The sequence below is a fragment of the Pelagibius litoralis genome (assembly GCF_011683915.1).
GTDB lineage: Bacteria > Pseudomonadota > Alphaproteobacteria > Kiloniellales > Kiloniellaceae > Pelagibius > Pelagibius litoralis.
Genome location: NZ_JAAQPH010000006.1, coordinates 1 through 57,671, shown reverse-complemented (window position 1 = coordinate 57,671; position 57,671 = coordinate 1). Strand labels below are relative to the sequence as shown.

The 57,671-nt window shown below is 62.8% G+C and carries 48 protein-coding genes (1 of these 48 running past the window's edge); 26 read left to right on the top strand and 22 right to left on the bottom strand.

Annotated features, from left to right (window positions below):
- Positions 1-2,576, bottom strand: the 5' portion of a protein-coding gene (locus tag HBA54_RS09320) for a DUF3971 domain-containing protein (protein WP_167223756.1). It extends 775 nt beyond the left edge of the window; 2,576 of the gene's 3,351 nt are visible here — the first part of the coding sequence; the start codon lies at positions 2,574-2,576; its stop codon lies off the left edge, out of view.
- A 217-nt stretch (positions 2,577-2,793) separates the two neighbouring features.
- Between HBA54_RS09320 and HBA54_RS09315 the strand changes: the two genes are divergently transcribed.
- The 6 genes from HBA54_RS09315 (at position 2,794) to HBA54_RS09290 (ending at position 9,155) form a co-directional block, all read left to right on the top strand.
- Complete coding sequence (locus tag HBA54_RS09315; RefSeq protein WP_167223754.1) at positions 2,794-5,763, top strand: bifunctional [glutamine synthetase] adenylyltransferase/[glutamine synthetase]-adenylyl-L-tyrosine phosphorylase; 2,970 nt, start codon at positions 2,794-2,796, stop codon at positions 5,761-5,763.
- 165 nt (positions 5,764-5,928) lie between these two features.
- Complete coding sequence (bcp, locus tag HBA54_RS09310; protein WP_167223752.1) at positions 5,929-6,390, top strand: thioredoxin-dependent thiol peroxidase; 462 nt, start codon at positions 5,929-5,931, stop codon at positions 6,388-6,390.
- A gap of 28 nt (positions 6,391-6,418) precedes the next feature.
- Entirely contained in the window at positions 6,419-7,216 is a 798-nt protein-coding gene (locus tag HBA54_RS09305; protein WP_205944526.1) for a ferritin-like domain-containing protein, read from the top strand.
- An 84-nt stretch (positions 7,217-7,300) separates the two neighbouring features.
- Positions 7,301-8,239: a DMT family transporter gene (locus HBA54_RS09300; RefSeq protein ID WP_205944525.1), complete on the top strand. Its 939-nt coding sequence runs from the start codon at positions 7,301-7,303 to the stop codon at positions 8,237-8,239.
- Positions 8,240-8,317: 78 nt separating this feature from the next.
- On the top strand, positions 8,318-8,482 hold the full coding sequence (locus tag HBA54_RS29865) for a sulfotransferase (protein ID WP_167223748.1): 165 nt from the start codon (positions 8,318-8,320) through the stop codon (positions 8,480-8,482).
- Positions 8,442-9,155: a sulfotransferase family protein gene (locus tag HBA54_RS09290; RefSeq protein WP_167223746.1), complete on the top strand. Its 714-nt coding sequence runs from the start codon at positions 8,442-8,444 to the stop codon at positions 9,153-9,155. Before HBA54_RS29865 ends, HBA54_RS09290 begins: the two co-directional genes overlap by 41 nt.
- A gap of 28 nt (positions 9,156-9,183) precedes the next feature.
- Here HBA54_RS09290 and HBA54_RS09285 read toward each other — a convergent pair whose 3' ends face one another.
- The 6 genes from HBA54_RS09285 to HBA54_RS09260 all read right to left on the bottom strand — a co-directional run bounded on the left by HBA54_RS09285 (position 9,184) and on the right by HBA54_RS09260 (position 17,879).
- Positions 9,184-9,939 (bottom strand): OTU domain-containing protein, encoded by a 756-nt coding sequence (locus HBA54_RS09285; RefSeq protein WP_167223744.1) that lies wholly within the window; start codon positions 9,937-9,939, stop codon positions 9,184-9,186.
- A gap of 24 nt (positions 9,940-9,963) precedes the next feature.
- On the bottom strand, positions 9,964-11,274 hold the full coding sequence (locus HBA54_RS09280) for a phenylacetate--CoA ligase family protein (RefSeq protein ID WP_167223742.1): 1,311 nt from the start codon (positions 11,272-11,274) through the stop codon (positions 9,964-9,966).
- Positions 11,275-11,364: 90 nt separating this feature from the next.
- Complete coding sequence (locus HBA54_RS09275) at positions 11,365-12,594, bottom strand: cytochrome P450 (RefSeq protein WP_167223740.1); 1,230 nt, start codon at positions 12,592-12,594, stop codon at positions 11,365-11,367.
- Positions 12,595-12,671: 77 nt separating this feature from the next.
- Positions 12,672-13,797 (bottom strand): peptide chain release factor 2 gene (gene prfB, locus HBA54_RS09270; RefSeq protein ID WP_167223738.1). Its coding sequence is split into 2 segments (ribosomal slippage): positions 12,672-13,727 and positions 13,729-13,797, totalling 1,125 coding nucleotides; the frame shifts between segments, so codons are not numbered across the junction.
- 72 nt (positions 13,798-13,869) lie between these two features.
- Positions 13,870-16,299, bottom strand: a complete 2,430-nt coding sequence (locus tag HBA54_RS09265; RefSeq protein ID WP_205944524.1) for a penicillin-binding protein 1A — start codon at positions 16,297-16,299, stop codon at positions 13,870-13,872.
- Between the two features lie 281 nt (positions 16,300-16,580).
- On the bottom strand, positions 16,581-17,879 hold the full coding sequence (locus HBA54_RS09260; protein ID WP_167223736.1) for an N-acetylmuramoyl-L-alanine amidase: 1,299 nt from the start codon (positions 17,877-17,879) through the stop codon (positions 16,581-16,583).
- A gap of 657 nt (positions 17,880-18,536) precedes the next feature.
- Here HBA54_RS09260 and HBA54_RS09255 point away from each other — a divergent pair.
- On the top strand, positions 18,537-21,335 hold the full coding sequence (locus tag HBA54_RS09255; RefSeq protein WP_167223734.1) for a ribonuclease E/G: 2,799 nt from the start codon (positions 18,537-18,539) through the stop codon (positions 21,333-21,335).
- 94 nt (positions 21,336-21,429) lie between these two features.
- Here HBA54_RS09255 and HBA54_RS09250 read toward each other — a convergent pair whose 3' ends face one another.
- Both HBA54_RS09250 and HBA54_RS09245 read right to left on the bottom strand, forming a co-directional pair.
- Positions 21,430-22,587, bottom strand: a complete 1,158-nt coding sequence (locus HBA54_RS09250) for a pyridoxal phosphate-dependent aminotransferase (RefSeq protein ID WP_167223732.1) — start codon at positions 22,585-22,587, stop codon at positions 21,430-21,432.
- A 40-nt stretch (positions 22,588-22,627) separates the two neighbouring features.
- The gene (locus HBA54_RS09245) at positions 22,628-24,205 is read right to left on the bottom strand and encodes a gamma-glutamyltransferase (protein WP_167223730.1); all 1,578 of its coding nucleotides are present in this window, start codon (positions 24,203-24,205) and stop codon (positions 22,628-22,630) included.
- A gap of 76 nt (positions 24,206-24,281) precedes the next feature.
- On the opposite strand from HBA54_RS09245, the gene HBA54_RS09240 reads away from it, so the two are divergent.
- The 6 genes from HBA54_RS09240 (at position 24,282) to aat (ending at position 29,851) form a co-directional block, all read left to right on the top strand.
- Positions 24,282-25,637 carry a M48 family metalloprotease gene (locus tag HBA54_RS09240; RefSeq protein WP_322096005.1) on the top strand — a complete coding sequence of 452 codons (1,356 nt, stop codon included), beginning with the start codon at positions 24,282-24,284 and terminating at the stop codon, positions 25,635-25,637.
- 207 nt (positions 25,638-25,844) lie between these two features.
- Complete coding sequence (locus tag HBA54_RS09235; protein ID WP_205944523.1) at positions 25,845-26,591, top strand: DsbA family protein; 747 nt, start codon at positions 25,845-25,847, stop codon at positions 26,589-26,591.
- A 166-nt stretch (positions 26,592-26,757) separates the two neighbouring features.
- Positions 26,758-27,216, top strand: coding sequence for a type II 3-dehydroquinate dehydratase (gene aroQ / locus HBA54_RS09230; RefSeq protein WP_167223726.1), 459 nt, complete (start codon positions 26,758-26,760; stop codon positions 27,214-27,216).
- Positions 27,216-27,656, top strand: a complete 441-nt coding sequence (locus tag HBA54_RS09225) for an acetyl-CoA carboxylase biotin carboxyl carrier protein (protein ID WP_167223724.1) — start codon at positions 27,216-27,218, stop codon at positions 27,654-27,656. The genes aroQ and HBA54_RS09225 overlap by 1 nt, the downstream gene beginning before the upstream one ends.
- A gap of 14 nt (positions 27,657-27,670) precedes the next feature.
- Positions 27,671-29,014, top strand: coding sequence for an acetyl-CoA carboxylase biotin carboxylase subunit (gene accC, locus HBA54_RS09220; RefSeq protein WP_167223722.1), 1,344 nt, complete (start codon positions 27,671-27,673; stop codon positions 29,012-29,014).
- Positions 29,015-29,200: 186 nt separating this feature from the next.
- Positions 29,201-29,851, top strand: a complete 651-nt coding sequence (aat, locus tag HBA54_RS09215) for a leucyl/phenylalanyl-tRNA--protein transferase (protein WP_167224152.1) — start codon at positions 29,201-29,203, stop codon at positions 29,849-29,851.
- Here aat and HBA54_RS09210 read toward each other — a convergent pair.
- The 8 genes from HBA54_RS09210 to HBA54_RS09175 all read right to left on the bottom strand — a co-directional run bounded on the left by HBA54_RS09210 (position 29,785) and on the right by HBA54_RS09175 (position 35,191).
- Entirely contained in the window at positions 29,785-30,183 is a 399-nt protein-coding gene (locus HBA54_RS09210; protein ID WP_167223720.1) for a DUF2155 domain-containing protein, read from the bottom strand. The two genes, aat and HBA54_RS09210, sit on opposite strands and share 67 nt — an antisense overlap.
- Before the next feature lie 7 nt (positions 30,184-30,190).
- The gene (locus tag HBA54_RS09205) at positions 30,191-30,436 is read right to left on the bottom strand and encodes a hypothetical protein (RefSeq protein ID WP_167223718.1); all 246 of its coding nucleotides are present in this window, start codon (positions 30,434-30,436) and stop codon (positions 30,191-30,193) included.
- 66 nt (positions 30,437-30,502) lie between these two features.
- Positions 30,503-31,279, bottom strand: coding sequence for a class I SAM-dependent methyltransferase (locus HBA54_RS09200; RefSeq protein ID WP_167223716.1), 777 nt, complete (start codon positions 31,277-31,279; stop codon positions 30,503-30,505).
- A gap of 15 nt (positions 31,280-31,294) precedes the next feature.
- A complete protein-coding gene (gene mlaD, locus HBA54_RS09195; RefSeq protein WP_167223714.1) occupies positions 31,295-31,771 on the bottom strand; it encodes an outer membrane lipid asymmetry maintenance protein MlaD in 477 nt (158 codons plus the stop codon).
- 116 nt (positions 31,772-31,887) lie between these two features.
- Positions 31,888-32,265: an NADH:ubiquinone oxidoreductase subunit NDUFA12 gene (locus tag HBA54_RS09190; protein WP_167223712.1), complete on the bottom strand. Its 378-nt coding sequence runs from the start codon at positions 32,263-32,265 to the stop codon at positions 31,888-31,890.
- Positions 32,266-32,654: 389 nt separating this feature from the next.
- Positions 32,655-32,861, bottom strand: coding sequence for a hypothetical protein (locus HBA54_RS09185; RefSeq protein WP_167223710.1), 207 nt, complete (start codon positions 32,859-32,861; stop codon positions 32,655-32,657).
- Between the two features lie 254 nt (positions 32,862-33,115).
- A complete protein-coding gene (locus tag HBA54_RS09180) occupies positions 33,116-33,325 on the bottom strand; it encodes a cold-shock protein (protein ID WP_167223708.1) in 210 nt (69 codons plus the stop codon).
- 267 nt (positions 33,326-33,592) lie between these two features.
- A complete protein-coding gene (locus tag HBA54_RS09175; protein WP_167223706.1) occupies positions 33,593-35,191 on the bottom strand; it encodes a SulP family inorganic anion transporter in 1,599 nt (532 codons plus the stop codon).
- Positions 35,192-35,407: 216 nt separating this feature from the next.
- Between HBA54_RS09175 and HBA54_RS09170 the strand changes: the two genes are divergently transcribed.
- The 7 genes from HBA54_RS09170 to HBA54_RS09140 all read left to right on the top strand — a co-directional run bounded on the left by HBA54_RS09170 (position 35,408) and on the right by HBA54_RS09140 (position 46,685).
- Positions 35,408-36,424 carry a DUF6352 family protein gene (locus tag HBA54_RS09170; RefSeq protein WP_167223704.1) on the top strand — a complete coding sequence of 339 codons (1,017 nt, stop codon included), beginning with the start codon at positions 35,408-35,410 and terminating at the stop codon, positions 36,422-36,424.
- A gap of 74 nt (positions 36,425-36,498) precedes the next feature.
- Entirely contained in the window at positions 36,499-37,356 is an 858-nt protein-coding gene (locus HBA54_RS09165) for a DMT family transporter (protein ID WP_167223702.1), read from the top strand.
- Positions 37,353-38,486, top strand: a complete 1,134-nt coding sequence (locus HBA54_RS09160; protein ID WP_167223700.1) for a saccharopine dehydrogenase family protein — start codon at positions 37,353-37,355, stop codon at positions 38,484-38,486. Before HBA54_RS09165 ends, HBA54_RS09160 begins: the two co-directional genes overlap by 4 nt.
- 325 nt (positions 38,487-38,811) lie before the next feature.
- Positions 38,812-42,525 (top strand): vitamin B12-dependent ribonucleotide reductase, encoded by a 3,714-nt coding sequence (locus HBA54_RS09155; RefSeq protein WP_167223698.1) that lies wholly within the window; start codon positions 38,812-38,814, stop codon positions 42,523-42,525.
- Between the two features lie 279 nt (positions 42,526-42,804).
- On the top strand, positions 42,805-44,613 hold the full coding sequence (locus tag HBA54_RS09150; RefSeq protein WP_167223696.1) for a DUF4153 domain-containing protein: 1,809 nt from the start codon (positions 42,805-42,807) through the stop codon (positions 44,611-44,613).
- A gap of 151 nt (positions 44,614-44,764) precedes the next feature.
- A complete protein-coding gene (locus HBA54_RS09145; RefSeq protein WP_167223694.1) occupies positions 44,765-45,232 on the top strand; it encodes a RidA family protein in 468 nt (155 codons plus the stop codon).
- A 76-nt stretch (positions 45,233-45,308) separates the two neighbouring features.
- Positions 45,309-46,685, top strand: a complete 1,377-nt coding sequence (locus HBA54_RS09140; protein WP_167223692.1) for a glutamine synthetase family protein — start codon at positions 45,309-45,311, stop codon at positions 46,683-46,685.
- Here HBA54_RS09140 and HBA54_RS09135 read toward each other — a convergent pair.
- Entirely contained in the window at positions 46,682-47,302 is a 621-nt protein-coding gene (locus HBA54_RS09135; RefSeq protein WP_167223690.1) for a hypothetical protein, read from the bottom strand. The two genes, HBA54_RS09140 and HBA54_RS09135, sit on opposite strands and share 4 nt — an antisense overlap.
- Positions 47,303-47,460: 158 nt before the next feature.
- Here HBA54_RS09135 and HBA54_RS09130 point away from each other — a divergent pair, with 158 nt between their 5' ends.
- Positions 47,461-48,627 (top strand): GNAT family N-acetyltransferase, encoded by a 1,167-nt coding sequence (locus HBA54_RS09130; protein ID WP_167223688.1) that lies wholly within the window; start codon positions 47,461-47,463, stop codon positions 48,625-48,627.
- A 22-nt stretch (positions 48,628-48,649) separates the two neighbouring features.
- On the opposite strand, the gene HBA54_RS09125 is transcribed toward HBA54_RS09130, so the two are convergent.
- The gene (locus HBA54_RS09125; RefSeq protein ID WP_167223686.1) at positions 48,650-49,168 is read right to left on the bottom strand and encodes a hypothetical protein; all 519 of its coding nucleotides are present in this window, start codon (positions 49,166-49,168) and stop codon (positions 48,650-48,652) included.
- 83 nt (positions 49,169-49,251) lie between these two features.
- Positions 49,252-49,428 (bottom strand): hypothetical protein, encoded by a 177-nt coding sequence (locus HBA54_RS09120; protein WP_167223684.1) that lies wholly within the window; start codon positions 49,426-49,428, stop codon positions 49,252-49,254.
- An 894-nt stretch (positions 49,429-50,322) separates the two neighbouring features.
- On the opposite strand from HBA54_RS09120, the gene HBA54_RS09115 reads away from it, so the two are divergent.
- From HBA54_RS09115 to HBA54_RS09095, 5 genes are all read left to right on the top strand, one after another.
- Positions 50,323-50,625 (top strand): hypothetical protein, encoded by a 303-nt coding sequence (locus HBA54_RS09115; RefSeq protein WP_167223682.1) that lies wholly within the window; start codon positions 50,323-50,325, stop codon positions 50,623-50,625.
- Positions 50,626-50,912: 287 nt separating this feature from the next.
- Entirely contained in the window at positions 50,913-51,164 is a 252-nt protein-coding gene (locus HBA54_RS09110; RefSeq protein WP_167223680.1) for a hypothetical protein, read from the top strand.
- 369 nt (positions 51,165-51,533) lie between these two features.
- The gene (locus tag HBA54_RS09105; RefSeq protein WP_167223678.1) at positions 51,534-52,331 is read left to right on the top strand and encodes an MBL fold metallo-hydrolase; all 798 of its coding nucleotides are present in this window, start codon (positions 51,534-51,536) and stop codon (positions 52,329-52,331) included.
- Positions 52,332-52,415: 84 nt separating this feature from the next.
- Positions 52,416-53,081, top strand: coding sequence for a DUF6058 family natural product biosynthesis protein (locus HBA54_RS09100; RefSeq protein ID WP_167223676.1), 666 nt, complete (start codon positions 52,416-52,418; stop codon positions 53,079-53,081).
- A gap of 138 nt (positions 53,082-53,219) precedes the next feature.
- Complete coding sequence (locus HBA54_RS09095) at positions 53,220-54,032, top strand: hypothetical protein (RefSeq protein ID WP_167223674.1); 813 nt, start codon at positions 53,220-53,222, stop codon at positions 54,030-54,032.
- A 390-nt stretch (positions 54,033-54,422) separates the two neighbouring features.
- On the opposite strand, the gene clpA is transcribed toward HBA54_RS09095, so the two are convergent.
- Both clpA and clpS read right to left on the bottom strand, forming a co-directional pair.
- Complete coding sequence (gene clpA, locus HBA54_RS09090) at positions 54,423-56,783, bottom strand: ATP-dependent Clp protease ATP-binding subunit ClpA (RefSeq protein ID WP_167223672.1); 2,361 nt, start codon at positions 56,781-56,783, stop codon at positions 54,423-54,425.
- A gap of 7 nt (positions 56,784-56,790) precedes the next feature.
- The gene (gene clpS, locus HBA54_RS09085) at positions 56,791-57,114 is read right to left on the bottom strand and encodes an ATP-dependent Clp protease adapter ClpS (RefSeq protein WP_167223670.1); all 324 of its coding nucleotides are present in this window, start codon (positions 57,112-57,114) and stop codon (positions 56,791-56,793) included.
- Positions 57,115-57,671 lie beyond the last annotated feature (557 nt).

Sequence of the window (57,671 nt, the reverse complement as noted above, 5' to 3'; positions counted from 1 at the left end):
CGGATTGTCTCCCATCCGGCTGTACCGCGCACCAGTTCCAGGTTTACCTGCTCAAGCCGCCGGTCTTCCGAGAAGTAGAGCCGCTCCAGATCAGCTGCGCGGATGGAAAGCGGCTCGAAGACCTTGGGGGCGGCGGCTTGCCCCTGTCCCTCAGCGGTATCCGTTTGCGGCTCTGAGGCATCGCCGCCGTCAGGTTCCTCGTCCTTCGATACGAAGGGTTCGGCATCTAAAATGCCGCGGCCTATGATCGCCGAAAACCCGCCGCCGCTCTGCTCTACAATGACATCTTCCAGATCGCTGCGGCCGAAGGCCACGCGCTCGAAGCGCATCCAACCCAGTCCCTTGCCCTCCGGGCCCGGCCGGGCCTCGCCCCGGGCCACCAGGTCGCCGGCCTGCAGTGTGATGTCGCGGTAGGCGACCGGGCCGTTGCTGTCCAGATCGACCGCCACCCGCAGGCTGCCTTCGGTGCCTGCCTCTTTGGCCCAGTGGATATCCGAAACGGTCAGTTCCGCGCGCTGCAGGTCGGCGGCGACCTGCAGTGTCGAGAACCCGCCGTCCAAGCCGACCATCGACACCTTGGCTGCCACAGGGCCCTTCAAAAAGCCGTCGAAGTCCAGTCCGATGCGCTCTCTCCCCGCATCGTCCAGGCTGGGAATGTCGGCTTCCAGCACGGTCCGAAACTTTGGATTGGCCAGGAAGCTCTCCTTCCACTGCATGGTCAGCGGAACGCCGCCCAGTTGCAGGGGGCCGGAAATCTCCATGCCGTTGGCATCCAGGCTGAGCGCAAGGCGCCCGTCCGCCATATCCTGACCCAGCAGTACATTGGCGAGCGCCGCGTCCCGGACCGTCGCGCCGACCTGGAAATCCAGGTCATCGAAGCCGAGGGTCTTGATCAGCGGAAACTGAAAGCCCAGGTCCGCCGTCAGCGCCCCGCCGCTGCCGGCCGCCGAGAGACCGAGCTTCGATATCAGATCCAGGCGGGGATGCTCCAGAATTGTCAGGGCATCGAAGACCGGTCCTGCGGCCTTCGCCTGGACCGTCAACTGCTCGTAGATCTTGCGGCTTTTGTCGGCAGTATCCAGCCCGGTGATCTCGACGGCGGACTTGCCGAGCGCCAGGGACAGCAGTGAGCCGGACTCCGCGGTAAACTTTATCGCGCTGGCGTCAAACGTCGCCGTGCCGGCAATGTCTGTGATCGGCGGCAAAGGCCTGAGGTAATGAACGACCAGGTCGCTGTATTTCAGGCTGCCGCTGAGGCTCGCCAGATCTGCTGCCTCGAAGTCGCCGTCCGGCACCAGGATCTGTACGTCCGCCGTAGCAAGCTGAACATTGCCGCTGGCGATGTTCTCCACCACCCAGGGGCGCGCATCCGCCGCCACCGATTCCGGCCAGTAGCGGGACAGCTCGGCCAAGGCCATCCCTTCCAGCTTTGCATTGGCATCGATGGTCCAGTCGCCGCCGGTCTGGGGTTCGTGATCGAACACGCCGGCGAGTGACAGGACCGGCCCCGGCGCCTCCTCGCTTCCCAGGCTGATCCGCGCCTCGTCCAGATCGAAACGGCTGGCGCCATCGTCATAGCGTCCCTTCATGACCAGATCGCGCACCGGCAGGGGTTCCATCGCCAGCCCCGGAATCGTCAAGGTGCCGGCCAGACCGTGGACTTCGAAACCCGTGGGCCCGATATCGCCGTCCAGCGAGATCGAGGTCGCAACCGAACCGCCGATGCGCGAGGTAACACCGCCGACCGGTGCCAGGCGTGGGAAAGCCGCCGCCAGGGCCGCAAGGCTGATATCGGAGAACCCGGCGGCAAAGTCGACCACGCGGGCCTGCTTGTCGAAGATGAAGGCCGCATCCAAGGTTGCCGGGTCACGCTGGCCGACAAAGCCCAGGCTGATGTCTCCGGCAAGGCCCACGATATCCCGGCGCAGAGAGATCTCGGCGGCGGGGGCGGCCCAGGACAGGTCCAACATATCGTCGCGCACAAAAATCTGCCCGTCGCGAATGCGCACTTCATCCAGAAAAGACAAAGGATTTCCGGGCGTGCGTTCCGACAGCAGCTCCTTGATGATCCCACCCAGAATGAGCGCTTCATCGTTGCCGGCAGCCCCATCCGGACCCGCATCTGTCGCCAGATCCTCGATCGATCCCTCAGTTGTTTCCGGAACCTCGAAGCGGCCGCCGTCGCCCCCGAAGTTTATATTGCCATCGGCGGACCTCAGCAGACGAATGCGCGGACCGATGATTTCTATCTGGCTGGGGGCCACCGTGCCCTGCAGCATCGCGCTGCTGCTGAGCTCGAAAGCGACCTCCGGCAGGGAGGCAACGCGTTTGCCTTCCGGGTCGCGCACCACGATATCGGCAGCGTGAAGGACGATATCCCTAGATCGATCCTCCCAAACGAGGAAGGTTTCACCGATCTCCAGGGTATTGCCGCCGATCTCGCTGAAAGCCTCCTGAAGATACGGCTTCAGGAAATTGATCTGGACCGGCCCTTCCAAGAAGCGCCAGACCGCGACGGCGACAATCAGCACCAAGGCGGCGAAAAGACCACCGCAGACCTCAACGCAGATCCGCATGGCCCGGCCGGTCCGCGACCGGCGGCGCCTGCTGCGGTTTGGCTTGGCCTTGGCACCGGCGTTCTGCCCCACCTCTTCGGATCGCTCGGACGATGACCGACCGGCATCAGGGCCTTGATCAACCGGTCCTTGACCGGCTGGGCCGCATTCCGCAGTCTGATCGCTTAACGAGCGTTGTGAGATGGTCGAACTCCCTTACCTACCAGAAACATCCGCATTGCCAGGAACCCTGCAGCCGTCAAACGGCGAGGCTTGGTTGGAGCGATGGCGCGCAAAGGCCGAAACCGCGTCGGACCCGGCGCTCCGTGATTTTTTGGAGCAGTTGGATCTGGCGCCTGCCGGCCCCCTGCTGCTCCAATCGATCTTTGCCAACTCGCCCTTTCTCAGCCAATGCCTTACCGCAGATATCGGCCTTCTTCCCGATACTTTAAAGTATGGGCCGCAGTGGGTTCTCAGGAAAGCCCTTGAGGATCTCAAAAGCAAGGCCGCAGGCTGCCGGGATCAAGCGGAATTGATGCGCTGTCTCCGGCTTCTGAGACGCCGCGCCGCCTTTGCTATTGCCTATACCGACATTACCGGGCTTTGGGATGTCGCCGCCGTCACCCAGGCACTCTCGGACTTTGCCGAGACGGCCGTGGACGCCGCCCTCGCCAGCCTGCTGCGGCAGGCCGAAGATCGCGGCGAACTGGCCCTCGCGGCCAGCGGCGGGCAGGCAACCGGCGATTGCGGCCTGGCAATCCTCGGTATGGGGAAACTGGGCGCCGGGGAGCTCAACTACTCTTCGGATATCGACCTCATCGTGATCTTCGATCCCGAAAAGATCGACTACCGGCACAGCAGAGGCATCCACCAGGGCATGGTGCGCTTCACCCGGGATCTGATGCGTGTCCTCGATGAGCACACGGCCGAGGGCTATGTCTTCCGGACCGACCTGCGCCTGAGGCCCGACCCCAGTGCCATGCCGCTGGCGATCAGCGTCAATGCCGCGCTGACCTACTACGAGAGCCTGGGGCAGAACTGGGAACGGGCGGCCATGATCAAGGCCCGGCCGATTGCCGGCGACCGAGAGCTCGGCGCCCGCTTTCTGGACGAGTTGCGCCCCTTCGTCTGGCGCAAGCACCTCGATTTCTGGGCCATCGAGGACGTTCACTCGATCAAGCGGCAAATCAATGCCCACAAAGGCGGCTCGGTGATCGCCATTAATGGCCACAATGTAAAACTGGGACGCGGCGGCATCCGTGAGATCGAGTTCTTTGCTCAGACCCAGCAACTTATCTGGGGTGGCCGCGATCCCAGCCTGCGGGCGCCAAAGACCAAGGAGGCACTGGCCGCGCTGGTCTTCAGCGGGCATATCGATCAGGCGGTCGCCGACGGTTTGTGTGAGGCCTATGACTTTCTGAGGCGTCTGGAACACCGCCTGCAGATGATCGAAGATCAGCAGACCCACGAAATTCCAAAGGACGACGAGGCTGTCGACAGCCTCGCGGTCTTCCTGGGCTATCGCGATCCGGCCCGGTTCCGCGACGATCTGCTCGCCAGGCTGCGCCTCGTCGAGGATCACTACGCCCATCTGTTCGAGGAATCACCCTCTCTTTCAAGCCCAGGAAGTTCAAGCCCGGGAAGCCTGGTTTTCACCGGCGGACAGGCGGATCCGGAAACCCTGTCGACCTTGGCGGGTCTCGGATTTGACGACCCCAACCGCGCCTGGAAACTGGTCAGCGGCTGGCATCACGGCCGTTACCGCGCCGTCCGCTCGGACCGCAGCCGGCAGATGCTGACGGAACTCGTACCAAGCGTTCTGGACCTGCTCGGCAAAACCCGCGAGCCGGACCAGGCCCTGGTGAAATTCGACAGCTTCCTGGCAGGACTGCCCGCCGGGGTGCAGCTTTTCTCCCTGCTGTGCAGCAACCCGCGCCTGCTGGAGCTCTTGGCCGAAATCATGGGATCGGCGCCGCTCCTCGCCGACCGCCTGACCCGCAACCCCTCGCTTCTGGAAGCCGTCCTGTCGAGCGATTTCTTCGACCCCCTGCCCCCGGGCGAGAACCTTGAGCAGGAACTGCAACATGTCCTGACCGACGCAAAAGACCTTCAGGACACTCTGGACCTCACCCGGCGCTGGACCAACGACCGGCGCTTTCAGGTCGGCGTCCACATCCTGCGGCACAAAGGCACGGTGGACGACAGTGGCCGGGCCCTCAGCGACATCGCCGCAGCGGCGTTGCGGGCGCTCTATCAGCCGGTGATCGAGGATCTCGCCCGCAACCACGGCCACCTCAGCGGCTCCGGCCTTGCCGTTGTCGCCCTGGGCAAAATGGGCGGGCGCGAGATGACCGTCTCGTCCGATCTCGATCTGATCCTGCTCTATGAGCCGGGGCCGGCGAACCATCAGTCGGACGGCGCCAAGCCGCTGGATCCGGCACGCTACTATGCGCGCCTCGCCCAACGCCTGATCAACGCCGTAACGGCACAAACCGGCGAGGGAACGCTTTACGAGATCGACATGCGCCTGCGGCCCTCCGGCAATGCCGGACCCATCGCGACCTCGCTTTCCGCCTTCCGCCGCTACTACGCGGAACAGGCCTGGAGCTGGGAACACATGGCCCTGACCAGGGCGCGGGTGATTGCCGGGCCGCTGGACTTCTGCACCAGGGTGGAAGAAAGCCTCAGGCACATCCTCGCGCGGCCCCGCGACCCCGAAAGCCTTCTGGCGGATGTCGCGGCCATGCGCCGGCGCCTGCACAAAGAGCGCCCGGCAAAATCGCTTTGGAGCGTGAAGTACGCCGCGGGCGGCCTCATCGACCTGGAGTTCCTGGCCCAATACCTGCAGCTGCGCGAGGCAGCGAGCCACCCGGAGGTGTTGGCGACCCCGACCCAGGAGGCTTACGAACGCCTGGCGGCAGTCGGCGTTCTGGAGGGCGAGACCGCCGCCGCCCTGATCGAGGCCACGCGTTTTCTGCGTCAGGTCCAGGAGGCACTGCGCCTTACCGTCGGCCCTGCCTTCGATGCGGACACACTCTCCCCGGCGCTGCAGGCATCGCTGGCGGCAAGCACCGGCATGGAGAGCTTCGCCGCCCTGCGCGACCACCTCGTCGCGACACTGGATTGGGTCCGGAACATTTTCGCCGAGAGGATCGACCGGCCCGCGCGCCCTGCGACGGCCGAGACCGACAGCATCGCCCTGCCTTAAATCACCAAGACCTCAATCCACCCGGTAAGCCTTTGCGGAAAAGCAATCCTTGACCTTGCCCGGCATCGTACGATCTTTATCGGACGCGGACTGTGTTGGGGCCCCGTTGGATAGGGTGCCGGACGCGGCCCGCGTTCATGGATCTGGCAAAAGAGGATTGCAGGGATGGTCGAGATCGGGAAAAAAGCACCCAACTTCAAAATGACCACCGATGGCGGCGGCACGGTTGCGTTGAAAGACCTCAAGGGCAGGAAGATCGTGTTGTACTTCTATCCCAAGGACGATACGCCGGGCTGCACCAAGGAGGCCTGCGGTTTCCGTGATTCGCTGCCTGACTTCTCCAAGCTCGACGCCACCGTCATCGGGGTTTCCAAGGACAGCGTCGCCAAGCACGACAAGTTCAAGGCCAAGTACGAACTGCCTTTCACCCTGGCCTCCGACGAAGACGGGACTGTGTGCGAGGCCTACGGCACCTGGGTCGAGAAATCCATGTACGGCAGGAAATACATGGGCATCGAACGGGCCACCTATCTGATCGACGAGAAGGGTGTGGTGCGTGGCGAGTGGCGGAAGGTCAAGGTGCCCGGCCACGTGGATGCGGTGCTTGAGGCTGTACAGGCTCTCTAGAGGCCGCAGGATAGGGGAACATCCTTCGATGACCGATCTAACAGGGCGCGCCGTTGCAGTTCTGCAAGAGGCAGACCCGCAGCAGAAAGCCAGGCTCGCCCGCGTCATGGCGGCGGATTGGTCCAACGGAGAGATCGCCGAACGGGGCCGGGACAAGCCGCCTGACCGGCCCAACCGCCCCACCCATCCGCTGCTGAAGCGACCGGGCGAGGTGCCCCGGCGCAGGATCAACCGCGGCACCGCCGGTCGCATCGCCCTGCTGCACGCGCTGGCGCACATCGAACTGAACGCCATCGATCTGGCTTGCGACATCCTGGCGCGCTTCACGGCAGAGCAGATGCCGGATGCCTTTTATGATGACTGGCTGCTGGTCGCCGAGGAAGAAGGCAAACACTTCCTTCTTCTGTCCGAGCGGCTGACGGAGCTTGGCGCTGCCTATGGCGAGCTGCCGGCCCACGACGGACTGTGGCAGGCGGCCGAGGAGACCGCCCACGACCTGCTGGCCCGTCTGGCGGTGGTGCCCCTGGTGCTGGAGGCCCGCGGCCTGGACGTGACCCCCAACATGATCACCAAGCTGCAGGCGGTGGAGGACCACGAGAGCGCGGCGGTGCTGGAGGTCATCTATGAAGACGAGATCGGCCATGTCGCCATCGGCAAGCGATGGTTCGATCATCTTTGCGGCACCCGTAACCTCGACCCCCGGGAAACCTGGCTGAGCCTCGTCCGTCTGCATTTCAAGGGTCAGGTAAAGCCGCCGTTCAATGCGGCTGCGCGCGACAGCGCCGGCTTCCCCGCCGACTTCTACGAAGCCCTGGCGCTACCCTGAGCCGCATGCCGGCACCCCCGCATGCCAGCTCTGCGAGAGCTGCGTTTGACCGGCGGGGCGGGACCGGTTAGGGGTGTTCGCCTGATGGCGAGCGACGAAACCAAGGACATTACCGGCCCGAGATGGCTGGGAATCAGCGAGCGGCAACTGGCCCTGGCGCTGCTGCTTATCGCCCCGGCCCTGTTTTGCTCCAACATGCTCACCGCCCGGGCGACACATGACCTTTTTCCGCCGATCGCTCTGGCGTTCTGGCGCTGGTTCGCCACCCTGTTGCTGTTGATGCCCTTTATCGCCGCCGCCCTTTGGCAGCACCGCAGCGCCATCCGGCGCGAATGGCGCGACCTGCTGATACTCGGCGCCCTGGGCATGGGGGTCTGCGGCGCTTTCGTCTACATCGGGGCCGATACCACAACAGCGACCAACATCGGCCTGATCTACGCCGCCTCCCCCATTCTGATCGTGCTCATCGCCCGCTTCGCCTATCAGGAAACAGTATCGCCGTTGCAAAGCCTGGGGATCGCTCTCTCGCTGACCGGGGTGGTCGCAATTATCTGCCGCGGCGACTTCGGCGTCCTCGCCGGCTTGAGTTTTGCTGCCGGCGACCTCTGGGTTGTCTGCGCCATGATCGCCTGGGCGATCTACTCGATCATGTTGCGGCACCGTCCCTCGGCCATGCCGCTGATGGTGCGTTTCGCGGCCATAGTGGGGGGCGGCGTTTTGATCCTGCTGCCCTTCACCATCGCAGAGGGGGTGAGCGGCGACCTTCCCCCGCTCAACACGACCAGCTTTCTGACCGTTGGCTTCCTCGCGCTCTTCGCTTCTTTCGGGGCCTACCAGGCCTACGGCCTGATCCAGCGGACCCTCGGCGCCGGGCCGACGGGCCTGTTGATGTACCTGATACCCCTCTACAACGCCGTGCTGGCCTTCCTGGTGCTCGGCGAAGACCTGCAGCTCTATCATCTGGTCGGCGCCGCGATGGTGCTGCCGGGCATTTACCTGGCAACGCGCAAAGCGGCGGCCTGACATCTTGCCGGCAGAGCGAATCATGGCAGACGGAGCGAAACGTGCTATCCAATCCAGGTGAACACACAACCCTAAAATTTGATCCTCGTTGTTGGCGCCATGCGCAGTGGCACCACACTGCTGCAACAAATTCTCTGCTCGTCGCCCGAATCCAATCCCTTCGTACACGGCTGCCGCTACCTGACGTCACAGATCGCGATCTATGCGCAGTACGCCGACAGCGGACCGGCTTTACATCGATGACTATCTCGGCGACACGAAGGGCCTGTTCGACTTCACCAAGGATCTGCTGGATCGTCTGATAGCAGAAACTCATCGCCGGCTGGGTCAACTAGGTTGCCTTGTCTTGAAAAACCCCGAACTATTGCTGCACTTCCCGCAGGCTGCCGCCCTGCTGCCTGATGCCCGGTTTGTTGTCTCGGTGCGCGATCCCAAGGACACGATTGCATCGATGCTGCGGGTCGGCGAGAAACACAGGCACAGTGGCGTGAACAGTTTTCTGGCGACTGCCATTCGATATATCGACAACCTTTGCCAGTCTTATCGTCGGTTCTATCTGCCCGTTATGAGCGCGCTCAAGAAGGACCAGGGCACTTTGAAGGAAAAGGTTGTTTTCGTCAGATATGAGTCACTGGTCGGCGATACCAGGAACGTGATCAACGGCCTTGCGACATTCTGCAAGGTCCCTTTGGCATTCGAGAGCGTGATTGAGGAGCGCACCCTGTCCGACCAGATCGATCAAGGAAATGACGCATTGCATAGCCACCCGCGCTGGAGCGCTTATCTGACCGAATTGAGTGGTGGTCCGATTTTTTCAACAAGTATCAGTAATTACCGCAAAAGGTTGACCGAGGCGGAAGCGGGTCGAATCGACAGGCAATGCGCAGACATCCGGAAAGCCTTTGGACATAAGTAGCCGCAAGCTGGATTACTGTGTGCTGAAGTCATTTGCTGCTGTGTGAGATTGCCGCCTCGAGACCACCGTCATAACCGGAAGCAAAGAGACGCGCGGCAAGCGGGTTCTGGTTTTTGTGACTGAGTTCGGTTAGGCAAATCAGTTCGTCGCCGTGCACATAGCCAGGGTTTCGTTCCAGAAAGAAACGAACATCGGGCCTGCGTCTGTCCTTCTCTGGAATCTGCGCCCAATCAGTTCTCAGATGGCCGTGAGAACTGGGATAATGCAGGACGCCTGTTTCAGAATTATAGAATTCGCCAAACTTGTTGGTGGCAAGTTGGTCCATCAATGCTTTAGACGCTTCCGGTGTTGACCGGTTATAGGCGGGATAGAAGACCCGATAGAAAGCACGCAGATAACGATAAGTACGATGCCCCTTAACCAGCAACAGCCAATAGAGAGGAACCTCAGGTGCTTCCGACTTCAGCGCGCCGGAGAAATGAATCCATGTGAAAGCTAGCGCCTGCTGGCCCCAATGGTCTTGGTGAACGATGGTATCGCCGGAGTACATGATTCGAACCGGGTCGCCGCGAAAACTCTCTTCCCAGACCTTAATCGAAGAAAACCCTTGGAGGGAGTGGTTGGGGTCCCTCAAGATAACGGCGTACTGCTTATCTGCAAGATCGCGCAGAAAGAGCTCCTCGCTGGTACCCCCATAATAGTGCTCATAGAGCTTGAACATGTCCGCCCGGGTCGTCTTGTCCAGGCAGTCAACACGCTCGATATATCCCTCTAGATCAGCCATCAGGCACCCTTTTCAAACGCCGGATTAGCCGGTCACCTCAGAAACAAACTCTTCGTACTTGCCACGGGGGCTGAGCGGAATCTCATCAACATAGGTGAAGGTTACGTTAAAGGGGTGCCCTAGATTGCGGACGATCAGCGCACGCATATGCTCCTCTTGCTTCGGTGTGACCGGTGCAGAGACGACCATCAGCTTCTCTATCTCATTGAGACTGCGTTGAATGAACTGGAACCGCTGCACCACCGATGTGATTGCTTGGTAGTCTCCGTGGTCACCAAGATAGGGGAAAACGCTTGATCCATCCGGCAGGATCAGACGATTGCGCTGGCGGCCCAGCGTCCTTGTGATTACCGGAAGGCCCCGCCCACAAGCGCAAGGCGCGCCAACCTCCGCGTAGTCACCAAGCTCATAGCGGATCAGCGGCGTCGCAAAGTTGTGGAGCGAGGTAATCAGGACACGGCCGCCTTCGCCGGGGCTGCAGGCCTTGCCCTCGTCATCAACGACTTCGACGAATACACTCTCCGACTGAACATGATAGACATCGTGGTCCGGGCACTGAATGGTCAGATAGCCGGCTTCTTCGCAGCTGTAAGAATCTTTGATGGGAATACCCCAAGCTTCCCGAACAAGCTTGCGGGCTTGGTCGGTAACCGTCTCGCCGACCGCCATCACTTGCTTCAAGCTTTCAAACCGAATGTCGCGTTCGATACAATGCTTGGCCAGCGCTACCAGATTGGAGGGAAATGAAATAAGGTAATCTGGCGCCTCTTTGTGTATCCAGGCGACCTGCTCCGGCAACTCACTCATGATGTTAAGCAGCACGGCCGGACCGGTCGGGTAGATGGCGCCGGAGGCAGGTCCCCAGGATTCACCGTGTGCGCCCTCAGGCGGCATGGCTATACCCTTGCGTGCCCAGCGAATGGCCGCCAGCTTGCCGCCCAGATCGCGGCCCTGCCAAAGGTGCTCGCGCATCACGCAGGCACGCCAGAAAACGCTCGTCACTTCCGTCCCGTTAAGCCGGACCGACCGGCCGGTAGAGCCGGAGGTCTCTACCTCATGCGTCTTGCCGTGGGATTTCGGCAGGGCTGTCGTGTTGATGTCGTCGCCCGCGCCCTGCAACTCGCTGCGCCTGAGAATGGGCAGGCGGTTCAGCGTCTCCCGGGTAACCACCGCAGCGGGGTCGACCCCGGCTTCGGCAAAACGCCTGTTGTAGAAGGGAACGGTCGCGGCCGCATGGCCGAACAGCAGCTGCAGTTGACGGGCTTGTTCGGCAAAAAGCGCTTCGGCACTGAGCCATTGTGTTTGATCAAGCTGATAAAGCAGCGAGAGCAGCAATGAGGCCATGCGCCCCGGTATGGCCGGGCTGACAATACCCGGAACCGTCGACTTTGGAACACGCATCCTGTCTTCCCCCCAGAAAACCAATCAGCGCTGGCGCACCGATACCGGCAGTGTTGCCAAGCCGCGCACCGAGGTGTTGGCCTGCCACTGCGGCTGCTTCGCTTTGACCTCGATCGCGCTCACCCGCTCGAACAGCGTCGAGAAGGCAATCTCCCCTTCCAGCTTAGCCAAGCCATAACCAAGACAGTGATGATTCCCTTTCCCGAAAGCCAGGCTGGTGCCGTCCTGGCGCGCGAGATCGAGACGGTCCGGGTCCGGGTACTGAAACGGATCGCGGTTTGCAGCCCCGAAAAGACTGACGACATATTGGCCTTGGGGAATGGTTTTCCCGGACAACTCCACTGCTTCGCTGGTCCAGCGACCGATCTTCTGGATCGGACTTTCGAAACGCAGCAGCTCGTCGACGGCTGAGACCATCAAATCGGGTTGCACCATGAGCCGCGCCATCTCATCCGGGTTCCGGGTCAATGCCAGCAGGCCGTTGCCAATCAGGTTCTTGGTGGTTTCATGGCCGGCCCAGAGCAGGAAGACGCAGTTGGCGAGCAACTCTTCTTCGGTCAGCGCGTCGTCCTGATCGCTGCCCAGCATCATCGCCGAGATCAAGTCGTCGCACGGCCGGGCGCGGCGCTCGGCAATCAGGCCGGCCATGTAGGCCATGAAATCGCGCGTCGCATCGATCCCGGTCGCCAGCTGCTCGGCATCGCCGGTGTCCAGGGCGCCGGTCAGTTGACCGGACCAGTCTTTCAGGATGTCGTAATCTTCAGCCGGAACGCCGAGGATGCGCGACACGACCATGACCGGAAAAGGATAAGCGAAATCGTCGATCAGATCGAAATCGTCACCGGCGAGCGCGTCATCCAGCAAGCGGTCGGCAATGACCCGGACATCGTCTCGCATGCCCTCCACCAGCCGCGGCGTAAAAGCGCGCCCGACCAGGCGGCGCAGCCTCGTATGGGCCGGCGGGTCGATGAACACCATCCAGCGGCTCAGCATGCGGTCGATCGGCGTCGGTTCGCGGTCGTCGCCAGTAATCGGATTGGTGCCGCTGGGGGACTGACGCTGGAACCGTTTATCGGTCAGCACCCCGGCGACATCGGCAAAGCGGGTCAGGTACCAGTCGCCCCAGGGGCTGAGAAATACCGGATCATGATCGCGCAGCGCATGGTAGAGCGGATAAGGGTCGTCGAGAAACCCCGGCGCGTCGAAGTCGAGATCGAAGTCGCCTTTCCCTTCCAGGTTCTCCTGCATCGTCATGCCGTCATCCTATACCGCGTGCCGTCTCTATAGCCGCTCCTGAGCGGTCGCAGTCTGACTCTTTGGGGTTAAAAAAATCACACTTCGGCTTCAGTGCCTACACCGCCGTCGATCTTCGAGGCGAGCGACGCCTCCAGAAAGTCGTCGATGTCACCGTCCAGGACGCCCTGGGCATTGCCCTTTTCCACCGATGTACGCAGATCCTTGACCATCTGGTAGGGCTGCAGGACATAGGAGCGAATCTGATGCCCCCAACCAATATCGGTCTTCGCCTCTGCCTCTGCCTGCGCTTCGGACTCCCGCTTCTGCAACTCATGCTCGTAGAGCCGCGCCCGCAACATGGACATGGCCTGCGCACGGTTCTTGTGTTGCGAGCGGTCGTTCTGGCACTGCACCACGATGCCGGTGGGAATATGGGTCATGCGCACGGCAGAGTCCGTCTTGTTGACGTGCTGTCCGCCCGCCCCGGAAGCGCGGTAGGTATCGACCCTGAGGTCCTTGTCCAGCACATCGATCTCGATCGAATCGTCGATTACCGGATAGACCCAGACCGAAGCGAAGGAGGTGTGGCGCCGCGCCTGCGAATCAAAAGGCGAAATCCGCACCAGGCGGTGGACGCCGGACTCGGTCTTCAGCCAGCCATAGGCATTGGGGCCCTTCACCTGGATCGAGCTGGATTTGATACCCGCCTCTTCCCCCGGGCTCTCTTCCAGCCAATCGATTTTGTAGCCCTTGGCTTCCGCCCAGCGCACATACATGCGCAGCAGCATCTGTGCCCAGTCCTGCGCTTCGGTGCCGCCGGCGCCGGCGTTGACTTCCAGATAGCAATCATTGCCGTCGGCCTCGCCGGACAGCAGGCTCGCCAGTTGCATCTTGGCGGTGCGGGTCGAGAGCTCTTTCAACATCGCCTGGGCTTCGTCGATGGTGGCCTCGTCGCCTTCGGTCTCGCCGAGCTCGGCCAGGGTCAGACCGTCGTCCAGTTCGCCCTCAATGGCGTGAAAGTCTTTCAGCGACTGCTCAAGATGGGTGCGCTCGCGCATCACCTTCTGGGCGCGCTCCGCATCGTTCCACAGATCGGGGTTTTCGGCTTCGGCGTTCAGTTCGTCGAGACGCAGGGTTGCGGCATCAACGTCAAAGATGCCTCCTCAGCAGGGCCAGAGCCTGACGAATCTCGTCGGCCACCGCTTCGATTTCGGCGCGCATACGCACTCCTTAGGTTTGTCTTGCTGGATGTCGTCTTCGCTTGCTGGCGCCGTTTTATCCGCTTCGGCTGATCTAGTACAGCCCGCCGGTGCCGCTGGCCGCCGTGCTGCCGGTGCTGGGATTGTATCCACCGTCGAGCACGACCTGACGGCCCGAGGGTTCGGTGCCCGGCTGGAAGGCCTCCAGGAAGATACGGCGGTCGCCCGGGCGGGCAAGCTGACCGGTTTCGGCATTCATCCGCACCAGGCTGATCCCCGGCGGAATACGGAAGGGAATGGACGGCTGACCGGCCAGAGCTTCGGCCATGAAGGCCTTGAACAGCGGCGCCGCGACGTTGGACCCGGTGTCTTTCAGCCCCAGGGTGCGGGGCTCGTCGAAGCCGACGAAAACGCCGACAGCAAGGTCCGGGCTGAAGCCGACGAACCAGGTATCGACGTTATCGTTGCTGGTGCCCGTCTTACCGGCCAGCGGCCGGCCCAGCTCTGCTATCCGCCGGCCGGTGCCGCGCTGCACGACTCCCTGCAGCATACCGACCACCTGATAGGCGCTGGCCGGATTGGCGACCTGCTCGCGCTCATCGGGCAGCTGCGGTGGCGCCTGCCCGGTCCAGACCTCCGCCACACAAACCTCGCAGTCGCGCAGATCGTGCCGATAGATGGTGCGTCCGTGGCGATCCTGTACCCGGTCGATCAGCGTGGGCGAGATCCGCCTGCCACCGTTCACCAGCATGGCATAGGCGGTGGTGATCTTCATCAAGGTCGTCTCGCCGGCGCCCAGAGACATGGAAAGCAGCGGATCCATGTTCTCCATAACTCCAAAGCGGCGCGCATAGCCGACGATCTTTTCCATGCCGACAGTCTGGGCAAGACGTACGGTCATCAGGTTGCGTGACTTCTCGATGCCGACACGCATCGGTGTCGGCCCGTAGAATTTCTTGGTGTAGTTCGCCGGCTTCCACTTACCGAGACCGACGCCCTGGTCCAGCACAAAAGGTGCATCGAGAATAAGGGTCGCCGGTGTGAAGCCACTGTCCAGGCCGGCCAGGTACACGAAGGGCTTGAAGGCAGAGCCGGGCTGGCGGCGCGCCTGCATAACGCGGTTGAACTCGCTGCGCGCATAGGAATAGCCACCGGCCATCGCCAGCACCCGGCCGGTATGGGGGTCCAGCGCCACAATGCCGCCATCGACATCCGGCACCTGGCGCAGGCCAAAGGTGCCCGCATCGTAGGCCACGCCCTTGGCGTTCTCCGTCATCGTCTCGACCAGGACCACATCGCCCGGTTCCAGAACATCAGAGGGTTTCTTGGGTGCACCGCCGAAGCGCTGGCCCTTCTTCCAGGGCCGGGCCCACTTCAGTTCCGCCATCGGGATCTGCCCCGCCCTGCCCTCTGCCAGCAGCACCGCCGCCTGCTTGGCGTCGGTCGACGTCACAACAGCGATCTGCCAGCTGTCGTCGATGCCAATCGGCCGGGCGATACCGCCTTGCAGTGCGGCCTGGACGTCCGCCCCCGGGCCGATATCGATCTTGGCCAGGGGGCCGCGCCAGCCATGGCGCCGGTCGTAAGCGATCAGACCCGCCCTCAACGCCCGGTTGGCAATATCCTGCAGACGCGGGTCCAGCGTCGTGCGCACCGAAAGTCCACCGGCATAGAGCCCGTCATCGCCGTAGAGACGGGCCAGCTCGCGGCGTGTTTCCTCGGCGAAGTAATCCGCCTGTACGGCCTGGGTCTCGCCCGGCTTGCGCACGATCAGCGGCTCTGCCCGGGCCGCCTCGGCCTCGCCCTGATCGATGCGCCCGTCTTCCAGCATCCGCCCGATCACCCAGTTTCTGCGGGCAACAGCGGCGTCGTAGCGGCGTATCGGGTGATAGTTGTTGGGTGCCTTGGGCAGCGCCGCCAGATAGGCGGCCTCGGCCACCGTCAGCTCATCGAGCGACTTGTTGAAGTAGTTCAGCGCCGCGGCCGCCACCCCGTACGACCCGAAACCCAGATAGATCTCGTTCAGATAGAGCTCAAGGATGGTTTCCTTGGTAAAGGCCTGTTCGATGCGAAAGGCCAGGATGGCTTCCTTGATCTTACGCTCGTAGGAAACCTCGTTGGTCAGCAGGAAGTTCTTGGCGACCTGCTGGGTAATGGTCGAGGCCCCCACCGGCCGCCGGCCCGAGGCAAAGTTCGCGACATTGGTCACGACCGCGCGGGTGACCGAGAGGAAGTCGACGCCCGGGTGGTTGTAGAAGTTCTTATCTTCCGCCGATAAAAACGCATTGCTGACCCGGCGCGGAATGGCGCTGACCGGTACATAGACCCGCTTTTCCGTCGCATACTCCGCCAGCAGCCGTCCGTCACCGGCATGCACACGCGTTACCGTGGGCGGCTCGTAGTCCGCCAGCTGTGCATACGCCGGCAGGCCCCTGCCATAGTGATAGAAGGCGTAGAGTACGCCGCCCACCCCGACGAAGGCGACGATCAACAGCAGGCTGAAAAGGATCGCTAGTATTCTCAATGTCTTACCGTGTCTTACCGTCTATGCGGTCTGATCCTGTGGTCCACCGCCAAGCGCAGAGCGGCTCAGGACCTGAGGCCTTTGACCGGCCGTGGCCGCGCCATGCTAAGAAAAAAGGCTTTAAGGAACCTCAACCCTGAAGGCAATCCTTGTATATGGCCTTTCCTCGCATTCCGCTCTCATCCTAACGTCCTGAATCCAGTGTGATTAATCTTTCCATCCAACCGCATCCACTACGGAAACCTCTGGAACCATCACCCTGGAGGGCAATTGTGGCAGGGCTATGATCTATTGGCCGTGTTCTGCTTGCGGAAAAACCCGTCAATGGCCCTGATAATCGATACAACTACCTTATCGCGATGCGCCTTGCCGCGCAAAAGGCGCTCTTCCTGGCGGTTGGACATATAGCCGATTTCGAAGAGAACCGAGGGAATCGTTGGCGATTTTAGCACCGCAAAGCCCGCAAAGCGGTGGGTGTTACGGAGTAGCTTGACGTCCCTGCCGACTTCGACCACCAGATCGTTGGCGAATTTCTTCGAGAGGTTCATGGTCTCCCGCTGGGCCAGATCAATCAGGATATCCCTGACGTCGCCGGTCTGATCGGTCAGGTCTACGCCGGCCAGGACATCGGCGGCGTTCTCCGCCGCGGCGATGGCCGCGGCTTCCTTATCCGAGGCGGTTTCCGAGAGCGTATAGACCGATGCGCCCCGAATCTTGCCGGACCGATGGATATTGGCATGCAGGGAGATGAAGAGATCGCCCTTGGCCTTCTGCGCAAAGGCGATGCGCTCCCGCAACTTTAGGAAAACATCCCGATCGCGGGTCAGGACGGCGCGGTATCGACCCGTCGCTTCAAGCGCTCTCTTCAAGGCACGACCATAGTCCAGGGCGATGTTCTTCTCGTAGGCCCCGGAAACCCCGATGGCGCCGGGATCGACGCCGCCATGGCCTGGATCGACCACGATTAGCGGCCGGGCATCGACAGGCTTTGCGCTCGGGGGTTTGGGTTTCAACCGTGGCACCAGGCCGGCCGTCGGCGCCCCCAAAGGCTGGCGGGAGGTCGCCACCGTGGGCCCGCTTTGCCGCTTGCCAGGGGCCGCGCCGGTAGTCCGGCCGGGCCCGCCGGTGGGCGCCTTACCAGCAGCGGCGAAATACTGTTCGCGGCTCACCTGTTTCAGATCGACAACCAGGCGATAAGGCTTGCCGTCGCTCGGCGGAATCACGAAAACCTTTTGTAAATGAGAGGGTTGACTGACATCGAGAACCACCCGGCTGGTGCCGGGGGCAAAAAGCCCGAACCGCAGCCCGGTGATCAGCCCACGGACCTTGGGTTGGCGGTTCTCAGGCACCACCCAGGCCATCTCCGGCAGGTCGACAACCACCCGAAACGGATCCGGCAGGGTGAAAACCCGGTAAGGCACGCTTTCGCTCAGTTCCAGAACGAAGCGGGTTCTTTCCTGGGTCTCGCCAATACGAGCGGCCCGCACCTCCGGCTGCGCCGCGGCGGGCGCCAGCCCGCCTAACAGGCCGATCGGGAGGAACAGGCAGACAAAGACCAGCAAGCCGAGCCGAATCTTCATAACCCTTTCAACATCTTGCGATTAATGACGTTGTTACCCCCAGATATATCCGAAGCCCTCCGCTTCGACTAGGATAAAGCGCGGACCGGGGCGCATCTGTCGCCGTTTTTCCCCAGCCCCATCAGATTGTTCGCCGAATGGGTGGAAACAACCCGCCGCGCCGAGCTGAGGCAACTGCGAATAGGGTCTGGTATGGCCAGACAAGGCCTGATATCATCAATTTAGCGATTCTTTTTTGCCTCCCTCGTCTTTCTCAGAAAGCAGCTTGGCAGAATGGCGGCGGTCATCAAAGGGTGGCCGCGCCGGAAAATCGGGATCGCGAACTAAAGAGCCCTGTAATCGAACTCGTCTCGCAGACGTCTAAACAACGAAAGCAGGCGAGAGCGGAAACAAGGCTCTCCCCAAATTCTTGGCCTGGCCCTATCTGAAGAGAAGATGCGCCTGCGCCATCGAGGCAATGACGGCGGTTTCAGAAGACTGAGACCTGCATCCACCATCACCTCGAAAACGAAAGAATGCTCGTTCGCATGACGTTACAAGCAGCACAGACAGCTGAAATGTCGATCAAGCGAGTCCCCAAGACTTTCGCGCCGCGGCCGGGAGGCAGGTATGCCGACCCTAAGGGTTCCGCGCAGCGCGTTCCGGAGTTGTTCATTTATGGCAAAACGTATACTTATCGATTCCAGCCACCCGGAAGAAACACGGGTGGTTGTCCTAGCAGGCAACCGTCTCGAAGACTTCGACTTCGAGACCCCTTCCAGAAAACAGCTTAAAGGCAATATCTACCTCGCGAAGATTACGCGGGTAGAGCCCTCCCTGCAGGCTGCCTTCGTCGACTACGGCGGAAACCGCCACGGGTTCCTGCCTTTCAGCGAAATCCACCCTGACTATTACCGCATCCCCATCGCGGATCGTGAAGCATTGCTGGCAGAAGAAGCGGCGCTGAGGTCCGAGGCCGCCGATGAGGCCCCCGATGATGTGGAAGTCGATGGCGAGGCAGAGCCCGCCGCAATCGACGCAGAGGATTCGTCGGAAGAGGACGGGGCCGACGCAGGAGGCGACATGCCGGCGGAAATCGCCGCGGCCCCCGACAGCGATGTCCCAGACGGCGACGCGCCCGACAACCGGGAAGACAGCGACCAGGAAAACGGCGCGGCGGGTGAAAGCCTGGAAACCGACACGGACGACAGCAGCAAAGCCCGGGAAGGCGCGGACCCGGAAGAGGTCGAGGTCGAGCAGAGCGTCGACACGGTCGGCGGCGATGAGGCCGAAGAGGCCGCCCAACGACGTGCCAAGCTGATGCGCCGCTACAAGATCCAGGAGGTCATCAAACGCCGCCAGGTGATCCTGGTGCAGGTCACCAAGGAAGAGCGCGGCAACAAGGGCGCTGCCCTCACCTCCTACCTCTCGCTGCCGGGCCGCTACTGCGTGTTGATGCCCAACACCAACAAAGGTGGTGGGATCAGCCGCAAGATCAGCAATGCGAGCGACCGTCGCCGCCTGAAGCAGATCCTGAACGACCTTGAAATTCCCGAGGGTATCGCCGTCATCGTGCGAACCGCCGGCAGCCAGCGCACCAAGGTAGAGATCCGCCGCGACTATGAGTACCTGCTGCGGCTTTGGAACACCATCCGTGAGCAAACCCTGGACTCGACGGCGCCAGCACTGATCTACGAAGAAGCCAACCTGATCAAGCGCAGCATTCGCGACCTCTACAGCCGCGACATGGAAGAAGTACTGGTCGACGGCGAGGAGAGCTACAAGGCGGCAAAGGACTTCATGAAGTCCCTGACACCCAGTCACGCCAAAAAAGTTCAGCAGTACAAGGACAGCGAAGTCCCGTTGTTCCAGCGCTTCCAGGTCGAGAGCCAACTGGACGCCATGCACTCCAATACAGTGCAGCTTCGCTCCGGCGGCTATCTGGTGCTCAACCAGACCGAAGCGCTGGTAGCGATCGACGTAAACTCCGGCCGGGCGACCCGCGAACGCCATATCGAAGAGACCGCGCTCAAGACCAATCTTGAAGCGGCCGAGGAGATCGGCCGTCAGCTCCGCCTGCGCGATCTCGCCGGACTTATCGTCATCGATTTCATCGATATGGAGGAGTCGCGGCGCAATCGCGAGGTCGAGCGGCGGCTGAAAGAATCGCTGCGCAGCGACCGGGCCCGTATCCAACTGGGCCGCATTTCACCCTTCGGGCTGTTGGAGATGTCACGCCAGCGCCTGCGCTCCAGCCTGTTCGAAAGCTCTACCGAAATCTGCCCGCATTGCGCCGGTGAAGGACGGGTGCGAACCGTCGAATCCCTGGCCCTGCAGGTGCTGCGGCGCCTTGAAGAAGAAGGCGCAAGGCAGGGCGATGCCGAGATCGTCGTGATGGTGCCGTCGAAGGTGGCACTCTATATCCTCAACAAAAAGCGCGATCATCTGATTGCCATCGAGCAACGCCACGATTTCCGCATCTCGATCGAAGCCGACGACCACATCACAAACGATGCCTTTGTCATCGAACGCGACGGCGTAGCCACGGAGCGGCGCCGGGTCGTCCAGGAAGACAGCCGCTCTGGTGACAGTGAGGACGGCGATCGCAAGCGCGGCCGCCGGCGGCGCGGCGGCAACAGCCGACGCCGCAAGGACGAGGATCAGTTCGCCGCCGAAGAGCGGGACAACCAACCAGAAGCCGAGCGCGAGAGCGACGGCGAAACCGACAGCGAGGACACCGAGGTCCGCGAAGTTTCCGCTGAAGAGCAGGACGACGAGCGGCAGCGCAAACGCAAACGTCGCGGCAAGCGCGGTGGCCGCCGGCGCTCACGGCGCCGTGGCGAAGAGGGCGAGAACGAAGGCGTCGAGGCGGCATCGGATAGCGGGGACGGCGCAGCTGAATCCGAGACGTCTGATGCGGAAGCGGCAGACGCCACAGGCGCGGCCGCTGATGACAGCGATGCTTCCGTCAGCCAACAAGACGCCGGCGCGGATGCCGAAGAAGTCCGCGAAGAGAAGCCGAAGCGGCGGCGCAGCACACGCCAGCGTCGCGGCAGCAAGAAGAGCGATCCCGAGGCCAGCGAAGCGGCACCCCAGGAAGCTGCCGAGGCCGAAGGCGAAGAGAAACCGAAACGGGCACCGCGCCGCCGTAGCACGACACGCGGCCGGGGAACGGGCCGTGGCGCAAAAACGGCAAAGTCGGACGCGGCAACCCCGGAAACCGCACAGCCGGAAACCGCACAGTCAGAAACGGCTGGGCAGGCCAATGGCGGGGCAGCACCGGCCCCAGGCGATCCGCAGGCGATGATCGCCGACGATCCCAAGGTCGTCATCGAGCCGGTAAAGCCGACCTCGACCGCAATGCCGGTTGAAACCGACGCGCCGGTACTGGAGCAACCCGCTGTAGAACCGCAAGGCGGTGGAGAAGACCAAGACGATCAGCCAAAGCGTCGCGGCTGGTGGAACCGCTTCATTTAACGGCGGGCATTCCAGCCTGGACCCTGAATGTAAAAAGGGCCTCACCGTTTCCGGTGAGGCCCTTTCCTTTTGGCCAACCAATCGAAGACGAGTCTTATCCGGACCCAGGCAGCCAGTCCTGCAGACGCCGCGCCGCCTCTGCCATCTCTGCCTCACGCCCCGCGAAAGAAAGACGCAGAAAGTGGTGCCCACGCTCGGGATCGAAATCAGTCCCCGGCGTTGCCGCCACGCCGATCTCAGCCAACATGCGTCGGCAAAAAGCCTCGCTGTCGTTGGTCAGGGCGGCGACATCCGCATAGATGTAAAACGCGCCATCCGCCGGGGCCAGGCGGTCCAGCCCCGCCTTCGGCAGGGCCTCAAGCAAAAGCGACCGGTTGCGGGCGTAGGCGGCGACATAGCCGTCAAGCTGCGCACCGCAGTCGAAGGCGGCCTCCCCCGCGATCTGCGAAAGACAGGGCGCCGAGATGAAGAGGTTCTGGGCCAGACACTCAACCGGCCGCACCAGGTCTTCGGGCAGGATCATCCAGCCGAGGCGCCAACCGGTCATGGAGAAGTATTTCGAGAAACTGTTGATGACCACCGCATCGTCGCGCAGCGAAAGTGCCGTCACGCCGGGTTGGGCGAAACAAATCCCGTGATAGATCTCATCGGAAATAAGCCTGATGCCGGCGGCACCGCAGTAGTCCGCAAGGGCCGTGAGTTCAGCTTCGCCCACCATGGTGCCGGCGGGATTGGACGGCGAGGCGACGATCAGCCCGTCCGGCGGCGCGGTCAGGCGCTCGAGCAGTTCCGGTGTCGGCTGAAAGCGGTGCTCGGCCTCCGCCGGCAGCAGGATGGGCTCCACGCCCAGCGCGGAAAGTATGTTGCGATAGGCCGGGTAACCCGGTGCCGCCAGGGCAACGCGGTCGCCGGGCTCAAAAGCCGCCAGGAAAGAGAGCAGGAAGCCGGCCGAAGAGCCCGTTGTGACCATCACCCGCCGGGGGTCCAGATCAACGTCATACCAATCGGCATAGTGCCTGGCGATACGCCGGCGCAGGCCGGGCAGGCCCATGGCATCCGTATAACCGATCAGGTGGTTGTCCAGGGCCCGCCGCGCCGCCGCCAGCACCGCGTCGGGGGCCGGAGTGCCCGGCTGACCGACCTCCAGGTGCAAGACATCACCGCCGGCGGCTTCGCGCTCGTTGGCCGCCCGCATGACGTCCATGACGATGAATGGCGGGACGTTCCCCCGCGCAGCGACCTTCAGGGCCATCGGATCGAAAAGCGCGTCAAGGCCATCGCTTTCAGGGAGATCACTGGACCCTGACCGACAGTCCGTGGCCCCGGCTGTCGGTACCCACCAGGCAGGTACTGTCGTCATTGAGCAGGCCGGTCGGACATTTGAGGGCATTGGCGCGGCCCACCCCGGGTTCCGGCTGCAGGGCATGTCCCCACTGGCGCAGGGCCGAAAGGATGGCCGGATCCAGGCCGGGCTCATAAAACGTTACATCCGGGCTCGCCACGTTCACCAGCCGGGGGGCCGCCAGCGCCGCGTCGATGGTGCCGTTCGTCGCACTGCCTTCCAGCATCACCCGGGTCAGCGCCGCCGGCGCCGCCAGGCCGCCGCTCGCCGTACCGGCAAAGTAGAGCGTGCCATTGAAGGGGTTCGCAATAATCCCGGCACTCAGGCTGTTCGCCCCCTGCGCCGCTTCCTTGGGCAGCAGCACCCCGGTGCCGGCCACCATGCGGCCGGCGCCGAAGAGGCCGTTCATGGAAAAGCTGCAGGCCACCGCATTGCTCCAGTTGTCGGCGACCACGAAACCGGCACTGAAGGGATTGGAAACCGTTTGCAGGCCCGCGCCCTGACTGGCCGCCAGCTTGTTGTGCTGCCGGGCATTGAAGCCGGCCAGCAGCTCTCTCAAATGCGCCTCAGACACCAGATCGGCCGACGGTCCGCCGGCATCGCGGCCGAGCCAGACGGCCCGCTGCGAGAACGCCCGTTGTCCGGCCTCCGCCAGCAGGTGCGCTTTTTCCGCGCCGCTTGCACCGTCGTAGCTCTGCACATCGGTCAGCATGCCCCACATCTGCGCAGCCAGCAGGCCGCCGTCATTCGAGGGAAAATATGCGACGCTATCGCCGAAAGGCACGGTGAGGGGCTGCTTGATCGCCGGCAGCGTCTGGCGCAGGTCTTCGGTGGTAATCGAGAGACCGCTGGCCTGGGCCGCTTCAACGAAGCGGTTCGCGAAGGCGCCGGTGTAGAGATAGCCGGCACCTTGGCGGCGCAGCCCGGAAATCAGACCGGAAAGCTCCGACAGCACAATCTGATCGCCCTCGCCGGCCAACTCACCAGCCTTGTTGGAGAAAACCCGGCGCAGCCCGGGATCGGCGGAAACAAAGGCAGCCGCAGCGGCAAGATCCTTGGCGAAAGCGCGGCTGACGCCGTGGCCGAGGCGCGACAGGCGCTCAGCCTCGTTCAACAAGGCCGCCCAACGCAACAGGCCATGTCGCGCATGGAGCACGGCCATCGCCCGTGGACCGGCAAGCTGCAGCCCGCCGGCGCCTGCCGTGCCCGGCAAAAACTCGATAACATCGACACCCATCGGCCGATCCCGCAAGGTCAGGCCGGCATTGTGAACCAGACAGACCCCGTTCCCCGCAATCCCGACCCGTGACGGCAGGGTTGCCGTCATGGTGAAATACATGGCCACAGCGGCATCGGCCGCCGATCCGCCGTTACCCAGGATATCGCGGCCAATGATCACCGCGCGCGGCTCATCGCCGGCCACCAGACCCGCGAATCCCTCAACCGTGGCGATCACGCCCGGCTCGCGCGGCGCCTCGCAGGCGCCCAAAACAGCCAGGCTGAGCCCGGCCAGACCGCAGATCTTCAAGACCGACAGTGACGGCTTACGTTGAAATGATCGCTGGAGGTGGTTAGTTATGGTTCTGAAAGGCGAGGAAAGACCGGTGCGCAAGCTGCCAATCCCTTTGTTGTTGGTTGTTATTCTCCTGCTCGGCGCCCTGCTGCCGCAGCGGGCGAACGCCGATCGATTGCAGCTGATTCGCGACGCGGAGATCGAAAGTATCATCCGCACCTACGCAACGCCACTGTTCCAGGCGGCCGGCCTTAGCCCCCAGGGCATTAGGCTTTACCTCGTTCAGGACCGCACGCTCAATGCTTTTGTTGCCGGCGGTCTCAACATGTTCATCAATACCGGGTTGTTGATGGGGGCCGAACATCCCGGCCAGGTCATCGGTGTGATCGCCCATGAAACCGGCCATATCTCCGGCGGCCATCTGGCAACCCGCGGTAGCGCGCTGGAGCAGACCCGGGGCGCCCTGATCGCCACCTATCTGCTGGGTCTGGGGGCCGCCTTGGCCACCGGCGAGCCCGGCGTCGGCGTCGCGGTCATCTCAGGCGGACAGGACATCGCCCTGCGTGGGTTGCTGCAGTACACCCGCACTCAGGAAAGCTCGGCCGATCAGGCCGCGGTGACGCTGCTGCAGGCAACCGGCCAGTCCCCCAAGGGTCTTCAGGAATTCATGGAGACCCTGAAAGGACAGGAGGTCCTGCTGACCGACAATCAGGATCCCTACCTGAGGACCCACCCGCTGACCCAGGAACGGATCGACTTTCTTGAGCAGGCCGTGCGCGAATCGCCCTACGCCGACACGCCGCCAAGCGAAGAACTGGTGGTGATGCACAACCGCATGCGGGCCAAGCTGATCGGCTTCCTGCTGCCTTTGGGGCAGGTTCTGCGGACCTATCCGGAGAGCGATGTCAGCCTGCCCGCCCGTTATGCCAGGGCCATCGCCTACTACCGGGTGCCGGACATCGAAAAGGCCCTGGCTGAGATCGATGAGCTGCTGGCCGAATCCCCGGGTGATCCTTATTTCCACGAACTGAGGGGCCAGATGCTGCTGGAGCACGGGCGGGTCGCCGAAGCGTTGCCGGAATACCAGCTGGCGGCCAATGCCCTGCCCGGCGCGCCGCAGATCCGCCAGGCCCTCGCCAAGGCCCAGATCCAGATGGACGACCGCGACCTGGACCGGGCGGCGCTGGATAATCTGGCGGAGACCCTGCGTCAGGAGCCGAATAATCCTTCCGCCTGGCGGCTGGCTGCCGTCGCCCATGGGCGGCTGGGCGATCAGGGCATGACCGCCCTGGCCCTGGCAGAGGGCGCCATGGCCCGCGGCAGGTTCGCCGAAGCGCGCGACCGTGCCGACCACGCGATCGGTCTGCTGGACGAAAACTCGGCCTCCTGGCTGCGCGCCCAGGACCTGAAGAACGAGGCCGAGCGGCGGGCCAAGAAGGACCAGTGAACCGTTTGCCTGCGCAAAGCGACCACCAGGCATTACAACCGCTGAACTTCAAGTGATTTGCCGGCACCCGCCACAATCGGATATCACTGGCGGAAATCTTTGACGGACATCTCCGGGTCTATGCCGTTCCAAAGGGCCGGCGGCCAAACTACAGGAACTGGGAAGATGCTATCTAGAAAACTGATACTAAAGAGAATTTCCGGTTTCATGGCTGGCGCTGCCATGGCTTTGGTCCTGGTTGTCCAAGGCAGCGGCGCGGCCCTGGCGCAGGACGCCGCCAAAGAGTTCAGCGCGGGCGAGACCGAAGCCTTCCAGAAGATGGTGCGGGAATACCTGCTGCAGAACCCTGAGATCATCGTCGAGGCCCTGCAGACCTACGAGCAACGTCAGCAGCTGGCGGAGACCGAACGCCAGCGCGAGGCCCTGATCGCAGAACGCAGCAACCTCAACGAAGACCCCTTGTCACCCGTCCTCGGCAACCCTGAGGGTGACGTCACGGTGGTGGAGTTCTTCGACTATCGCTGCCCCTACTGCCGCCGCGCCGCCGAGGTGCTGCAGGAACTGGTCGCCGAAGACCCCAATGTGCGCCTGGTGATGAAGGAATATCCCATTCTCAGTCAGGAATCGGTGGAGGCCGCGCGCGCCGCCCTGGCGGCTGCCAAACAGGACAAGTACGAGAGCTTTCATTTCACCCTGATGGAAACGGGTGGCTCCATGAGCGAGGCCGAGGTCATGGCTGTGGCCCAGGCGACCGGGCTTGACGTCGAGCGCCTGCAGCGCGACATGCAGTTGCCGGAAATCGAGGAAGCCCTGCGCCGGAACTACGCCCTGGCCGAGACGGTCGGCATCACCGGGACCCCGGCGATGGTCATCGGTACGGCCCTGGTCCCAGGCGTGGTGAGCCTGGAGCGCCTGAAGGAACTGGTCGCCGAGGCCCGCGCCCAGGCGAGCTGACCACCCTGATGCAATCTGATCACCTCAACTAACTGTCGGCAGGGTGGCCCGGGTCCTTTCGCGGCCCACCGCCCGGCACCCCGGCAGGTGATCGGCGACGAGGCGATTGCGCGCTTACGCTCGCCTATGTTAACGCTTGTCCGTCTTCATCAATGAGGAAGCACTGGTGGCCAAGGCGCCGAAGATCCTCGTCCTAAACGGCCCAAACCTTAACATGCTTGGTACGCGCGAACCCGATGTCTATGGCCGGGAAAGTCTGGCCGACATCGAAGCGAAGAGCTGCAAGCATGGCGAGGGGCTGGGTTTGGCGGTGGAATGCCGTCAATCGAACAGCGAAGGACAGCTGATCGACTGGATTCAGGCTGCCCGCAACAGCCACCAGGCCTTGATCCTCAACCCCGGCGGCTACTCGCATAGCTCCATCGCAATCATGGATGCCCTGCTTGCTGCACAGCTGCCGGTGATCGAAGTTCATCTGTCCAACATTCATCGGCGTGAGGCCTTTCGGCATCACTCCTACATCTCGAAGGTAGCGGACGCCGTCCTCTGCGGCTTTGGGTCCCACGGGTACCTGATGGCCTTGGATGCTTTGGCGCTGCGCCTGAACGCACAGCAAGAGACGTGATGGCGAAGTTTGAAGTAAATGAAGAGCTGGTCCGCAAGCTTGCCGACCTGCTGCAGGAAACCGGCCTCAACGAGATCGAGTACGAGATCAACAACCACCGCATCCGCGTCGCCAAAGGCGCCGGGGCCGTGAGCTACGCCCCGGCCCCGGCGGCCCCTTGCGCCCCTGCGGCCGTCGCAGCGGCCCCGGGCGCAGAGGCGGTTCCGGCCGGTGCGGTGACCGCCCCCATGGTGGGCACGGTCTATGTCGCCAGCGGGCCGGGAACACCGCCTTTCGTGAAGGTCGGCGATCAGGTCAGTGAGGGCCAGACGCTTTTGATCATCGAAGCGATGAAGGTCATGAATCCGCTGGCGTCCCCGCGCGCGGGCACCGTTACCCAGGTGCTGATCAGCGATGGTCAGCCGGTGGAGTACGGTGAGCCGCTGCTGGTCATCGAGTAGGCAGCCGCCCAGCCATGTTCGAAAAGATCCTGATCGCCAATCGCGGCGAGATCGCTCTCCGGATCCACCGGGCCTGCCGTGAAATGGGCATCCAGACGGTTGCCATTCACTCAACCGCCGACGCCGATGCCATGCATGTCCGCCTGGCCGACGAAAGCGTCTGCATCGGGCCGGCGCCGATCAAGGACAGCTATCTCAACATCCCCGCCATCCTCTCCGCCGCCAACATCACCGGGGCGGAGGCGATCCATCCGGGGGTCGGCTTCCTGTCGGAGAACGCCGACTTCGCCGCCATGGTGGAAGAGCACGGCCTGGTCTTCATCGGTCCGACGCCTGAGCACATCAGCCTCATGGGCGACAAGGTGGCGGCGAAGAAGGCGGCGGAAGACCTGGGTATTCCTATCGTTCCCGGCTCTGACGGTGCTGTCGACACAGCCGAAGAGGCCCGGGCGACCGCCGACCGGATCGGCTATCCGGTCCTGATCAAGGCGACCGCCGGCGGCGGCGGGCGCGGCATGAAGGTGGCCCAGAATGCCTCAGAGGTAGAGGAAGCCTACCGCCAGGCGCGCAATGAAGCCAAAAACGCCTTCGGCAACGACATCGTCTACATGGAAAAGTACCTGGGCCGGCCGCGCCATATCGAGGTGCAGCTGCTGGCCGACGGCCAGGGCGGCTCCATTCACCTGGGGGAGCGCGACTGCTCGCTGCAGCGGCGCCATCAAAAACTGCTTGAGGAAGCTTTGTCGCCGGCGCTGAACGCCGAGCAACGCTCAGCCATCGGCGCAAGGGTTGCCGAAGCGATGCTCGACCTCGGCTACCGCGGGGCCGGCACCATCGAATTCCTTTATGAGGACGGCGAGTTCTATTTCATCGAGATGAACACCCGGATTCAGGTCGAGCACCCGATCTCAGAAGCGATTACCGGTGTCGATCTGGTGCGCGAGCAGATTCGCGTTGCCGCCGGCCTGCCCCTCGATCTCAAGCAGAGCGACATCAAGTTTTCCGGCCACGCCATCGAGTGCCGCATCAACGCCGAGAATCCGGAGACCTTCGTTCCCTCCCCCGGCCGCGTCACCGACTACCACGCCCCCGGGGGCCTGGGCGTCAGGGTCGATTCCGGACTCTATGCCGGCTACCGCATCCCCTCGGCCTATGACAGCCTGATCGCCAAGCTGATCGTTCATGGCCAGACCCGCAACGAATGCCTGATGCGCCTGCGCCGGGCGCTGGAGGAGTTCGTGATCGTCGGGGTCGATACCTCGATTCCCCTGCACCAGCGGTTGATCGGCGAACAGGACTTCATCAACGGCGACTACGACATCCACTGGCTGGAAAAGTTCGTAGCCGGAACCCTTTAAGTCCCTTTTTGAGATTGCCGGCACCGGCCCGCTCCCCCTCCCGGCCACCCCCAATAATCCCGGGGCCAGTATCCTAGTGGGTGGCCGGGAGCGGGAGCGGGCTGGAACCGATGCGACGCAAGTCGAAAAGACATCCCGCCAAGGCCAATTGATCAGCGCCGCGTCCAGCGGTTATCATTGGCCGACATGCAGCTGACGCCGGATCTCTTGCTTCGCGCCTATGCCATCGGGATCTTCCCCATGGCAGAGAGCCGGCTGGACCAGGAGCTGCACTGGATCGACCCGGACATGCGCGGCATCCTGCCCCTGGACCGGCTTCACGTTCCGCGCAAACTGCGTAACAAGCTGCGAAAGGGGACCTTTCAGGTCCGCTGCAATACCGCTTTCCACGACGTCATTCTGGGTTGCGCAGAGCCGGCCGAGAACCGGCCCGATACCTGGATCAATCCGGTGATCGAACGGCTCTACACCGAATTGAACGACATGGGTTTTGCCCATTCCGTGGAGTGCTGGGACGGCGCCCGGCTGGTCGGCGGCCTCTACGGCGTGGCCCTGGGTGGCGCCTTTTTCGGGGAGAGCATGTTCAGCCGCACGACCGACGCCAGCAAGATCGCCCTGGTCCACCTGGTCATGCGTCTCAGGCGCAGCGGCTTCCTGTTGCTCGACACCCAGTTCAACACCCCGCACCTCAGCCGCTTCGGCGTGACCGAGATCCCGCGCGAAAACTACCGCAAACTCCTGACCCAGGCGGTGTCGACGAAGGTGACGTTCTATTCCGGCTTGGTTTCGGCGTCCGAGCTGGAGTCTTTCCTGCAGTCCACCACCCAGACGTCGTAGACCGGGTGCTCCAGGGCCGAAACGGCGGGGCTGGAAGCAAACATCCAACCGGTGAAGAGCGGAACCTCGGGCGAGTCCGGCCGGATATCGACGATCTCCAGAAAAGCGGTGCTTTCCGGCGGTTCCTCCGGCGGCTTCTTGTCACAGGCCCGCGCAATGATCTGCAGTGAGCCAAAGCGCACGGCCTCGCCCAGCGGTGCGTCGAAGGTGGAAATCCGCGCGGTGATCTTGTCCAGTCCCTGCAGCACGGCCGACGCAGCCAGGGCCGACCCCGGTAAAGACAAGGCCGCAGCAGCGAGCAGCAGCGGCAGGGTTTTCAGACTGTTGCGCAAGGGGACCTCAAGGCTTCCGGTCGCGGTAAGGGTTCTCCAGGGAGCGGACGAGATCCAGCAGCACGTCACGCAGCTGGGCTTCGTCGCCCCCCATCAAAATGCCGTCTTCCAGGGCGTCCTGGGCCATTTCGCGGATCTCCTCAAGGTTCTCGTTGAGCACCTTGATCTTCTCCCGACAGGACAGCGGCGCGCCGTCGGGCTGCAGCCAGACCGGGATTTCGAACTTTTTCGTAGCGGGTGCCGACACGGGCATGACCTCAGCAGAACTTTCCTGCAAAAGATTTAAGAACTCACTGCAATCTGCACAACCTGCGGCCGTTCAGGCGGCCAGACGGGCCATGAAGCGCAGCCTCACGTAGTCTGCCGACCAGTTGCCCTCAGCATCGCAGAGGTCGGGGCGCAGGCGCTCCGCAACCTCGTCGATCAGGCCGCGCTGCTCGCCCGCGGGAACCTGCTTCAGGAACGATTCGGCAAAGGTCTCAAGCCAGCCGCCGATTGCGCCGGGCAGCGGCGTCGGACGGGGAATGAGCGCAATGGAATCGACGGCAAAGCCGACCGCCTCCAGCTTGGCTTGATAGGCCTCCGGGGTTGGAAAATACCAGGGATAGGCGCCGTTCGGGTCCAGGCCCCGCGCCTCCAGCGCCGCAAAGAGCGCCGCAGTGATCATAGCGACGTTGCCGGCACCGCCCATTTCTGCAACGAAGCGGCCGCCGGGCTTCAGCGCCCGCGCCACGCCCCTCAGCACCGCATCGGGGTCCAACATCCAATGCAGCGCCGCATTGGAGAGCACCGCCTCGAATTCATGCGCGAAGGTCAGCGCCTCACCGCTCATCACCCGGGCATCGAGGCCCCGCGCCTTGGCGGCAGCGATCTGATCGGGCGACGCGTCCACGCCGACCACCGCCGCCCCGGCCGCAGCCACCCTGGCGGTCAGCGCGCCCTCGCCGCACCCCAGATCCAGAATTCTTTCGCCGGCGCGCGGTTGCAGCAAATCCAATAGCGGCGCCCCCAGCTCGGCCACAAAGCCGGCATTTTTGTTATAGCGCCGGGGGTCCCAATGCTGCGCGGCTGCGCCGTCCTGCTCTTGCCCTGTCATCGTACCGCAAACCGCTTACTGGGCATCTTCGGCTGGCTTCGACAGATCCGCCGCGCTGAAGATGAAGCGGCCGAGCAGATCGACAACATTGATCGAACCCTGGGTAAACTGGATCTGGCCGCCGTCGCTCAGATAGTCGTCCGCGCCGCCGGGCTCCAAGGCCACATAGTTGCCGCCCAGCAGCCCCTCGGGAATGATCCTGGCCGAGGAATCACTCGGCAGCTTGATGGCCTCGTTGATGGTCAGGCTGACCTGGGCAAAGTAGGTATCCGGGTTCAGCCGCTGACTGAGCACGCTGCCGACTTTCACGCCGGCCATCCGCACATCGGTTCCGGTAACCAGGCCGGAGGCATCGTCGAATTCGACCAGCAGTTCGTATCCGCCGCTGTTGGCGGACTGCAGGCTGGTGGTCCGAAAGGCAAAAATGACGAAACTGACGGCAACCAACAGGACCACCGCGCCCATTATGGTTTCGATCATATTCCTGCGCATGCTGGCATTCCTTGTGATTGCCGGTCGTGGTGTTCCCGGTCCTGGTTGCTACCGATGCCGCCCCAGGCATTGCAGTGCGTGACGGGAAAGCGTCGCGAAGGCCGAAGGGTCTCAGATCAGTTCGGCGTCCAGGGCTCGTAGTCGCCGGTCGCCTTGTCGCGTTGGCCGCCCTGGAGGGTATGGCCGGGCGGACGGTAGGCTTCCTGCGTTCCGGTCAGGTTGGGCTTATGATCCTTCTGCCAGGGACGCCGCTGCGGGCCACCCTCGGGCGGGATCTCGTCACTGGTGTGATGCAACCAGGCATGCCATTCAGCCGGCACCCGGCTGGCCTCGACCTCGCCGTCATAGATCACCCAGCGCTGCTCCTTGCGCAGGGAATCGCGATGGGTACGCCCACCGCCCTTGGCCCGGTAATAGCGATTGCCCTGGCCATCGCGGCCAACCTCTTCGCCGCGCAGCCAGGTAAAGATCCTGGTTCCAATCGTCGCACCCATAAGCGCCTGCCAGCCTTTGATAAATTGTACCCGCAGCCCCGCAAAGGGGCCCTCGGCGCCGGTCCCCCGACCGGCGCCAGACTATGGCACCGCCGCCCGCAACAGTCCAGCCTCCGGGAGTCCCTCCCGACCGGCTCTCAACGCCGCAACTGAGCCGTTTTCCGATGCGGCAAGGCGGTCACGTGGACGCCTGAGCCTGCCCGAAGCGAACACCCATGAGGCGCAAGGACAGATCACAGATGCCGGCAATTGCCGTCGACAGGCGATTTTGGGGAAAATCATGTGGGGTTCGGTGTTCCGGATGCGGCTGGCAGGTCTGGGCCAATAAACGCGGCTGCGCCCGGCCCGCAGCGGTGGCTCCTGTAGCGGAGCCCGCCGTCGCCGGGAGATTAGGTTTTTTTGGTCTCGGTGGCTGTTTTCTCGACCTCGGCAGCCTGTTCGTCGGCCGCCTCTTTGGCCAGGCGAAGAGCCCGCAGCTTGGCCATGCGATCAGATCGCTCCTGCTCCAGCTTTTCCTTTTCCCTGACGACCTGCTTGGCCTTTTTCTGAGTTGCAGCAAACTGCTCCTCGGCCTTTGTCTTTCCGGGCTTCCACATGTCGGTAATCCTCTGCTTCGGTTAGAAGCGATACGGGCGGAAGATCCTGTCCCGGAGCGCAGGCGGGACCGCACGCAGGCTGCTGCGCAAGGCTGGGACCAGCTTGGCGAGCTTCGCCGGTCACACAACGATTTGGCCGCTGTATCTGGAGCCACACGGCAGATCGCGGCTCACTCAGCTTTCAGGCGGGCTGTGGCGCCAGATTGGCGCAGCAACCGCCCCCAACCACGGTCGGGGGCGGCGCTTAGCTTGTACTATTCGACCAGAGAGAGATTCTCGGCCGAAGACTTGCCGTTCTGGCCCTGCTGAAGCTCGTAAGAGACTTTCTGGCCTTCGCTGAGCGTGGTCAGGCCAGCGCGCTCAACAGCAGAAATGTGGACAAAAGCGTCCTTGGAGCCATCTTCCGGCTCGATGAACCCAAAACCCTTGGTCGTGTTGAAAAACTTTACGGTACCAGTCGTCATTCTCGTTTCCTCTAACAGGAGTAATGATTCCACGCCTTACACCAAGTAGAGGCGCAATCGGTCTAACGCTCACATTGTCAGGGGATAGCTAAGCGAATCGGCGGACCGGTTACTCAAGCAGCTCGAAACAAATGCAACACGTATCTCGGCAAAGTAAGGGGTATCCCACAGAAGTCAATAATCCCCGCGACTCGGGGGGAAATTAGCCGAAGCGCAAAGCCGGCATTACCTGGCGAAAGCTTCCTAAAGACTTATAATTTCAAGGCTTTAGTGGCCGCCGCCGAGTTTTCCGGTTTGCACGGAATAATCGACCGCAAGGCCGTAGTTCGGATCGTCGTCGGCATCGACGATCAACTGGCCGGCGCGGTTGAGCAGCCGGTGACAGTCGTGGGAGAGATGGCGCAGCTGCAGCGTCTTGCCGAGCGCCTCGTATTTTGAGGCCAGCGCCTCGATGGCCTGCAAGGCCGATTGGTCGACAACGCGGCTGTTCATGAAATCGACGATCACCAGGCCCGGGTCTTCCTGGGGCTTGAAGAGCTCGGTAAAGCCGTCGGTCGACCCGAAGAACAGCGGCCCCTCAATCTGATAAACCCGCGCGCCCTCCGGGGTGAAATGGGCTTTGGCGTGAATGCGCGTCGCGTTGTTCCAGGCATAGGCCAGGGCCGAGACGATGACGCCGACGACGACGGCGATGGCAAGGTCGCTCATCACCGTGACGACGGTCACCAACAACATGACCATGGCGTCGGTCAGGGGAATGCGCCGCAGCGTCTTCAGGCTCTGCCAGGCAAAGGTGCCGACCACCACCATCATCATGACCCCGACCAAAGCCGCCAGGGGGATCTGTTCGATCAGGCTGGAGGCGACCAGGATAAAGGTCAGCAGGAACAGCGCCGCCGAGATGCCGGAAAGGCGGGTCCGCCCGCCCGATTTCACGTTGATCATCGACTGGCCGATCATGGCGCAGCCGCCCATGCCGCCGAAGAAGCCGGTCACCGTATTGGCCAGGCCCTGAGCGATGCACTCCTGAGAAGCGCCGCCGCGCTTTTCCGTGATCTCGCCGACCAGATTGAGGGTCAGCAGGCTTTCGATCAGGCCGATCGCCGCAAGGATCAGGGCATAGGGGAAAATGATCTTCAAGGTCTCCAGGTTGATCGGGACCATGGGAATGCTGAACAGCGGCAGGCCGCCTTCGATGGAGGCCAGGTCCCCAACCCGCGGCACATCGATGCCAAAGCCGATCACGATGGCCGCAACGACGGCGATGCCGGCCAGCGGCGCGGGAATCACGCTGGTGATCTTCGGCATAAGCCAGATGATGGCCATGGTCAGCGCGACCAATCCCAGCATGAGGGCCAGCGGCCAACCGGTCATCCAGACCCTGGCCCCATCGGGCCCGGCAACCTGGAACTGAGAGAGTTGGGCCATGAAGATGACGATGGCCAGCCCGTTGACGAAACCGAGCATGACCGGATGCGGCACCAGCCGGATGAACTTGCCGAGGCGGAAAACCCCGGCCAGGACCTGCAGGATGCCCATCAGCACCACCGTGGCGAAGAGATACTCCACGCCATGGGCGGCAACCAGTGAGACCATGACCACGGCCAGGGCGCCGGTGGCGCCGGAAATCATGCCCGGGCGGCCGCCGATGACAGCCGTAATCAGCCCGACGATAAAAGCCGCATAGAGGCCCACCAGGGGGTGAACCCCGGCGACAAAGGAGAAAGCCACAGCCTCCGGCACCAGCGCCAGGGCCACGGTCAGCCCCGAAAGCAGCTCGATCTTGATGCGGCCAGGTGTGAACGCCGTGCGGTCGGACCCCCCGGAATCGGAAAGGGATAGGCGTTCGGCAAGAGCGGCCAGCATAGGCGTGGTCCCGTTAAAAAGATTGGTTTCTGGATTGGTTTCTTTGGGGGGGATTAAAACCCCTCAACCTTAATACAGCATCAATGCTGCACCGCAATATAGATAATAACGCATTGCAAAGGTCCAATAACGCATGGCTCGGACTGCGGGTGCCGGTGTGACTGGGCGGCGCGCTGTGGCTGGACAGCACGGGGGCCGGCCCCTATAGAAGCGGCCATGCACGATTTCTGGCAGGACTCCGGCTACCATCTGTTGCAACGCGGCCCGCGCGGTCATCTCACGGTGACCGACGACTATCTGCGGGCCTACTTCCAACGCCCGGAGGTGCGCCCGATCCCCGAATCCTGCCAGGCCGAGCGGGATTTGCACGCCGCCCTGCTGCGCAATCCGCGCGAAGCGGTATCAGAGGCCCGGCTGGGCGCCATCGCCGATCCCGACGCGATTGAGAACCTGCAACTGGTGCTGGGCTTTCGCGACCGGCTGCTGGCCGCCGACAGCCTGGAAGACTGCTACATGCAGATGTTCCTCTCGCCCGGCGGGGTCACCGTGCCGCCGCTGTTCATCGACCAGCTGGTCCATGCCATCGGCCGCTCCCTGCTGGAGGGCGAAACGGACGCGCTGCGTGCTCGGGCGGCGGAGACCTTTTTCCGCAAGCAGCAGGTCACCATCAACGACGGCGCCATCATGGCCGCCGATGCCGAGACGGTTGAGATGTTCGCCACGTCAGGCGGCTTCGGCAGCCTGGGGCGCCTGGTCGCCGAGGCCCAGACGCCGCTCAGAACGGTGGAGCTGGATGTTGTCAACGAAGACAACGCCGAGATCTACTGGGACCGCGCCAGCCGCTACGACACCGTCTTGAACCTGAATTTTGCGGGCGCCGGCCTCGATGCGCTCTGCCGGGTGCTGGAAAGCTGGGTCAGGCATTTCCTGGATGTCGCGGTCTCGATCCAGCCGGTGCAGAAGATCAGCGACGAGCGCTGGGTCTGGCACATCGGCCTGGATGTGGAGGCCAGCAAGCTGCTGAACGATCTCTACAACGGCGTGGAGGTCGGTGAGGGCCGCTTGGCGCGCCTTCTCTCCCTCTTCCGCATGGAATTCCAGGATCCCTCGGTCGTCGCACCGGGGATTGCCGGGCGCCCCGTCTATCTCGCCATTGCCATGACCGAAGGCGGCAGCCTGCGCCTGAAGCCCCAGAACCTGCTGGTCAACCTGCCCCTGGCCGAGCGGGCGTGACCGGCGGCGCCCCGCTGACCCCGGCAAGAGGGTCGCGGCAAGCGCCAAGCAGGAATCTCAAGCTCGGTTTCTGTTTGGCACTGGTCAGTGCGACCAGCTTCGGGGTGATGATCTCCATGGCGCGCCTCACCTACGAGGCCGGCAGCAATTCCCTGACGGTGGTTTTCTTACGCGCCTTGGTCCCCAGCCTGCTGATTGCCGGGATCATGGTCCTTCGGCGACAGTCCTTTGCCTTGCAGCCCGGTGCTTTCTGGCCGGTAGCGGGCGTTGTCCTGGGCCAGTTGGGGATCGCCCTGGGCTATCTTTCCGCGGTCGCCTTCATCCCTGTCTCCCTGGCGGCGATGATCTTCTATGCCTACCCGCTGGTCGTCGCCCTGGCGGTTGTTCTGTTGGGCCGCAGCGGCATTGCCTGGCCGAAGGTCCTGGCTTTTGTGACCGCCTTTGCCGGCCTCGGCCTGGCGCTGGCGCCATCCTATGCCGTGCTGAACCCCTGGGGCCTTGCCCTTGCGGCCTGCGCCACCCTGTCGGGCGCCCTGCTTTTCATCTCCGCCGAGCGCCTGCCCGCGGCCCAGGGTTTCCTGAGCGTCGGCTTTTACGCCAACGCCGTCGCTGTTCTCGTTGCCGGCCTGGCGATCTTTGCCCTGGACGCCTTCGCGCTGCCGCAGGGGGCCGTCGGCTGGACAACCCTGACGGCCATCTGCCTGAGCTTTCTGGTAGCCTTTTTCAGTATGATCGGCGCGATCCGTTTTGCCGGGGCACTGCGTGCCGCCCTTATCTTCAACCTTGAGCCGCTGGTCGCCATCTTCGGCGCCGTCGTTTTACTCGGCGAGCGGCTCGACACAACCCAGACCACCGGCGTTATCCTGGTTCTCGCCGCCCTGATGGCCGCCACTCTGGCGGAGCGCCGCGAAAAGGCGGCGGCGGCGCCGTGACCCCGCAGCGGGTTCTGGTGATCGGCGGTTACGGCGTTTTCGGCCGCAAGCTTTGCGAACGCCTGCTGCGCGACCCAATGGTCGAACTGCTGATCGGGGGACGCAGCCAGGCACGCGCGGAGACGCTGGTCGAAGAACTGCGGCCAGACTTCCCTGGGCGCACCCTTGCAGCGGTGACGGTCGACTGGGACGGGCCGCTGGACGAAAGTCTGTCGCGGGCAAGCCCGGCCCTTGTGATCCACACGGCCGGTCCTTTCCAAGGCCGCGATTACCGCGTTGCCGAGGCCTGCATCGCCCAAGGCTGCCACTACATCGATATGGCCGACGGCCGTGACTTCGTAACCGGATTTTCCAGCCTTGATGCCGCCGCCAAGGCCGCCGGCGTTCTGGCGGTCGCCGGCGCCTCCTCGGTACCGGCGCTAAGCGCGGCGGCGGCCGACCATCTGCGGACCGGCTTCAAGCGGATCGACGAGATCGTTATCGGCATCACACCCGGCAACCGGGCGCCGCGCGGCCGCGCCGTGGTCGAAGCAATCCTGAGTTACAGCGGCAAACCTCTGCAGGTCTGGCACAACGGCGCCTGGCGGAACGCCTTTGGCTGGCAGGGCCTTCAACGCCGCCGCCTGCCCGGCCTCGGCGGACGCTGGTTCGCCACCTGCGACGTGCCTGACCACGCACTGTTTCCCGCGCGCTACGAAGGCGTGCGGAGCGTTACCTTTCAAGCGGGCCTCGAACTCTCCCTCCTCCACCTCGGGCTCTGGGCCCTGACCTGGCCGGTGCGCTGGGGCCTGATCGGCAGCCTGCGGCCCCTGACCGGCCTGTTGCTGGCGGTAGCGAAATGCCTTGGCCCCTTCGGCAGCGATCGCGGCGGCATGTTCGTCGAACTGACAGGCCTGGACCGCCTGGACCGCCCCAGCCACCGCCGGTGGTCCCTGCGCGCCGGGACCGGTCACGGCCCAACCATTCCGGTGGTACCGGCGGCGATCCTTGCGGGCAAGTTGCTACGCGGTGAAATCGCCGTCCGCGGCGCCCGCCCCTGCCTGGATTTCATGAGCCTAGAAGAGTTCCGCGAGCACGTTCGCGATCTCGACATTTTCTTCTGCGAAGACGTTCCCGCCCGAGCCGCTTAAGCCGAATCGAAGAGGGAATATTTTCTTTCTGCGCCGGTCGGACAGAGGAAAGCCCGGCAAAGCGCGGGTCAGCGGCTGAAGACACCTGCGACAAGTCGTCTGTTAACGCTCTGTTAACGCAAAATGTGGTGACCTCCGCCACATGTTGTGGTTTAATTACATTGCGTCACAAGATGTGGCAAACCTTCAGGGTTTGTGGGGGTTTCAGGGGAATCAGGGGTCGTTGGGCCCCTATTGTCGTCCGGTCATTCCGGCTTCCCGACAGCCATCATCTCTTGCGGCGAAATGCAGGGTTAACTGACAAAGCGAGATTGGAGAATACCGCATGCGGGTTGCGCGTCGTTTTACGGAAACTGGCACCGACGTTTACGACAAGATCGAGTTTCGCCGGACATCGAGTGAGATTCGCAATCCGGACGGTTCCCTGGTGTTCCGTGCCGAGGATATCGACGTGCCTTCGGCATGGTCGCAGGTCGCCTGCGACATCCTGGCGCAGAAGTACTTCCGCAAGCGCGGCCTGCCCCTGAAGTCCAAGCGGGTGCCCGAGGACAACGTTCCCGCCTGGCTGTGGCGTTCGGTTCCCGACCACGAGGCCATGAGCGACATCGCCGAAGACGAGCGCTTCATCGGCGAGACCTCGGCCAAGCAGGTCTTCCACCGCCTCGCCGGCACCTGGGCCTACTGGGGTTGGAAGGGCGGCTACTTCGATGCCGAGGAAGACGCCCAGTCCTATTACGACGAGATGCGCTACATGCTGGCCAAGCAGATGGCCGCGCCCAACTCGCCGCAGTGGTTCAACACCGGCCTGCACTGGGCTTACGGCATCGATGGGCCGAGCCAGGGCCATCACTACGTCGACTTCTCGACCGGCGAGCTGACCCGTGCCGCCAGCGCCTACGAGCATCCGCAGCCCCATGCCTGCTTCATTCAGTCCGTCGGCGACGATCTGGTGAACGAGAACGGCATCATGGATCTCTGGGTCCGCGAAGCCCGGCTGTTCAAATACGGCTCCGGCACCGGCACCAACTTCTCCGCCCTGCGCGGGGCGACCGAGCCGCTGGCCGGCGGTGGCAAATCCTCCGGCCTGATGTCCTTCCTGAAGATCGGCGACCGCGCCGCCGGCGCCATCAAATCAGGCGGCACCACCCGGCGCGCCGCCAAGATGGTCACCGTCGATCTCGACCACCCGGATATCGAGGACTACATCAACTGGAAGGTCGTCGAGGAGCAGAAGGTCGCGGCGCTGGTCACCGGCTCCAAGCTCTGCGACAAGCACCTGAACGCCATAATGCGCGCCTGCACCACCTTTAAGGGCGAAGACGGCGCCGAGCAGAGCGATGCCTACGATCCGAAAAAGAACTTCGCGCTGAAAGCGGCGATCAAAGCGGCGCGGGCATCCATGGTGCCGGAAAACTACGTCGCCCGCGTCATCCAGTTCGCCCAGCAGGGCTACAGCTCGATCGACTTCAAGACCTACGACACCGACTGGGATTCCGATGCCTATCTGACCGTCTCCGGCCAGAACTCCAACAACTCGGTCCGGGTGCCCAACGACTTCATCGAAGCGGTGCTCAACGATGATTCCTGGAAGCTGATCCGCCGCACCGACGGCAAGATGCACAAGAAGCTGAAGGCCCGCGAACTCTGGGATCAGATCTCCTACGCCGCCTGGGCCTGCGCCGATCCGGGCATGCAGTACGACACCACGATCAACGAGTGGCACACCTGCCCGGCCTCCGGCCGGATCAACGGCTCCAATCCCTGTTCGGAGTACATGTTCCTCGACGATACGGCCTGCAATCTGGCCTCGATGAACCTGATGGCGTTCCGCCGCGGCGCCGACAACTTCGACACGGAAGCCTACGAGCACGCCACCCGGCTGTGGACCATCACGCTGGAAATCGCCGTGCTGATGGCGCAGTTCCCCTCGGCGGCGATTGCCCAACGCTCCTACGACTTCCGCACCCTCGGGCTCGGTTACGCCAATCTGGGCGGCCTGCTGATGGCCTCGGGCATCTCCTACGATTCCGATGAGGGCCGCGCCCTGGCCGCGGCGCTGAGCGCGATCATGACCGGTGTCTCCTACGCCACCTCCGCTGAGATGGCCGAGGAGCTGGGCGCTTTCCCCTGCTATCAGGAGAACGCCGAGCATATGCTGCGGGTGATCCGCAATCATCGCCGGGCCGCTTACGGCCAGCGCGCCAGCTACGAGGAACTCTCCATCGCCCCGGTGCCGCTGGAGGCACGTGCCTGCCCGGACAAGAGCCTGATCAAGTCGGCCAAGGCCGCCTGGGACAAGGCGCTGGATCTCGGCACCAAGCACGGCTTCCGCAACGCCCAGGCCACCGTCGTTGCCCCGACCGGCACCATCGGCCTGGTGATGGACTGCGACACCACCGGCATCGAGCCCGACTTCGCCATCGTGAAGTTCAAAAAGCTCGCCGGCGGCGGTTACTTCAAGATCATCAACCGCACCGTTCCGGAAGCCCTGCGTACCCTGGGCTACGGCGAAATGGAGATCGAGACGATCATCCGCCACGCCGTCGGTCACGGCACCCTGATGGATGCGCCGGGCATCAACCACGACGCCTTGAAGGACAAGGGCTTCACCGAAGCCGCCCTGCAGGCTCTGGAAGCCGGTCTGGCCTCGGCCTTCGACATCAAGTTCGCTTTCAACAAGTGGACCCTGGGCGAAGAATTCTGCGTGAAGGCCCTGGGCCTCACCACCAACGAGATGGACGATGTGTCCTTCGACATGCTGGCCGCCCTGGGCTTCGCCAAGCACGACATCAATGCCGCCAACGCCTACTGCTGCGGCGCCATGACGCTGGAGGGCGCACCGGGCCTGAAGGACGAGCACCTGCCGGTCTTCGACTGCGCCAACCCCTGCGGTCGCCACGGCAAACGCTTCCTGCCGGTCGACAGCCACATCCGCATGATGGCGGCGGCTCAGCCGTTTATTTCCGGCGCCATCTCCAAAACCATCAACATGCCCAACGCGGCCACGGTGGAGGACTGCAAGGACGCCTACATGCTGTCCTGGCGCCTCGGCCTCAAGGCCAATGCGCTCTACCGCGACGGCTCCAAACTGTCGCAACCGCTGACGGCGAGCCTGCTGGACGACGTCACCGATGAGGATGCCGAGCCCCTGGCCGAGCAGCTGGCAGAAGCCTCCGCGCCGCAGCGCGCGCAGATCGTGGCGGAACGCATCATCGAGCGGGTGGTCGAACGCAGCCAGGAACGCCGGCGCCTGCCCCAGCGGCGCAAGGGCTACACCCAGAAAGCCATCGTCGGCGGGCACAAGGTTTACTTGCGCACCGGCGAGTACGAAGACGGCACCGCCGGCGAGATCTTCATCGACATGCACAAGGAAGGCGCCGCCTTCCGCAGCCTGATGAACAACTTCGCCATCGCGATCTCCATCGGCCTGCAGTACGGCGTGCCGCTGGAGGAGTTCGTCGAGGCCTATACCTTCACGCGTTTCGAACCCTCGGGCATGGTCGAAGGCAACGATGCCATCAAGATGTCGACCTCCGTGCTCGATTACATTTTCCGGGAGCTGGCAATCTCCTACCTCGGCCGTAACGATCTGGCCCACGTTGAACCGGCGGATATCAAGCCGGACGCGGTGGGCCAGGGTGACGGCCAGGGCGACCTGCCCGAGGCCACGATGGCGGAAACCGTCCGCCGCTACGCCTCGACGGGCTATGTCCGCAGCCAGCTTCTGGTCCTGAACGGCGGCGCCGCCAATGGCACGACCGGTATGGCGAGCAGCCTGGGCGCAACAGCCCAGGTCTCGCAGACCGTCGCGTCCAGCGGCGCCACCCAAGAGCTCGTCGGCTCCGCAGGCACCGCCGAAGCCGTTGCCGTCGAGACCAAAGTCGTTCGCGAGGTCGATACTCGCCTGGTGCGTGTCCGAGAGGCGCGTATGAAGGGGTACGAGGGCGATTCCTGCGGCGACTGCGGTAACTTTACGCTGGTACGCAATGGCACGTGCCTAAAGTGCGCAACCTGCGGCAGCACCAGCGGCTGCTCATGAGGAGCGGCTCGACAGTAACTCAGGTAGAGCCTCCTACCTGTATGACTCACGTCTGAGTTCTCCCTGTGAACTTGAGGGGTGCCCGCGGCGGCGGCACCCCACTCTTTTCCGGGTAATAATGCCGCTTCGATGTGAACCTCTGCGACCGCGCTCACGACTACCGGGGGTGCGACGCAGCGTGATTTATGGCGCATAATTGCGCCTTGATCCGATCCGATGCCGTCGCCATAACGACCAGGCCCCTAACGACGAGGCAGCGACAGCCCGGGAGAGATTCCATTGACCCTTTCACAAGCGACTGAAGAAAACCCGCCCCGCGGATGGGCACTGGTGATGCTGGGCTTCGGCCTGGCCGTTGGCTTGCTGATGTACGGCCTGGAGGAGGCTGCCTGGCCGACGGCCTGGGACTTTGGGGTCGGCCAGGGGGTGCTGATGGGCGCGCTGGCTTTCGCCCTGGCCGCGGCACAGGGCCGCTGGAAGCTGCCGGCGGTCTTTGCCCTTGTTTTGGCGGCGATCAACGGCGTCCTGATTGTCACGGCGGTTCTGCGCTACGGCGAACCGGATGCCTATGGCCGCGACATTCTCACCTTTAGCCTCTACGTCGAATCCCTGCTCTTCAGCCTGATCGCGTTGACGTTTTTCGAGGCTTGGCAGGACGGCCGCCACGGCGCCGCTGCGCAAACGGGCAAGGCCGAAGGCTGGCGCGGCATCACCTACGTCAGACTGTTCGGCCACTTTTGGGAGAGCATCCTGGTCGTCCTCGTCAGCCTCTGCTTCCTCGGCCTGTTCTGGTCGGTGCTCTGGCTTTTCTCCCTGCTGTTCCAGGAGGTCGGCGTCTCGGCCCTGGAAGACCTGATCACCGAGCCGTTGTTCGGATGGCCGGCGTCCTGCGGCGCCTTTGCTCTCAGCATCTTCTTCACCCGCGAACACGAGCGCATCGTCGCTGCACTGCGCAGCGTCGTCTTTGCGCTGTTTTCCATCCTGGCGCCGGTTTTCCTGGTGCTCTCCGTGAGTTTCCTGGTGGTGTTGCTGCTGGGCGGCCTGGAGCGTATGGCCGGTCTGGTCAGCGCCTCAGCCACCCTTATCGTCCTGGCGGGCTTCGGCATCCTGTTCGTCAACGCGGTGATCCGCGACGGTGCGACCGAAGACAAGCAGGCCGCCGTCGTGCGGGTCAGTGCCATGCTGCTGCTGCCCTGCCTCATGTTATTCTGCGGCTTTGCCGTCTACGCCATCGGCCTGCGTATCGGTCAGTACGGCCTGACACCGGAGCGCATCTTCGTCGCTGTCGCCACCGCCCTGCTGACGCTCGGCAGCCTGGCCTATCTGGCTTCTCTCCTCGCCCGTGGCCAATGGATGGTCTACTGCCGCCGGGCCAACATCGCCCTGGTGCTGGTGCTTGCTGCGACAACCCTGGTATTGCAGAGCCCCCTGGCCGACCCCCACCGGCTGAGTGCCGAAAGCCAGTACAAGCGCCTGGTAAGCGGCCTCTCCGACCCTGAGACTTTCGAATATGGCTTCCTGAAGTTCAAACTCGGCAAGGCCGGCCAGGATGTGCTGGCACGCCTGGCCGAAGACAGCGGTGTTGCAGACCCCGCCGTCGTGTCCGAACGGCTCGCCGCTCTGGCACTGGTCAACGACGAATGGGAATGGCGGAGCGCCAATCGTGAAGAGAGCCAGACCCAGAAGGTACGGGTCATCCTGGCCGACCCTGAGCTGGTCCAGCACGTTCCGGCGGATCTGGAAGTACCTGCCGATATCGGCCCCGACTGGATCCATTCTCACGTGAAACGATGCGGCGCCACGGGCAACAGCGGATGCATTCTCACCTCACTGGAGCTGACCGATCAGCCCGGCCCGGAATACCTCTTTGTCACCAGGGCCGAAGACGGAGACCTCACCCTTCACCTGCTGGAACGGACCGCCGCGGAGAATAGCTGGAACGCGACATGGTTGCCGGTGACCTCGAAGGCCGAGGTTTTTTGGTCGGCCCTGCAAAACGGCAACATCGACGCCATCGCGCCGGCCCATCGGGACCTCAAAATCGGCGAGGAGGTCCTCCGCCTGCGCCCCACGCTTTCGGGCTCCTAACCGGCCCGGGTGGGCCTTTGCTTCCGGGATTTTCCGCCGAACGCCGCGCTTGTGAAGCCTCCCCGCCTGGCGCTATGCTCGCGGCCCGAAACCAACGGGGCCTCTATTCAGGGCCCCGGTTCAAAACGCAATCACCCGGAGGAGTCCCCTGATGGCTGGAACCATTGATGCCCGCCTGGCAGAGCTCGGCATCGAACTGCCGGTAGCCGCCGCCCCCGTCGCCAACTACGTCGGTTACGTGCAGACCGGCAACCTGGTCTTCGTTTCCGGCCAGGTGACGCTGAAGGACGGCAGCCCGCAGTATATCGGCAAGCTGGGCGATTCGATTTCGGTCGAAGACGGTCAAGCGGCGGCGCGGCTCTGCGCCATCAACATCATCGCCCAGGTGAAAGCGGCCTGCGGCGGCGACCTCGACCGGGTGCAGCGGGTGGTGAAGCTCGGCGGTTTCGTCAACTCCACCCCGGATTTCACCGATCAGCCCAAGGTAATCAACGGCGCTTCGGACCTGATGGTCGAGGTTTTCGCCGACAAGGGCCGCCACGCCCGCGCCGCCGTTTCCGCAGGCTCTCTGCCCCTGGGGGTATCGGTCGAAGTGGAAGCGGTGGTTGAGATCGCCTGACCCAAGAGAGAAACTGGAAATGGCCGCTGCCGGTCCCTCTTGACGCGGGAACCGGCGGCTGGGCCAAATAACCGCCATGCCCGACATCACCCATAAACTGCCCCCCGAGGCAGCGGACTTCCTGAGCCAATACCCCGACACGGCGGCGGTCGACGCCATTCTGGCCGACCTCTCCGGCGTGGTGCGCGGCAAGCGCTACCCCATCGCCGAGCTGGGCAAGGTGCTGCAGTCCGGCTTTGCCATTCCCGGGTCGGTCTTCATGCTCGACACCCAGGGCGAGAGCCACGACCCCGACGGTATCGGGTTCTCCGACGGCGACCCGGACTATCTGGTCAAGGTGATCCCCGGCAGCCTGAAGCCCGTGCCCTGGGCGCAGCGTCCGCTGGCCCAGGTCATGGTCACCCTGGAACAGGCAGACGGCACGCCCTACTACTACGAGCCGCGCAACGTGCTGCGCCGCACGGTGGAGAAGCTGAACGGTCTGGGCCTGCGGCCGGTGGTCGCCTTCGAACTGGAATTCTATCTGATCGACCGCGACCGGCTGCCCGGTGGCGCACCGCAACCGCCGATCTCACCGGCAACCGGGCGGCGCGACGAAGGCACCCAGGTTTACGGTATGAAGACCCTGGACGCCTTCGCCGAGATCCTCGACGACATGACCCGGGCCTGCGCCATCCAGGACGTGCCGACCGGCGCGGTCACCGCGGAGTATGCCGCCGGCCAGTTCGAAATAAACCTGGAGCATGTCGACGATCCGCTGCAGGCGGCCGACGACTGCGTGCTGTTCAAGCGCATTATCCAGGGCGTGGCGCAGAAGCACGGGCTGCAGGCCACCTTTATGGCCAAGCCCTATCTGGAACGTGCCGGCAGCGGCATGCATATGCATGTCAGCCTGCTCGACAAGACCGGGGGCAACGTCTTCGACGGCGGTGCGGCGATCGCCAGCGACACCCTGCGCCACGCCATCGGCGGGGTGCTGGAGGTGCTGCCGGAATCCATGACCTTCCTGGCACCCAACGTGAATTCCTACCGCCGCTTCCTGCCGGACATCTTCGTGCCGACCCAGCGGTCCTGGGGTTTCGAGAACCGTTCGGTGGCCCTGCGCATTCCCGCCGGTGGCGGCGATGCAAGACGGATCGAGCACCGCATCGCCGGCGCCGATGCCAACCCCTATCTGGCGCTGGCCACCCTGCTGGCCGGCATCCACAAAGGCATCGCCGAAAAGACCGACCCGGGGCCGCCCTGGGACGGCAACGCATCGGAGACCTACGACGAGACCCTGCCGTTCCGGCCAAGGCGCGCCATTGAGCGGCTGACGGAGACCTGCGGGCTCGCCGATTACTTCGGTGCCGACTATCTGCGCGCCTATGCGGCCTGCAAGGAGAAGGAACTGGACCGCTTCGAGTCGCAGATCAGTCCCCTGGAATACAACTGGTTCCTGCAGGCCGATTAAGGATCGAGGGCGATTGACGGTTCAAAGACGTCCGGATCGAGGTCCCGGCGCTGCAGGTTCTTGCGCAGCAGCTGCAGGGGCTCGCGGTAGCCGTCCACCAGGATCTCCCCTTCGGCTTTCATGACGATGCCGTCCGGCGTGACCCAGAGATCGAGAACCGCGGGCTCTTCTTCGGCGCCGTCTCCCTCGAACTCCTGAAAGACCTGGAAGTGGCCGACAGCCTCGCCTGCCAAGGTGGTGTCGGAAAGCTTCGTTGTCTCGCGTGAGCGCAGGACGCCGATGGACGGCAACAGCGCGGCCTCGGCATAAGGCAGTTCGAAGAGCTGGCGGCTCTCAACGAACATTACATAGGCCCGGTTGCGGTCGGGCCGAAGAATGGTCACCTGGGTCTGTTCGTCCAGGATAAATTCCTGGCGCTCCCAGGGCCCTCTGTTGAGGGTTTTCATCTCCAGGGTTTCGCCGGCATAGCGCACCAGCGTGTCGGCGCTGTAAGAGGCCGTGGGCGCCGGCAGAACATCGGAAGCAAGCGCGGGCAGCCCGGCGGAGAACGAAAACACCAGGGCGATCAGGGTCAGCGGATAACGCGCCGATCTGGCTGAATGACTTAAAAAAATCATTGCTTGGAAAACTAAGACCCCGCCCCCCCAATGTCCATGTCCCAGAAGAGGGGAATCCGGGCTCGGCCGCTGTCCGATCAAAAAGAGTTGCGATGCCTTGTCAGGGCCGCTGTTAGGTGTCATCTCCTAGACAACAGCCCTAATGCCAATCAGGAAAGATGCCCGACGGAAACGACGCCCTTGCCGTGCAGGTGATCAGCCGGATTGCGGACGTCTCCGCTGCCGATTGGGATGCCTGCAGCGGCGGCAACCCCTTTGTCAGCCACGCTTTCCTGAATGCGCTGGAGGAAAGCGGGTCGGTCTCGGGCGAGACCGGCTGGCTGCCGCAGCATCTGGTGCTGCCCAACCCGACCGGCGGCTTTTTCGGCTGCGTACCGCTCTACCTGAAATCCCATTCCTACGGCGAATACGTCTTCGACTGGAACTGGGCCGATGCCTACGAACGCGCCGGCGGGCAGTACTATCCGAAATTGCAGTGCTCCGTACCCTTCACCCCGGCGACGGGGCCGCGCCTGCTGGTCCACCCGGAAGCACCGAAACAGGAGATCATGACCGGGCTGACCGCGGCGATGCTGGAACTCGCCAGGCGTCACCAGGTTTCCTCCCTGCACATCACCTTTCCGCCGAGAGAGCAGTTCGATCATTTCGGCGACCTTGGCCTGCTGCAGCGCATCGGCGTGCAGTACCATTGGGAGAACCAGGGCTACGTCGACTTCGATGCCTTTCTTGCCGGCCTTGCTTCGCGCAAGCGCAAGGCAATCAAGAAGGAACGGCGCAAGGTGGCGGAAAGCGGCATCGCCCTCAACGCGCTCAGCAGCGACACCATCGAACCGCGCCACTGGGATGCCTTCTTCGAGTTCTACATGGCCACCGCAGACCGCAAGTGGGGCCAATCCTATCTGACGCGGGAATTCTTCCACCAGCTCGGCCGCGATCTCGGCGATCAGGTGGTACTGATCATGGCGGACTTCGAAGGGGAGTTGGTGGCCGGCGCCCTGAACCTGAAGTCCGGCGACACCCTCTACGGACGCAACTGGGGCTGCCTCGGACAGTTCCGCTTTCTGCATTTCGAAACCTGCTATTACCAGGCCATCGACTATGCCATCCGCCACGGCCTGCGCTGGGTCGAGGCCGGCGCCCAGGGCGAGCACAAAATCCAGCGCGGCTATCTGCCGACCGCCACCTACAGCGCCCACTGGATCGGCGACCCCGGCTTCCGCGACGCGGTGGAGCACTTTCTGGAACGCGAGCGCGAAGCCATGGAGCAGGAGATCGCCCTGCTCGGCCACCACAGTCCGTTCAAACAGGATGATTGTGGCAGCTAGAGCCGTTCCGGGGCAGCCGGCATCAACACCCGCCCCGCAGCACCGATAGCATCAAGCGAATCGCCCGATAGGTCACCATAAAGTCGGGGGTGCCCTCCTCGCTTGTTCCGCGGAGCGAATAGCTCAAAAAGTAGTCGCCCTCTTTTGGGGCGAGGGAGACCGTCAGCAAAGCCTCGTCTTTCCCATTGTCATCGATCCGATACGCCAGATCGGAGGATAACTCTTTGTAGTTCGATGAAGCCTTTGCGCTCTCAACGGCCTTGACGAAATCGACAAATCCAGACCCCGCCCGATAGGTCACCCAATGCAATTCGTCTTCACAGAATTGAATCCTGAAATCCTCCAGATGGTGACCCGCAACAATATAGACCCCCTGGGCATCGGAGCTCTCTTTCTCTATCCGATAGCCGTTCCGCAGAGCCATGCTGCGGGCCTCTGCCAAGCTCATCCCCTGTGCGAATCCAAGGACTTCAAACGCGCTGGCATGAGCCCCGGCAATGCCCAGCGCCGTCGTCAGTAGAACGAATAAAGGTAACCTCACAATCGCACTCCCGCGGTTAAGCGCCTTTATTTCACCGCTCCAGTCCGCCGCCTAAGGTCGGATTGCCGTTCGGTTCCCTTGCTTTAGCGCCGTTGACGGGCGATCGGCTGCTTGGGGTCGACTTCCGCTTTCATATCCGACTGACCCTGCTCGGCCGGCGCCGTCTGCGTCGGCGTACGCCCTTTCCAGAAATCGATGTAGGCCTGTTTGTCCGCCGGGGTCGTGGCCTTGCTGATGCAGAGCATGACTTCCTGATTCACGCTGAGTCCTGCAGAGGCCGGCGCGACCATGGCGAGGCTCGCGCCCACAGAAACAATCGAGAGGGCTAAAACAGCCGTTTTCCTGAACACATGAATTTGATCCTTATACGGAGATGATCTCGTCAAGGCACGCCGTTGTGGGCACCACGACAATGGGTCGCCGGGCTCCCCGTTTTGGTTCAGGTGTTCCCGCCCTACGAGATATCCATGACGAACGGCTCCGGAAACAACCGACCAACCGCGGCTTTCCCCAACAAGAACCACTAGGGGCAGGAACCATTTGGGGGCAAGCTCCACCGGCAACAGAGTCGCCTTGGCCGGTTCCGCCTATCGGTTCGACATAGGGGTGGGGTAGAGACGTTGGAGAGTGAGAAAAGTCACACTGCAAAGCACATCGATTGTTGTCGTTACCCGGTCTCTCCAAACCGCAGCATGACAGGTTCCAAAAAAGCCGCCGAAGGACAAGACACTGAAAAGCTTCTGAAATTATCCGGCCGGCAGGATGATGCCCCAGCGAACCGGCTGTGACATTTCCGGCTCATGCAAAGCTGCATCCCTCTCCTGCGGTTTCTCGGGTTCCCATGCAATCGGCTTGTCGGTATCACAGCGCCTCTGAGAGATGCGGCCTTGCGTTCGTCCTCCCTGACAAAGGCCGCGTTCGAGAGTGACAAACAAGGAGAGAGGTTCCCCGTTATCATTTCGCGCCGACCTGCTGCACAACAGGAAAGCGCCAATTCATTCTCAATCCGTTCGTTTTTGTAAAAGATCCAGCAAGCCGCTTCAGGTCTTGCGCCGATCATCCGGTTTCCGGCGGAACTTCACCAATCTCGATCCTCCGGATGCGGCCAACTTAAAGCATCGAATTACCGGTGCGAAGATGACATAGGAACAAACATGACTCTCAATCGTATTTCCAAAGGACCTGTATTTTTCCTGACCCTCGCCCTGACGGCGACCGCCGCCATGGCCCACGACCAAACCGACTGCACACTTGCCGGCGAGCAGGTCTGCGACGAGGCAGGGCTCAGCCCCATCGGCTGGGAAAACTGCGCCTGGATCGCTTCTGTTGAGTGCTACGGTCACAGTCACGTGGTCCTCCCCGGCACCAAGATCGACAAATTTCAGGTGCAGCGCGAGGACCACCAAGTCCAGCGCAAGATCGAGCAAAAGGTTCTCAAGCTCAAGAAAGCAGAGTGAGCTGAGAAACGCTGCCTGGTCGAGGCCCCTCCCCCTCCCTCTCCGCGACCGCAGCGAAGTTCCTACCCCCAGGCCAACCCCAAGTACGCCCGGGTGGCACAGACAGCCAGGACGGCTGATCTGTGAAAAAAAGAAGGGTCCGGCCGCAGGCAGCGACCGGACCTTTCTTGCCAGGGCTTGGTTGCCACCGACAAACCGCGCTTTAGCATAGCAACCGCATCGGGATTGAGGGTTCAGTCTTTGCCCGTTTTATTCAGGCTGTCGTCAGCTTCGCTGAAAGCCAAGCCATGCCTCTGCCCTTCCTGCAAGAAATCGCTGCCGTGTTCCCGGATGCACAAGACAGCCTCGACCCGACGGCGCTGACCGTGACGGGAAAGGGCGGCCTGCCGTCCTGGTTCGAGGTCACCGATCTGGCAACCGCGTCGATGAACCTGGTAGGCCTGATGGTCGCAAGACTCGCCCGCTCGGCGCAGGCTGCGCAAGGGGTGGTTGTAGACCGCCGCCTAAGGTCGGATAGCTGTTCGGTTCCTTTGCCTTAGCGCCGCTTAAGGATGACCGGCTGCTTGGGATCGACCTCCGCTTTCATATCCGATTGACCCTGGCCGGCGGGTGCCGTCTGCGTGGGCATGCGATCCTTACAGCTCATTCGGCGCGATGTATGGGCAATGTATCCGCTGCCGGGGCATTGAACCGTCGGGCGCAGTGAAACTGCGGCTGATAACTGTGCTTTCACAAACTCTGTGATTTCGCGGGCACAGGTATGTTCGCACTATAGCAATACCTCCCTGGCAAGCGCGGGCTTCTGCTGGCACAATGGCGGCCGGTGGAACGCCGCACCGGCTGAGAATAATTTGATAGGCCGGTCCCAAGCCTATTGCGCAGGCTGTCTCAGAACGAATGGTGCAACCATGTTTCGTTTAAGCCTTCTAGCCGCAGCCAGTGTTTTGTTTTGCGCCTTTGCCGCGCCGCCTGCGGCGCAGGCGAGCCAGTGTTTCGCTTACGTCGAGCGAACGCCGGGTCTGGTTCCGGTCGCGGTCTCAACTGCTCAAGCCTCCGACACGGTGGAGGTCACCTACGTCAACCACTCCACTTTTCGCCTGCAAACACCGGCGGGCGTTGTGATCGCAACGGACTATGCGGGTTACGCAGGGGCCGGACCGGTCCCGACGGTCGTGACCATGAATCGCGCCCACGAGACCCATTACACGACCACGCCCGACCCGGCGATAGAGCATGTTCTGCGGGGATGGAACCCGCAAGGCGGCCCGGCGGAGCACAAGCTCACGGTCGAAGACGTCCTGGTCCGAAACGTCCCAACAGATATCAGAAGCTGGGGTGGTGCCGCCGAAGCCTACGGAAACTCGATCTTTATCTTTGAGGTCGCCGACCTTTGCATCGGCCACCTTGGGCATCTCCACCACAAGCCGACCCCTGAGCAACTGGCGCAGATCGGTCGCCTGGATGTGGTTTTCGCCCCCGTCGACGGCGGCTATACGCTAGACCTGAAGTCGATGATCGAGGTGTTGCAGGACCTGCGCGCCAGCCTGGTCATTCCGATGCATTACTTCGGTGGGGAGTCGCTGCGCGTGTTCCTGGCGGGCATGCAGGAGGCGTTCGCGATCCGGATCGATACGGATGCAACGACGGAGGTCTCCCTCAGGACACTGCCGGATCGGCCAACGGTCTTGGTGCTCGCTGGCGGCTGAACACTCATCATTCGATCTCTGCCGAAACATCAGGCTTTCGATGTGTCGTAGCTTGGCGAAGTTACTCCAACCCCCGGGGGCGCCATGCTGCTGAACTATCTATTCGCGAACTTCCACGAAGAACAGGATTTTATTCGCTTAGCCGGCATCTCGGCTAACGATCTGGAGAACCTCATAAAAAAGAGGATCATGCCCTCCGCACCCTATATTTTCGGCAGCAATGCCCGCTCAGTCTCCTTTGTAAGTGACGTCAAGGAGGATCGGACATATCGCTTTCACCTCAAAGGACATCTCAACTGGATCAAGGCGATCGACCGCCTGAATTTGGACTGCGAGCAAAGAGCCAGGGAGTTTTTTGACGCAAGATACGCCATCGCAAAAAAGCTCTTCTTTTCGGGACAACTCGGCGCGGAACTCGCGGCGTGCGTGCCTGAGGTCCCAAGCCTGTTTGACGCCGCACAGCTGGAAGAGACTTGGAACCACTTTCTGAATGGCGTCTATGGCGTGTGCACGCGTGACGGACAACCGGAAACCATCTTTCTGAAACAGTCCGGGGTGATGTTCATCGAAAGAATGACACAGGCGGGCCCAAAAGCGTTGTCACCCACACAGCTCAATACTCTAACAAGAGCCGTTGCCTTCCTGGACGGTGTAGAGTCGGACTTTGCACCGCATGAAGTGGCCCAGGCGTCACGGCAAAGGTGCATCGTGGATGTCAGGGCGCGTTTTCTGTGCAACCAAGCCGCCTGACGCTCTCTGCTTCTGATCCGTACGATTTGCCCCGAAGCAAAGATGCGACACCCCTCCTTCGACCCGAAACTGTCATTGGCGATCTTCCGGCCCGTGGCAGTACCATGCCTGCTGCTGCCGCACATCCGGAGGAACCAGGTGCCGTTCACACTCATCAAAGGCGCGTTCGTGCCGCAGGCGGGGCGGCCGGACGGCGATTCCCTGCGCTTTCGCCCGGATACGCCGGACCTGATTTTCCGGCTGCGTCAGCGCGGACGGCCGCCCAAGATCAACGAAAACAACGGCACGGTCCAGCTGCGCTACGAAGGCATCGACACCATGGAGAGCCGTGCGCTGCAGCCGTTTTCCTCCGACGCGACCCGGAGCAACCTTGCCTTCTGCGGCGTACCGGACGGCGAAGGAACCGCACGCGGCCATATTCTCGCAAACCAACTGGGCCCCAACGGCCGCCCCATCGCCTTTGTGTTTCCCGGCGACGCCCCGGAAACAGATGGCACCAGCGTGTTTCTGGAAGTTCCCCGCATGAAGGACAGCGCGAACTTTCATCAGATCACGCAGGGGCACGCCTACCCGCTGTTCTATGACACCCTGTTCTTCGATCTGCGCAACGCCTTCTCCGATGAAACAAAGCAGGCACGACAGAAGGGCCAGAATGTCTGGAGCGCCGATGTGACAAACACCGGCGCGCTGTGGCAGGGCCCGGGCTCCGAAGAAGCAATGCAGCCCTTGTTTCCAAAACTCTGGCGGCGCCTCGATTCCTACGGACGCGATGCGGACATAGAGAACCCGGACAGCCTCGGCGAATTCAGGGCCTATCTCGAGTTCGAGAAAGCCGAGCGCGTCTTCGATCTGACACAGGGGCGCGCCACCGGCTTCGACAACCTCGTCACCGTCGAAGAGGAACGCGTCAGCATGGCAACGCTGCCGGAGGAGCTGGTTTTCGTTTCCTAATCCGGCAGTGACAAGGGTCCCGCAGAGGCAAGGATTCGGCAAAGCGGCCATTCGCTGCCTTGAGACGGCCCCAGCCCCAATCACAGGGCAAGCCCGTCGGCCCTCGGGGTGAAGCACTGTTCCTTTATGCAGAACTGCATACATCTTGTGCGGTTTCTCGGGTTCAAGCCCGGCCCGTTTGCCTGTACCTCCTATCTCAAGGTAACGCGCCGTTGCACGAGCAGGTGTGGCGGCCCAACAGCTTGCCTGCCGGGCCTGCCCCAAGCAGGCCCGGACCTTCGAGTCTGCGAACTATGGCAGATGGCCAAGGTTACTTCCCTGGCCAAACGAAAGAGGCCCGGCTGCAAGCAGCAGCCGGGCCCCCTTTTTTGTTGTCCTGAGCCGTAACCGTCAGTCGGCCAGAACCGTTTCCGTCTTGGCGGCGGAGCCGCCCTTGGGGCCCTTCTTACCGCCGCGGCCACCCTTGCCACCGGACCCGCCTTTGCCTTTGGGCTCAGCCGTTTCAGGATAGGTGAAGGTCGGGATGCCGTCCTCCACGTCGACACGCACCACGCCGCCCTTGGCCAGCTTGCCGAACAGCAGCTCCTCGGCCAGCGGCTTTTTGATCTGGTCCTGGATCACCCGGCCCAGCGGTCGGGCGCCGAACTGCTTGTCATACCCCTTGGTCGCCAGCCATTCGCGCGCCGTATCGCTGAGTTCGATGGTCACCTGGCGGTCGGCCAGCTGGGTTTCGAGCTGGATGACGAACTTGTCGACGACCCGGGCCACGACCTCGGGCTGCAGGCTGTCGAAAGGAATGATCGCATCCAGGCGGTTGCGGAATTCCGGCGTGAAGAGCTTCTTGATCGCCTCTTCCCCCTCACCCACGCGCAGATCGCGGCCGAAGCCGATGGCCTGTTTCGCCATGTCGGCGGCACCGGCATTGGTGGTCATGATCAGGATCACATTTCGGAAGTCGACCGTCTTGCCGTTGTGGTCGGTCATCTTCCCGTAGTCCATGACCTGCAGCAGGATGTTGAAGAGATCCGGATGGGCCTTTTCAATCTCATCCAGCAACAGCACGCAGTGCGGATGCTGATCGACGGCATCGGTCAGCAGGCCGCCCTGGTCGAAGCCGACGTAACCCGGCGGGGCACCGATCAGGCGGGAAATCGAATGTCGCTCCATATACTCCGACATGTCGAAGCGGGTCAGCTCGACGCCCAGGGAAAGGGCGAGCTGGCGCGCCACCTCGGTCTTGCCGACGCCGGTAGGGCCGGAGAAGAGATAGCTGCCGATGGGCTTTTCCGGCTCGCGCAGGCCGGCGCGGGCCAGCTTGATGGCGGCCGAGAGCGCATCAACGGCCCGGTCCTGGCCGAACACCATGGTCTTCAGGTCGCGGTCCAGGTTCTTCAGCGCGGTACGGTCGTCTTTGGAGACGGTTTTCGGCGGGATCCGGGCCATCTTGGCGACCACCGCCTCGACGTCCTTCACGCCGACCGTCTTCTTGCGCTTGGACTCCGGCAGCAGCATCTGCGATGCGCCGACCTCGTCGATCACGTCGATCGCCTTGTCCGGCAGCTTGCGGTCGCCGATGTAACGCGACGACAGCTCCACCGCCGTGCGGATCGCCTCGTTGGTGAAGCGCACGTTGTGATGGTCTTCGTAGTAGGGCTTCAGGCCGCGCAGGATCTTCACCGTATCCTCGATGGAGGGCTCGACGATATCGATCTTCTGGAAGCGCCGGACCAGGGCCCGGTCCTTTTCGAAATAGCTGCGGTATTCCTTGTAGGTGGTCGAGCCGATGCAGCGCAGCAGACCGCTCTGCAACGCCGGCTTCAACAGGTTGGAGGCATCCATGGCGCCGCCCGAAGTAGCGCCAGCGCCGATCACCGTGTGGATCTCGTCGATGAAGAGAATGGCGTTTTCCTGGCCCTCGATCTCCGACACCACGGCCTTCAGCCGTTCCTCGAAATCGCCGCGATAGCGGGTGCCCGCCAGCAAAGCGCCCATGTCCAGAGAGAAGATGGTCGCGCCCTGCAGCACCTCCGGCACCTGGCCATCGACGATGCGCTTGGCGAGACCCTCGGCGATGGCGGTCTTGCCGACGCCAGGGTCGCCGACGTAGAGCGGATTGTTCTTGGTCCGGCGGCAGAGCACCTGGATGGTGCGGTCGCACTCGTCGCTGCGGCCGATCAGCGGGTCGATGCGGCCGTCGCGGGCCTTGCGGTTCAGATCGACACAGTAGGCATCCAGCGCCTCGCGGCCCTTGCGCACCACTTTCTCGGCTTCGGCTTCCTCGTCGGCGCCTTCCACCGTGCGGCTTTCCTCGTGCCCCTTGGCCTTGGCGATGCCGTGGCTGATGTAGTTCACCGCATCAAGACGGCTCATTTCCTGTTCCTGGAGGTAGTAGACCGCGTGGCTTTCGCGCTCCGAGAACATGGCGACCAGCACGTTGGCGCCGGTCACCTCTTCGCGTCCCGAAGACTGGACGTGAATGGCGGCGCGCTGCAGGACCCGCTGGAAACCGGCCGTCGGCTTGGCATCGCCCAACTGGGCGGTGATCAGGCTGGAAAGCTCGTTGTCGATATAGTCCAGAACGTCGGCGCGCAGACGTTCCATATCCACGCTACAGGCCCGCAGCACCGCTACGGCGTCGGTATCGTCGATCAGCGCAAGAAGCAAATGCTCCAGCGTTGCATACTCATGGCGCCGCTCATTAGCGCCCGCTAAGGCACGATGAAGCGTCTGCTCTAGATTTGCCGATAGCATCCGGGCCTTATTCCTTCTCTAGGGTGCACTGGAGAGGGTGCTGATTTTGCCGGGCATAGTCTATCACTTGTGTGACTTTTGTCTCGGCAACCTCGTAGGTAAAAACACCACAAACGCCGACGCCCCTCTGGTGGACGTGCAGCATGATCTGCGTCGCCTCGTCTCGATTCTTGCTGAAGAACTGCTCCAGCACATGGACGACGAATTCCATGGGCGTATAGTCGTCGTTCAACATCAAGACCTTGTACATCGACGGTTTCTTGGTCTTGGGCTTGCTCTTGACGATGATGCCCGTCGACGTGCCGCCGTCGTTTTGTTTGTCTTCACTCATAACCCTGCACTACGCATTAATACGCTCGGTTCGTTCCCATCATCATATTGGGTCAATCTTCCCTCGGAAAAGACCCAACAGGCTTTCGGCAAGCTTAACGCAAAGATTTCTCCGGGGTGTTAATCCCGCCGAACGAAATAATCCTGCCTGACCATAGCGGCATCGACCGAGTCGCAGCCCAAGAAGTTCTGCAGATTCGCGACAGCCCGGGCCCCTCTTCCCAGTCCGTTCCCGCCATGGAAGATAAGTAAATTTTCCTATGTGAGGGTACCCGGCAAATGCCCAGAGGATGCGGGCATACATAAAGGGCCCGGCGCGAAAACGCCGGGCCCGATGTAAGGTCATGCAGCCGCCCTGGAGCGGAAAATAAACCCCAACTGACTGAAACAGATAGTGATTCAGGCTTCGATCCGGTCAAACAGGGCCCGCTCTAGGGTCTGTACCCAATTAGGGGATTCCAGTTGAGTTGGATTTGTGATTCAAGTTTCCAAGGATAGGAGGCTTGAATGGCAAGGCAGCTGTTTTGGTTGAGTGAGGAGGAATGGGCGCGCATTGAG

Coding starts and splice junctions, on each gene's coding strand:
- HBA54_RS09140 (WP_167223692.1), top strand. CDS start 45,309: ATGCCCGACATCACCCATAAACTGCCCCCCGAGGCAGCGGACTTCCTG.
- HBA54_RS09300 (WP_205944525.1), top strand. CDS start 7,301: ATGGCGAGCGACGAAACCAAGGACATTACCGGCCCGAGATGGCTGGGA.
- HBA54_RS09145 (WP_167223694.1), top strand. CDS start 44,765: ATGGCTGGAACCATTGATGCCCGCCTGGCAGAGCTCGGCATCGAACTG.
- clpA (WP_167223672.1), bottom strand. CDS start 56,783: ATGCTATCGGCAAATCTAGAGCAGACGCTTCATCGTGCCTTAGCGGGC.
- HBA54_RS09135 (WP_167223690.1), bottom strand. CDS start 47,302: ATGATTTTTTTAAGTCATTCAGCCAGATCGGCGCGTTATCCGCTGACC.
- bcp (WP_167223752.1), top strand. CDS start 5,929: ATGGTCGAGATCGGGAAAAAAGCACCCAACTTCAAAATGACCACCGAT.
- HBA54_RS09180 (WP_167223708.1), bottom strand. CDS start 33,325: ATGACGACTGGTACCGTAAAGTTTTTCAACACGACCAAGGGTTTTGGG.
- accC (WP_167223722.1), top strand. CDS start 27,671: ATGTTCGAAAAGATCCTGATCGCCAATCGCGGCGAGATCGCTCTCCGG.
- HBA54_RS09110 (WP_167223680.1), top strand. CDS start 50,913: ATGCCTCTGCCCTTCCTGCAAGAAATCGCTGCCGTGTTCCCGGATGCA.
- HBA54_RS09130 (WP_167223688.1), top strand. CDS start 47,461: ATGCCCGACGGAAACGACGCCCTTGCCGTGCAGGTGATCAGCCGGATT.
- HBA54_RS09285 (WP_167223744.1), bottom strand. CDS start 9,939: ATGGCTGATCTAGAGGGATATATCGAGCGTGTTGACTGCCTGGACAAG.
- HBA54_RS09175 (WP_167223706.1), bottom strand. CDS start 35,191: ATGCTGGCCGCTCTTGCCGAACGCCTATCCCTTTCCGATTCCGGGGGG.
- HBA54_RS09290 (WP_167223746.1), top strand. CDS start 8,442: ATGCGCAGTACGCCGACAGCGGACCGGCTTTACATCGATGACTATCTC.
- HBA54_RS09305 (WP_205944526.1), top strand. CDS start 6,419: ATGACCGATCTAACAGGGCGCGCCGTTGCAGTTCTGCAAGAGGCAGAC.
- HBA54_RS09170 (WP_167223704.1), top strand. CDS start 35,408: ATGCACGATTTCTGGCAGGACTCCGGCTACCATCTGTTGCAACGCGGC.
- HBA54_RS09105 (WP_167223678.1), top strand. CDS start 51,534: ATGTTTCGTTTAAGCCTTCTAGCCGCAGCCAGTGTTTTGTTTTGCGCC.
- HBA54_RS09155 (WP_167223698.1), top strand. CDS start 38,812: ATGCGGGTTGCGCGTCGTTTTACGGAAACTGGCACCGACGTTTACGAC.
- HBA54_RS09205 (WP_167223718.1), bottom strand. CDS start 30,436: ATGCCCGTGTCGGCACCCGCTACGAAAAAGTTCGAAATCCCGGTCTGG.
- aat (WP_167224152.1), top strand. CDS start 29,201: ATGCAGCTGACGCCGGATCTCTTGCTTCGCGCCTATGCCATCGGGATC.
- HBA54_RS09115 (WP_167223682.1), top strand. CDS start 50,323: ATGACTCTCAATCGTATTTCCAAAGGACCTGTATTTTTCCTGACCCTC.
- HBA54_RS09275 (WP_167223740.1), bottom strand. CDS start 12,594: ATGACGATGCAGGAGAACCTGGAAGGGAAAGGCGACTTCGATCTCGAC.
- HBA54_RS09190 (WP_167223712.1), bottom strand. CDS start 32,265: ATGGGTGCGACGATTGGAACCAGGATCTTTACCTGGCTGCGCGGCGAA.
- HBA54_RS09200 (WP_167223716.1), bottom strand. CDS start 31,279: ATGACAGGGCAAGAGCAGGACGGCGCAGCCGCGCAGCATTGGGACCCC.
- HBA54_RS09235 (WP_205944523.1), top strand. CDS start 25,845: ATGGCTGGCGCTGCCATGGCTTTGGTCCTGGTTGTCCAAGGCAGCGGC.
- HBA54_RS09250 (WP_167223732.1), bottom strand. CDS start 22,587: ATGGCCCTGAAGGTCGCTGCGCGGGGGAACGTCCCGCCATTCATCGTC.
- HBA54_RS09225 (WP_167223724.1), top strand. CDS start 27,216: ATGGCGAAGTTTGAAGTAAATGAAGAGCTGGTCCGCAAGCTTGCCGAC.
- HBA54_RS09260 (WP_167223736.1), bottom strand. CDS start 17,879: ATGAAGATTCGGCTCGGCTTGCTGGTCTTTGTCTGCCTGTTCCTCCCG.
- HBA54_RS09255 (WP_167223734.1), top strand. CDS start 18,537: ATGGCAAAACGTATACTTATCGATTCCAGCCACCCGGAAGAAACACGG.
- HBA54_RS09100 (WP_167223676.1), top strand. CDS start 52,416: ATGCTGCTGAACTATCTATTCGCGAACTTCCACGAAGAACAGGATTTT.
- mlaD (WP_167223714.1), bottom strand. CDS start 31,771: ATGCGCAGGAATATGATCGAAACCATAATGGGCGCGGTGGTCCTGTTG.
- HBA54_RS09185 (WP_167223710.1), bottom strand. CDS start 32,861: ATGTGGAAGCCCGGAAAGACAAAGGCCGAGGAGCAGTTTGCTGCAACT.
- clpS (WP_167223670.1), bottom strand. CDS start 57,114: ATGAGTGAAGACAAACAAAACGACGGCGGCACGTCGACGGGCATCATC.